Here is a 57,671-nt window from a genome sequence, read left to right on the forward strand (position 1 = left end):
AAAATATGATGCCTGGCCTTTAATCAGCAGTTATACCGCAATAGATAAAAATGGGGACCATCGTCAGCTCTACTATCAGGCGGAGGGCTCAGGCATAGAGTATCTGTTTCAACTTGCCTATGGACAGTATGAACTCAAGCCCTCCAAAGAAAATCCTTTTCTGGATGGGGGAATCCACTATACCATGGACCATCCTGAGTATGTACGTGAGGAAAAACAGTATGAGAATGCCAACGACTATACGGAATTAACCCATTATTACAACCAACAGGAACAGGTTATTTATACTTACAATCCTGAAGCCAGCCTCGACAAAACCTACGTGCGCTCCATCATCACCGCTGGAATGACTCGCACCACTGGTAATTCAAGTAGGCCGGTGAAGGATGATTATATTAATATCAGTAAGCTGTTTAAGGACAAGCTCGGAGTAAATGTGAAGGTAGATGTGGATGAGGACAACAAAATCGTTACCCTGTCCATGTCATAATAAAACGAAAAGAAAGGAAGACGCTATAAATGACAGAAACACAGCATACTAAATTAGGGCCTGCTTATTTGGAGGATTGGGTTGTACCCGAAAACCCGGAGGCATGGGTTGAACAAGAATGGACAGGTAAGCTCCGTTCACAGGCCGGAAATACGAAATTTCACATTTTTTACTATGGAGAATTCATGGATGAGCTGATCGCTGTAACAGAGTTTGCGCCCCAGCTCATTATTGCAGAAGATGCAGTCACAGGTGAGCAGATCGTCATTTTTGATGGAACTCGCCATGGTTACGATGCACTACTGTGTGAAGTATATACAGAAGAACAGCAGAACAATCGCACTCCCCTGCTACCTTATCTGGACGATGACGGTGAGGATACCTTTGAGGTGACCGTGACTGCTTTTTATAATGTTGATTGGGATGACGAGTTTGCAGATGATGTGGACGAGAACGGACAGCTGGAGCTGATCAGCGGCGAACGGTGCGATTTTGAAGAGGCCAAGCGAAACGGTTTTGATGCGATTAGCATTACAATTACCAGCGCTAAAGGTCTAAAAACAGAGATCCTTCAGGAAGAGCTGGCCTGACGATGGTATTTAAGAGAATCAAACATCAGGAAGGCGATATTTTTGTTATCCCTCTGCATGACGGCCGATTTGCGGTATGTCAGGTGATCTGCGCACTGTATGGTCGATTCAAAAAAGCGTTCTCCTTTGGTGTTCTATCCATAGGTCAGAATCAAGCGTACGAGGGTGAAGCTACATATCTCTCATTCACAGATTACCGGGGCAGGTTCGAGGTTATATTCACCGCCACCCAAAATCTGACGAAGGGAGTATGGCCCATTATCGATCATCGCCTTCTATCTGAGGAACAACAGCAGCTAAAATATTTTAATTGCGCGGGCCATCTGTATTACGGAGATGAATATGTACGCAACCTGGAACTAAAAGAATATAATCAATATCCTGTAATGGGCGTGGCTGGATATGAACTGGTACAGCAATATTTAGCCCAAGCATAAAGAACAAAAAGAATAGCAACTTAAAGAGCCACCTTAAAGTTCGAAAACCAGGGTGGCTCTTTAACGATTTAAAAGGGTTCAAATGTATAAGGGAATGGTGTACGATGTGTTCCCAAAATCGACTTTACGCGTTCTCTATCCAGCAGCGCTTCGACGAAGCTATACAAATCCGGGGCTGCATACCGAAAGTTGCCCCATGTGCGCAGATTCAAAGCATAAATCGGGAATTCCCCCCGTTTATCAGGCGATTGAATATCCCAGACCAGCAGGTCATCCTCTTCACTGGAAGCGAAGGGAACGGCATGTTCCAATAATTGCGGGAAACCATCTGGCTCCAACGCCGCTTCTTGTAAGACCTCCTCCGATTCCAGTACATCATCAAACCAAGCTCGCCAGTCATGGTAACGATGAAGCCATGAATCCGGATGATCCCCGAGAGGAATATGGATGTTCCATACGCCACATAACCGCCCGTAGCCAAGAGTCTTGACGTAATCTATATAGGAAGGCGGAAAGCCCCGTCCATTTGAAAAACGATGCTCTATAAGAAATTCTTCATCATAATAAGCCTGAATCTGCAAACGTTGCAGCCCTGTAAAAATACTCATGCTCGCCCTCTCCTTTTGCACATCCTATTCGCCTTTTCACCCTTCGGCACATTGAAAAGGCCATTTTCAAGTGTTAAAATGGGAATAATATGTATATTCTAAAAAAGAGTGAAGATGCGTCAACATCCTCACTCTTTGGCAACAGCCGCTTTTAAGGGCGGTGGCTGCAAGTTCACGGTATTCGAAATAGACCGGTTCCTACCACGGGCGGTCTATTTCTTTTTATGGAAGGAAAGAATCAGGGCCTCACCTCCTTTACAGGAGACTAGCCGACCGCCCATCTAAGCCATTCTGTTGTTAAGGAATATTATAACATATGATATATAAAAAGTACGTTTTTACGCTCTTTCCGAAAAGGAGGAACGAACATGGAGCAAAAACGCTTCAAAGATGAATATGGATATAAATATGACTTTGCCGCCGTGATCCGGAGAGGAGAACAGGTAGCTGTTCACTGTCCTCGCTGTCAGGGCCAAGCTTTTATTTCCAGATCTAAAGAAGACTGTTATTACGTTGTTCGCTGCTCTCATTGTTACTACACATTTCAGCAGCCAGAATCGTATAAATTCTATGCACGCGGTGTATGCAGCCATTGCGAGCGATATTTTAATATTGAAATCCATGATGACCGAACGGTTACTCATAAAAATACGAATATACACTGTCCGCACTGTGAGACACGTAATCAAGTTCCGGTGCATCGTATGCAGTCACGTGAATGGCATACAGACGTGATCCAAAATGGGAAAGATCCTATTTTCCAGCTCCAACTGTATTTCCTTGATTACTATCGTGGGAAACCGGTGTGGGCTCTTAACCGGATACACCTGAATTATTTGCTCTCCTATATCTCTGCCGAGTTGCGGGAAAAACCCACATCCGGTATGATGCGCACGGCTTCCCATTCCATTCCAAAGTACATTAAGGATGCGAAAAATCGCCAGGCCATCTTAAAAATATTACAAAAACTACAGCATAAACAAGCGTCTAAGGGTGAGCATTCCAAACATGAGTATACAAACTTTTGACAGCCTAGAAGCACTGGTCCAGGCCGTCTGTCAGACCACCACGTGCAATCTCGGCTGGAGATAGCGACTGTACAGATGTTATTGAAGTACTACGCCGCAGTGGAAGCGAGCCGGATGTTCAACGCATTGCGCAGGGACTGCAATATGATCATGAATACAATGCTTTTATGGAATAAGCGTCTCCAGTATCTCTTTTACCTCAGGGACAGCCTGCTTCAGGCTGTTTTTTAGTTTCTTTGCACCACCCCATATACGATAAACGATCATCTCTTGTTCGTAGTCTTCCAACTTCTCAAGTACATTTACTAGCGCCTTCGCCTGTTCTGCACTTTCAATGCCAGCCGATTTCAGAGGTTTGGCAGAATCATTACCTGCCAAAAGAATCCTCACCCATACGGGAATCGTATCCGGTGTCAGTCCATGTGCCTCAGCAAACACAGCGGCGTAACCGTCCTGCACCGACTGGTGCTCACTATCCACTAGCTTCATATAACGACTCACTAACGGAAAATATTCCGTTCCTTTAAGTCCTAATCCCATCACCGCATAGGTTCCAGGCATTGCTGACTTCTCCCCCGGCTCTACATCGTTGTACCACTTGAATTCTTCCATCACAGTCTCGGCATATTCCGCCAGCAACGGGTGCAGCGAAGGGTATTCAAGTGCATTGGCAAAGAAACGATGTAATGCAGATTTGGCTAACTTGGGTATGGGTAGATAGTTTTTCACTTTGCTTTTGAACTTCATCCCATATTCCTTAGTAAAGCCTTTTCGTAATATATCACATAGATATACGAGTGCTTCTCTATAGCTCTCTTCTTCCTCAGAACGAATCTGAACCTCCAGTGTTTGCAAAATATCATTCGCTTGGCAGGTGACTCGTTCACTTGTATATGACGCTGGAATGCTGCCTGATCCACTCTTAAGCCACTCGGCTGCCTGATTTGAACCCAGTTGTGCAGCAATCTCCAAATAACTCTGCCGTGCATCGGCATCGGTCGAACCCACACGCATCGCGGTGAGCAGGAACATCTCCATGGCGGGGGCAGGAATATCTGAAGGAAGAATATCGGGCCTCACCGTATACTCCAGCCCGTAGTTTTTTTCCCGATCTGCGTATTTGGCCAAAAATTCATCTTCAGCCCAATGCATTAAGCCTCTGCTCAGCTGATGCCTCCATGCTTCTTCTCGCTTACGGCTAACCTGCACTTTTGCATCCATTCGATTCAACAGCTCATTCACCCACTGGGCGTCTATAGGGTACAAATGAGGATCAAGCAAGTGCCTTACTAAGAAAAAATCGTCCTCTTCCTTCGGGATAGCTTTACTGGCAGGGTCAAGCTTTTGCTCCACAAACTGTTCGATAGTGGCTAACAGATGCTGCCGCTTATCTTCGTTCAACAGCGAGAATGTAAAATGACTGGCCTTATTCTCCAAGACCACCTCTAGATGAAATTCCAGCCGATAACGAAAAAACATAGGACTAAATTCTTCAGAATTATACAGGGCCGCTATCCGTTCTTTGAACACAGGCATCCATTCATCCTGCACCTGCTGGAGCGTCACTTCTTCCGTAAAACCGGAAATATCCATATCTGGTCTACGATGATCCCAATCAAACGGTTCGTAGGTATCCACCCATAACCCGTCGCTCTTACAGGTAACTTTTAAGTATTCATGAATCCCTTCGTGAAGGACGCTTTTGGTCTTGAATTCCGCGATGCGTTTTTGCTCAGAAGCGTATCTCTGGTCAATCTCCTCAAAAATTGGATCTATGTAGGCCTGTACCCCCGATGTCATACGATGTGCTCCCCTTTCATACCCTCACAAATTGTAGTTCTTACATAATTGAGATAGACTAATATTTAACTATTTTATTTCCTGATTATAGCATATCTCTCATTTACATTTGGACTCCATCCCTATAGATAGAGTGCCAGAAAGCAGGTGTATTCTACATGTATTGGGTTTCCACACAGCACACGCCAGTAGCTGCCGATGAACTGACAAATTTCGAACATACCTATGGCATAACTTTACCAATTCCCTATGCTTCATTTCTCACCCAATACGGGCCAGGTACCTATTGCGGCCTGCTGGTGATTGAACGACCTGATCCTCAACTTTTGCAATCCTATGCGGATTACGAACTGTGGACGCATAATGATAACTGTCCGATCACCGCGCAACAGCTGGGCGAGTGCGTGTTCATCGGCAGCTCCATAGATGGTGATTTTCTAGCGGTGCATCCTCAGGTCGAAGGCTTGCTTTGGCTACCGCGACATTCGGAGGTCATTACTATGAAGCCATTAGATGTTCAAGCCCCATTTATAGATACACTAGAGCATATACTACGGGATGAATTCGGAAGAATAGAGCCATTCCCCCGTTATTTCGAGCCTGTCAGTCTGGATAGAGTTGCAACATTTCTACAATTTAATCCACCGGAGACGGCGGAAGCTTACGGTTCAGCCAATCCGAACGATCAAGCCTTGCAAGTAGCTCCAGCATCTATACAGGTATTGGCTCAGCGTTTTAAACAGCATTTTGACTCAAATCTATGGATTGAAAACGAGCATATCTGCTTGGCTTTTCTTCAGTCTCTTGGCGGATACGTACGTTTCAATTATGCATATGGACGCGAAGTGGCGATCATTTATGAATCTAAAGCGATAGCACTTCATGATGAAGTTCTATCATTCCTGCAAAAAGAACATTGCCAGGTTGTAGAGTAAGAGGAGGACGAATACAAATGACAGTACATTTTGCACATATCTTAGAAAAGCTCGGAGGGATCGCTAAGCGCCTGAGACAAGGTGGGATGCCTGACGTAGTATACCAATGGACGAAGGGGATTTCCGAAGAGGAACTGACTGAGTTGGAGGAACGGCTGCAAATCCCTTTGCCTGCCTCCCTGTCTGAATTGATAAAGCGGTGTGGCAGCTTACATTTGCTATGGTGCCTCCCTCAACACTGTATTGTAGCCGATGAACCGGCTTGTTCATATGAAAGCAGTAATGGCCTTAAACAAAAACCGAATATGCTTGACGATATTACAGGAGAATTTGGCTGGAATCATGAGTATATAAGCTATTTTACATCCTATGGAGAAAACACCGACTCAGCAGCGGACGAACAACGATATCTAATTTTAAACTATAACGGTGCCGGTGATCCGATCCTGCTTGATAGAGCGACATCCGCAACAGAGCCAGCAGTGTTCTGTTATGAGCATGAGTTGGATCGGTTCATGCTGCTCGCAGAAAGTCTACCTACCTATATAGAAACCATGCTTGCCTTACACGGGTTATGGCTGTGGGATTGGTCTAACGTGTCAGACGAGCTTGGTATTCAACTAGACAGCCCACCGCTGCAGTTGTGGCAGCGCTGGTTGAACACGTTCTGTACGATGAAGCTGGAGGATGCCGCCCGGTCGCTGGAAACACTGATCCATTACACCACCATGCATGGCGCAGATCATCCTGCTGTACTGCAGGCTTTTCAGGCCTATGATCCAAAGGATATTTTTCTTGCCTGGGAGCAGCGCATTCAGCGTAACCCGGCCCAATTCGCTACATGGGCATTTTTTATTGGGGAGACCGCAGGTATTGGGGCTGCTGACTGGGTTCGCTCCTTATGGGAGCCGGACACGGATATCACGCAAGCATGGAATTCATCCGCTTCAAATAACATACATGCTGAGAGAGCATTTGTCTCGACACGTGCCTATCTATCCGCCCGCTGTCTGCCCGAACAGGAAGGATTAGAAAATGTTTATAATGATCTGATGCAGCATACGGCAAAGGATGGCAAATTAGAAGGGTACACCGTTAGCGGGCAGTTACAGCATTTTCATTCACCGCAGGTCATTGACTGGATGCGGGATAAGGTCAATCATCCGGTCGATGGCTGGGCAGTACTTTTCGCCTACTCTCGTCCTACAGCTGAGCAGGTGATTGAATGGCTATCCAGTAACGAGCTTCATCAGAAAATTGCAACCGAGGCGCTGGATATCATGATTCAGCGCGATCTTCTGCCCGGTCTAGAAGCAGACGTTTGGGCTAGCATCTCAAACCTGCTTCATGCTTCTTTACAACTCGTGATGCTCAAAAAAGATAAACGTCGCATTGAAGCCGTGCTGGAGCAGCTTTCAGATTTGAAACTTCGTTAACACAGGAGCCGGCGTATGCAGACTTGCCTGTACGGGGTGGGAGCACAAAAAAATGAGCCGCTGCATCAGCGGCTTAATCCTCGAAAAAAAGTATCTATAGTAAATGAAATCAATTCATTATTTGCTTTGGCCATAGGAAGCTCAAAATTCAGGAGAAGAGAAGTTAGTCCGTGTAACATACTCCATACGGATCTAGCCATCAGGTGCTCATCCCCTTGAATGATGCCCCCTTCCTCCATAGCGACTTTGAGTCCGCCCTCAAGCAACTCAAACCCTTTAAAACTCCCACTGTCTATAAGGCTAACCGAGCTTACAGATTCAAGGTTGCTGATAAACAGGATGTTGTAGTATTCGGGATTAGCCATGCCAAAACGGACATAAGCATCGGACACTGTTTTCAGTGTGTCCAGAGCGTTCAGTCCGGCTGCCTGTGCTTCATCCACGCGCTGCTGAAGAGCCTTCAGGAACAAAGCATTCCCTTCTAACAGCAGTTCACGAACAACCGCTTCCTTATTGGAGAAATAATGATAAATAGTCGTTGGTGAATATTCGATCTGATCCGCAATTTTACGCATAGAGACCTCGGCATACCCTTGGTTCAAGAAGAGTGATCGGGCGGCCTCAATGATTTTGCGGCGAATCTCACTGCTCTCACGTTCTCGGCGTTTGATATGTTTCATGAATAGATATACGTGCCCTTTCTGCCTATCTCAATTTGGCGGCGATACGATCAGCTTCCATTATACCCGAGTTCATAGCTCCTTGAAACCCGCCCCCAGGCTGTGTCCAGGCCCCTACCAATGACAGACGGTTCACTGCTGATTTGTGCTTCAGTCTGTGTATACCGGACTGCCGCACCGTTTGCGCAAAGCCGTAAACAGCCCCGCCGGGATTAGCGGTATACCGCTGCATTGTGCGTGGTGTGCCCAACTCTGCCACTACCACTTTACTGCTAAAACCAGGGTATAGCTGTTCAAGGCGTTCCAGTATCTGCTGTTTTACTGCTTCTTTTTTGGCTTTATATTCGGGACGTGCGCTAGGCCAGTTCTCCAATCTGTCCAAAAATGTAACGGTGATGACACCCTTTCCCGCTTCATTGAGTGTAGGGTCCATGGCGTTATAATTTGTGAACATCCAGTTGCCTTTCGTATACTGGCCGCTCATCATGACTTCATAATCCGTCTCCGAATCCGGCTCGTTACATAGGATTAAGTCTTCTTCGGTGATCCCAAGCTCGCGAGGCTCGCATGATAGCCCTAGGTATAGCTGAGTAAGAGATGTGCCAGTCTCCATTTTGGTGACAGCCTCCAGCTCACGACGGGCGGCATGATGATTTTCCAGCAGACGACCATAGGTATGATGAGGACTGATACCAGACACAACCCAGTTGGCTTTATATACATCCCCTTTGTTCAGACGAACACCAGCTGCCTTACCACGTTCAAGTATAATTTCAGACACCTGACTGCGCAGGTGAACTTCTCCTCCAGCTGATTGAATAGCTTCGACCAGCGCATTGGACAAGGCCTGTGCACCTCCCTGAATGTAATACGTCCCCTCCAGATGATAGCCCATCCAAGGAATGAAAAAATACAAGGCCGCAAGCCTCTTCGGGGGCAAACCATAATAAGCCCATAGGGCGGTGAAAAATTCCGTGAATCGGTCAGACAAGCCAAACTGGCTTACAGCCTCCCAGGTAGTCATTTGCGTCCAGCGGAAGAAGGTGCCTGCTTTGAGCAGGCCCGCCATCTTACGCCAGGAAGTACGGGAAGAAAAAGCAGAAAAGCCTGCCTCAAAACGGCGAATACCTGCGAAAAGCTTGTCAATGGCTGCTGTCTCAGCAGGAAACATGCCTTTGAGGAGCTGCGTGTACTCCCGCACATCAGATGGGATATCAATGGTCTGTCCTTCCCAGCGAATGGAGTAAGGATGCTTTTTGCGTAGAGGGACGATTTGCTGGTCCACATGGCAGTCCTTTAACATCCGGCCGAAGCTGCCTTCTTCGAGTCCGCCGACGCCGTGCAAGGAGACATCAAAGGTATATCCCTTTCTTGTGAATTCAGTAGCAAAGCCGCCAGCCAAAGTATGACTTTCAAACACAGCTGTCCGGTAACCCAACGCAGAAAGTCTGGCTGCACAAGACAAACCACCCAGCCCGGCACCAATGACAATAACATCATATTGGTTCATGATTTCATCTCCCTTGTTAACGTCGTTATATAAGTTAACAGTGTTAAGTTAAGGAGATTATATACTACCGTATCCCCGTTGAAAAGCTCTATTTTCTTGTTTCCTGCTATAGAACAATGAGCACAATCTTCATATTGCTCAGCACAAGTCACTCAAGAGATTTTAGTAGTCTCCCGTTGCGAGGGTAAATATATATTATAAAAACATCCAAAATTGTAGCGCTTTCACTTGTCAGATTCCAAGGAGGATGCTATTCTTCAAGTGGGATTGTTACTGAAAAGGCAAAACCCGAGTACACTTGTGTACCCGGAGTTTGCCTTTTTTTGATTTGTATGAGTTCCACAGCATACAGTCAAGCATCCTGAGCATATAGTAAGCGCTTTAAAAAAAACCAAAGGAGATTATCTTATGCAAAAAAGACGTTTCGCCCTTGTTCTACTATCTTTCGTGCTCTTGCTTACGATCTTTTATCCATCCTCCAGCTCTGCCGCGGCAGCAGCCGATGTTCCAGCACCACAGGCTACTCTGTTTACTCAAGTACAGCCTCTGGGTGAGGTTGTTTCTGCCGTTGTACTGAAATACAGCACCAATATTGACGGAGCATCCCTGTCCACATCCAGCTTTCAGGTTCAATCTGTACTCAATGATGTATACACGGACAGAACCGTGACCGGCGTATATACCAACGATACTGGCGCCATCACCAACCGAAGTACTCATGGCAAATATGTCGTGATCGAGCTGGATACACAGGATAAAAATGCAAGCACTCTCACTTACGATTCCACAAGCGCAGTCAACCGCATCAATCCATTGAACTATTACATTAGCCAAAAGAAAGATATTGCAACTTCAAAGAAAACAGTCATTCCAGCTTCTACACAGACTGTAAAAGCAACCGATAAAGTGACACCCATTGTAGACGATTTCCAAAAAAACACCTTTGAAAATAAAGATGGCTTCAAACTGAACTACTTTACATTTGAACCTAAAGTAGAGCCTGGCAAAACCTACCCATTGGTTGTATTCCTACACGGAAACGGCGAACGTGGTGATGGAAATGGAGTCAACCTGTTAGCAAATGCTGGTGCTGTCACTTGGGCTTCCCCTGAGCAGCAAGCCAAACACCCATCCTTCGTCATCGCTCCTCAAAGCCCAATTGACCTGGAGCACAAATTTATTTGGGCAGATGAACCACGCAACAGCGCTGTTGCCGATTTGGTACGTGAAACGGCCTTGAAATATCCGATCGACACCAACCGCATCTATATCGTAGGTATTTCTCAAGGTGCCATGGGGACATGGAGATTGTTAGAAAAAAATCTTGATCTGTTCGCTGCGGGCGTGCCGATTGCCGGTCTGACCAACTATGAAAAAGCTGTGAACATGTATGCCCCTGTTGACCCTGCACACGTTGAAGTGTTGAAAAACGTTCCGATTTGGGCATTTCATGCTGCAGACGATACGACAGTAAGTCCTAAGAACTCGGAAGAAATGGTTGCTGCCATTAAAGTACAGAGCGGAAACCTCATTCACTTCACTGAATACGAAGCAGGGATTATCAAACCTACAGGACACTTTTCCTGGGTTCCGGCTCTACAAAATCAGGACATGATTGAATGGCTATTTGCACAAAAGAAATAAAAAAAGGGCACCTGCCTTCCTGTGTACCACCATCAGGAAAGCAGGTGCAATATCAAAACGAGGAGACTAAAAATTTTGACACTGGTATTGCATTTGCAGTTAACTTGAAGCTTGTTACTTCGCGCGCTTCGCAGCTTTGATCGTTCTCAAAGCCCGTCTGCGCGTTACCTTGTTCGGACTGCTGAGCTGTCTTCTGGCAGTAGCCACATCCGTTTTAGCCATGTGTAAAGCACCATCCTATTCACTTAGGCTCATATTGGGAGTTTGTGCCTAAAGACTTAAATGATAATGAGAATCATAATCATTTAAAATTATATAATGAAATCTACTAGCATGCAAGAGCATTTGGGGAAGTATGTGCCTCGATTAAGTAGTTGCCAGTGCTCCCTTTTCCCCATATGAAAGAAGCGTTGGGACAGCAAGCCCAACGCTTCTTTATGCTTAATAGCAACTTATACGATGATTAATTAACCTTTCCGCCCTCTACAACCAATTGATCCGTAAAGCCTTCTCCGTAAACGGAGGTCAGTGTGTCCTTATAGGCTTGATGGACAAAATTCTCCTTGCCCAACGTAGCCAGTTCGTTGTTGATCCAGTCCAACAGTTCCTTATTTCCCTTCGCTACTGCGGGAGCAATCGTATCTTGACCACCGAAGGCTGGAATGCTTACAGTGAAGCCGGGATTGGCCTTGGCCCAAGCGATCAGCTCTGTATTATCGTTGGCAATGGCGGCACCGCGTTTGTCTTTGAGAGCCGAGAAAATTTCGGTGTATTGATCGAATTTGAGCAGCTTGATGTCAGGATAATTTTTTGTAAAATAGGTCTCTGCCGTCGTTCCCTTGGCAACAATCAGCTTTTGATCCGATCCCTTCAATTGGTCAATCGTGGTGATTGGAGCGCTGTCGGGTGACACAATGCCAAAGGATAATTTCATATAAGGGTTAGCAAAATCGACTTTTTCTTTACGCTCATCGGTCACAGTAAAGTTAGCCATGATGATATCTACCTTGTTGGATTCCAAATAGGCAACCCGGCTGGCAGCATCCACCAGGACGAATTCCACCTTGGACTCGTCGCCCAAGAGATCTTTGGCAAACCGTTTCGCAATATACACATCAAAGCCCTGATTTTTCCCTTCTGAATCTACGTAGCCAAAAGGCGGCTTATCCGCAAAAACACCAATTCGAATCTTGCCATTCTTTTTAATGTCCTCAATTGAAGCAAATTTAGCCGAACCCGAACTACTACCGTTGGTATTACCAGCCCCTGCACATCCTGCCAAGCCGATGAGCAGCAAGCTCAAAGCCAGTAATAACGTTGTGAACTTCATTCCTTTTCTCATCTGTATTCATCCCCCTGTTTATATCGTTTCGTACTGAAATATATCCAGAAAGTGCTGGGCACGCTCTGTTTCCGGTTGGGTAAAAAATTGCTGTGGTGTAGTCATTTCACATATCTGTCCTTGATCCATAAAAACGATACGATCTCCTACCGACTTGGCAAATCCCATTTCATGCGTCACGATAATCATCGTCATCCCCTGTTGGGCCAGCTCTCGCATGACATCCAGCACCTCTCGGACCATTTCCGGGTCCAAGGATGCGGTGACCTCATCAAAAAGCATAATTTCAGGGTTCATACACAGGGCGCGCACAATCGCAATCCGTTGCTTTTGCCCGCCTGATAATTGTCTCGGATACGCATCCTTGCGATCTAGCAGACCGACTCGCTCCAATAGCTGCTCCGCTTGCGCAAGCGCCTCTTGCCTGTTTCGCCGCTGAACTTTAAGCGGACCAAGCAATATATTTTCCAAGACGGTCATATGTGGAAACAACTCATAGTTTTGGAACACCATTCCGATATGCTGCCGCACCTCACGCCAATTCACTTTTGTATCCGTCAGATCCTGTCCTCTGTAACGGATATCTCCCCCCTGGACGGGCTCTAGACCATTAAGACATCGGAGGAGCGTACTTTTACCACATCCTGAAGGGCCGAGAATAACCACAACTTCCCCTTTCCTTACGTCCAGACTAATCTGCTGCAGTACTTTTCGGTCGCCAAAGCTTTTGTCCAGTCCTCGAATTTCCAATAAAACCTCAACAGCCTCTCCCATGACACCACCCCATCCTGCTAATTTTGCCATCTGCGTTCAAATCTTTTGGAAAGTCTGGATAACGGATAACATACAAGAAAATACAATATAAAAATAAAACCATACACCCAAAAGGATGCCGAAGGCGCCTTGATTACACCAAGTTCAATAATCTGCTGCCCGACCTTGACCACTTCCACAACACCGATCAGCACCACTAATGATGTGGTTTTGATCATCCGTGTCGCTAGATTAATAGAACCCGGGAGCATGCGGCGCACCGCCTGGGGAATAAGCACATGACGGTATAATTGCCAATAGGTCAGCCCCAATGCCTGCCCGGATTCCACCTGATGCTTGGGCAGTGATTCCAATGCACCTCGTACGATGTCGCCAATTTCCGCCGCTCCCCACAGACTGAATACGATTACTGCCGTCAACTCTCCGCTGATATCCACATTCAGTAAAGGAGTAAATCCAAAATACACGACATACAACCATACCAAAATCGGAATAATGCGGAATGTCTCCAAATAGAATCTCAGCACAAATCGAATCGGTTTTGATTGTAAGGTGCGCAGCAGACCCATCAGAATGCCTAGCAGCGTACCAATAATAATGGAAAGTAATGCAATCTCCAGTGTAACGAGCAATCCCCCTAACAGACGCTCGAAATTCGATCCCTCAAACAGCACATTAATCCCCGAACTCAGCATATCGCACCTTCCTTTCCACCCACGTCAGCAGCATCGACAAAGGTAAAAGCAGCACGAGATATGCCAATACCAGCAAAATCAACGATTCTGTCGTTTTGTAGTACATGCCGATCAGGTCTTTGGCCACATTCATCAGATCCAATAAAGCAATGGCACCCACAATGGAGGTCTCCTTGAGTAGAAAGATCGCGTTCGCTCCCAAGGACGGAATACTAATGCTAAATGCTTGCGGCAAAATAACATATCTCGCCAGTTGTATTTTGGACAGTCCGAGGCTCAACCCGGATTCCGTTTGGGTTTTACTCACGGCTTCAATTCCACCGCGGAACGCCTCAGCCATATAGCCCCCGCCCAAAAAGGTCATCCCCACAATGGCACACGTCATTTCGCTCATGTGCAGACCAATTTTCGTAAACCCGTAATACAGAAAATATAACTGTACAAGCAGCGGCGTATTCCGGGAAAGCTCGATATAAGCTACAATGATTCCGCTAATTCCTTTCACCCTGTAATACAGCACGATGCTGCACAGCAAACCAACGACTAGTGAAAACAGAATAGCAAAAAAGGCAATCTTCAACGTCAGCCACATGGCTTCTCCATACAGCGGCAAGCTTTCTACAATAAACTCCCAGTCTAAGTTCATATGCGTATACCTTTCAATTTTCAATTATTCCTATGTATTTGCTTTGCTTAATAACAATGATTGTATTCCTGCCCATTTATTACGTCAATACTTTGATGAAAATTTGTCATATTTATCTATGATTAAGAAAGAAAACCGTTATTTTTTTTCAGAAATAAATAAAAAAAGCCCAAAATGGATAAGTTCCATTTCAGACTTTGCTTTATGCTATATGATTCATCACATGATCGGCTCTGTAACGACAGGACCACCGAGCTTCTCCACAATTAAACGGCTTTCCTCATTTAGCCCTTGCAGGATAATGGATTTACCTGAGTTTCTGTATTTTTGCAGCACCTTGCCAATGGCAGTAACCGCCGAGTGATCCCACACATGTGAATGGCTAAAGTCGACTACAACGCGCTCCGGATCATCCGAAGGTTCAAAATGATCGACAAAATGAGTCGTTGAGGCGAAAAACATCGGCCCCCTGACATGGTACACCTTTGCTTCATGATCCTCAGTCGTACTGATACGGATTTTAGCCATTTTCCAGCCAAAATGCAGGGCACTCAACAGTACACCTACGATCACACCCTTGGACAAATCATGCGTAGCCATCACGATAATGACCGTGATTACCATAATAAACGTATCTGCTTTGGGTACCTTGGCGATGTTTCGGAGTGACTTCCAATCTACGGTTCCGATACACACCATGAACATGACTCCCACCAATGCGCCCATAGGCACTTCCTTTACAACACCACCAAGCACGAGCAGCAGAAAGGCCAAGAACACCCCAGCCGTGAAAGTGGATAGACGTCCTCTTCCGCCTGAGCTGACATTAATGACGGATTGTCCAATCATAGCACAGCCACCCATGCCCCCAAAAAAGCCATTTACAAAGTTGGCAATCCCTTGCCCACGGGCTTCCCGGTTTTTATTGCTTTTCGTTTCGGTCATTTCATCCAAAATACTGGCTGTCAGCAGTGATTCCAGCAGTCCAACTAGCGCCATCGTAAAGGAATACGGCAGCAAAATCCGCAACGTGTGCCACGACCACTCAATTTGCGGCAGATGGAATGAAGGCAGCGAGCTGGTTAGCGTACCGATATCTCCTACCGTTTTGACATTCAATTCAAATACATACGTAATGATCGTCATGATAATAATTGCTGTCAATGGAGCGGGAACGCTTTTCACAAACCTCGGTAAAATATACACAATGAGCAATGTTCCCGCTACCATCGCGTACATGATCCAATTCGCTCCATGAAAGTGGGTGAGCTGCGCCATAAAGACGAGGATCGCCAGCGCATTCACAAACCCGGTCATGACCGGCTGCGAAATAAAGCTTATAAAGCGACCTATTTTCAAAACACCCAGCAGCACCTGAATGATCCCAGCCAAAATAGTAGCTGCAAATAAATATTCCACGCCATAATCCTTGACCAGACCCACAACCAGTACAGCTACAGCCCCGGTTGCTGCCGAGATCATCGCCGGACGTCCGCCTGCAAAAGAAATGACAATGGCCATCGAGATGGAGGCATACAGTCCGACCATGGGGTTGACACCTGCAATGATTGAGAAGGCAATCGCCTCCGGAATCAATGCCAGCGCCACGGTCATGCCCGCAAGTATATCAGCCCGGATATTACCGAACCATTGTTGTTTAAGATTCATACTGTTTCGTTCCAGCCTCCTATATTCACAGAGAACAGCATCTTGACCTGCAACCCGATATTGCTTTGGGCATCCGTCCAGCGGTCAATCGCCAAGGCTCTCCTATCATTCAGCTCGTCTCTCTCAAACGAACCCGTTCCGTTACATCCAGTCCATCATTATAACGCAAGGGAATTGTAGAGACGAATGAGTTAAAAGGCTGTTTACAGAAAGAAAACATATATTTACTTGAAATATCGCCCGTTTTCTTTATCTGGTTCGTTTTCTTATATTTAAAATTTTTGCAATTGCTGCACAAGCTCCGATAGGGATTCAGCAATCTCAGAGTCTGCATAGCGCTGGAGCAAGCTCTCAAAATCAGGGAGCGCTTGCTTTAGTAGCCGACAGCTCCAGTCATAATAGCTCCAAAAAGCTACCGGATCATAGCCACGTGCTTCTTCCTCTTCCCACTCCAGTTCATCTTCTTCTGGGTCACTGTCTGCCGGCCATAAATATTTCTCATCTAGCAGCATGGTCAAGGATTCCACAGACTCCTGTGAGTCTGCTTGTAGATTTTCTATGTCCAATGCTTGAACAACCGTATGGTACAACTCCAACTCACTCAGCGTGATATCCTCCGGTCTTCTCGCATGCATATTCCGCAATAAGAATAGTAGCGCCCATGGGGTAACCTGCCACAATGTACCTTGATGTTCTATCAGATCAGCGATGGCTGCATACTCCCCATTGAATATTAAATGCGGCAAGTCCGTCCCCCTACCATAAGGAGTAGTCAGGCGGTGCCACGGTACATCTGTAATTTCAAGAGTATTCATTAAGGCTGTGTTCATCTTATGAGTATCCATGACGCCTCCTTTGTAGTCGGTATCTAGAATCTTCCTGATTTAAAAATAGAATATAGTAAAAAGGCAACCATTAAGAGCGCTACGACAAAACCAATTTCAATCGCAGGTACGTTCCACAGCATGGTCGCCTGATGGTTTAATGATGAACCGATAATCAGTCCGACCATAATGATGCTGAACGCCAACAGCACAATACTGAATGACAAGCGATTGCTGATCTGATCCAGCTTGCGCAAAAGCTGTTCCAGCTCTGGTACAGTAACTTCCAGTTTGAGCTTACCCTTGCTGATAATTGAGGCCAGATGCCTCGTCTGTCTCGGCAGTTCCATCAGTGTCTCCACCAGCTCGGTCGCACCACCCAACAGCTTGCCCCGAATCCGACGACCGCTGAAGCGTTCCTTCAGCAGCTTGTTGCCAAAAGGCTCGGCCAAAGCAATAATACTGAGATCGGGGTCCAAATGCTCTACGACCCCTTCCAGTGTCAGCAGCGCTTTGCCAAGCAGCAGGACATCCGATGGCAAACCAATCCGATGGCGCTGTGCTGCGCCAAACAGGTCGTTCAAGGCATCGCCAATACTGACCTGTGAGAAAGGAACATCCGAGTAATCTTCGCGTATTTTGTCCAGATCAGCTCGCAGCGCATTCAGGTCAGCATCCGGGTCGACCAGCCCCAGTCGTTCGATGGCCCGAACCATAGCATCGGTATTTTTGCGCATCAGGGCGATCATGAGGGAAGCGAGATGATTCTTCATCTCTTCGCTCAGCCTACCCGCCATGCCAAAATCCAAGTAGGCGAGACTTCCATTTCTCAGGACGAGCAAATTGCCCGGATGGGGATCGGCATGAAAAAAGCCCTCTATAAAAATTTGATGCAGCATGCTGTTGACCAGCCGCTGCGCCAGTTCTTTCAAGTTGTAACCACGGTGTAATAACTCTTCACGACTCCCCAAGTGAGTCCCGTCCAGAAACTCCATGGTCAGTATACGTGAGGAGGTATGATCCCAGTATATTTTCGGAATATAGATATGTGGGTCCTGCTCAAATTGGAGCGCAATCTTCTCTGTGTTACGGGCTTCATGGTTGTAATCCAGCTCCTGAATGAGCGATCTCCCCAGCTCTTCCACCATCTGGCGAAGCTGATAACGCTCCACCCATTCCCAGCGCTTGGCTGCCATTGCGGTCAGTTCCCGTAAAATGTCCAAATCCCGCCGGATGATGCGATTAACGCCTGGACGCTGGATTTTAATGGCGACCATTTCGCCGCTGTGCAGCTTGCCCAGGTGCACTTGCCCGATCGAAGCAGCCGCCAGCGGATCATCGTCAAAACGAACCAGTATGTTCTCTAATGACGTATCCAGCTCCTGTTCCAGAATGCCACGCGCTGTTTCAGGCGAAAAAGGCGGTACCTGATCCTGGAGCTTAACCAGTTCGCGAATAATAGGCTCTGGCAGCAGGTCAGCACGTGTACTTGCCAACTGTCCAAGCTTGATGAATGCAGGCCCCAGGTCCTCCAGCACAAGCCGAATCCGTTCACCTAGCGTTTTCGACTCGGGGGTTTCTCTCGTCAGCCACTTGCGGGGCAGGGATAGCAGCTGGAACAGTCCCATTTCTTCCACCATATAACCAAAGCCATGACGCGCCAGCGCCATGGCAATTTCCCGGTAACGACCGGCGTGCTTCATGCGAACGGCCATTTTAATCCAACCGGTTCGCTTCTTCAGCGTCACTCGAACCCGTAAGCGCCGCCTTTTCTTTTTCCAGCTCCGCTACCTGTTTTTCCAACAATGCCACACGCTGCTCCAAACTTGTGACATCATTTTCGGTAGGCACTTCCAGTTCCTGCAAAATGCGGCTAACCTGCTCGCGGATCATGGTTTTGAATTGTCCCTGCTCCTCTGCTCCTCGTTCGATCAGACGATCGACCAGCGCTTTGGATTCCGAGGGCGCAAGTTCTCCCCGATTTACAAGATCCTCGACGGCTTTCTCCACCTTTTCTTTGCTGACAACGGTGAGGCCCCACCCCAATGAGATGGCTTTTTTGAACAAATCGCTCATAATATATCCTCCCCTACCTGTGATTACCTATAGTATAACCTGAAAAGGGGAGCCGCATAAAGCTCGCAGCTCCCCTCTCATAATGGTTGGAATGAATGATTATACTTAACCCGGAAAGCGTCCGGCCCACTTAGCAGCCTGAAGCAGCAGCTTACGGTATCCCTCGTGCTGGAAACTTGGCTGATTATGTCCAGGCATCAGGTAGACGACCCGGCCCAAGCCATAGGACAATGACCATGCAGCCGGCCACCACTGACCTTCATACTCGTATTCCATCAACAGTGTTTTTTCGGTGAATGGGTCAAAATCAAAACGATACGGCTCCTCCTGAATCTCGAACGGCTCGATCCCTTCCATAATTGGATGATCCGGCTCTGTTACCTTGAAGGAAAGCTGCTCCGCTGCCGGATGCCGCAGGAAGCGCGCTCCCATGAGCTGTGCTATTTCATAACGTCCTTGCAATGTGATTCCGTTATGCAGCACAAGCAGTCCACCTCCGCCGCTGACGTAGGACAGCAGTCCTGCTGTTTGTTGAGGAGACAGAACCTCCTTACGGCTATCACAATACGAGATGCATAGATCGAATGAGGCTAGATTTTCCTTGAGCAGCATTTTACGATTTTCACTGCATTGTACCGTCATCCAATCTTGTAAAATATGGCTAATCTCTTCGTCCACCCCTTGTAGCGGATGAAACTCTGGATATGAATAATCTCCTAGCAGCAATGCTTTTCTTTTTTCCATCATAAATCCTCCTTGCCTGACTTGTATATAAGGACTTTAAAGGCGGGTCCCGTGCCAACGGTCTCTTGTTTGTGGGGTCAAAAAGCTCTAAAAAATTCCTTTGGCCCTCATCTTTTTCCCATAACACCGCCATCGTTGTCCAAGCTACGGCATATATAAATAATTCTACAGACGGCCTATTAAATCCTTTAGCAGAAGATTATAGCATATATGTTCGCTCGGAATAAACTAATTATAAATTTATAAACATGAACGCTGGCGATTCCGCCCGTTTATGGTATACTCGTAAGAAAAAAAGTGCGTCCATGCTCTATTAGCAATGAGGGGCCGCTTTTCGTAAGAAATCTATGCTTGCGGTTATAGAATTGATAAGAATTGCCTCAAAGCTTATACATTCTATAAATCTTAAAACACTGGGGAGGTTGCATGAATGAAAAGGACTGGAATGACCCGGCCCTTGGACAGCTTGGGACGAATTGTGCTTCCTAAAGAGTTGCGCATGACGATGGAGATTGACATCGGCGATCCATTAGAGTTTTTTATTGAAGGCCAAACACTCATGCTCCGTAAGTACAAATCAACCAATTGTATATTTTGCGGTTCGGTTGATACCAACACCTATTTTAAAGATCAGTTTATCTGCGATGCATGTGCCACCTCGATGAAAACGGAAGATTTACTTCCAGTCACAGCGACTGAAACCCAGTCACCTCCACTGAAGCAAAACATGCATATGAAAAAGATTTACCAGCGCACGGATGTTATTTTGGAGAAAATGAGAGAGCTTATGGAAGAACATCCGGCATCTTCACAAAAACAACTTGCTTCCATGCTTGGCGTGAGTCAGGGAAGGATTTCCCAACTGAAAAAACTTATGTAGGCGAATCGTCCAAAAAACAATGTATACGCTTCCATGATATGTAAGATTTAATTCACTTTATTTAGAACAGCCGGACCCTTATAGGGACCCGGCTTTTTTGTGTTTTAGTGGTAAGCCCGACATTTTTCAACCCAGCGTACTGCTGCCTTGGGTAGAGAAGCGAGATGAATGTGTGTGTAGGCTGCCAAAAGGTTCCCTTTGGCATAACCTTCACTCTGAAGTCCGCGCATCCCCTTGGTTTGATAGGCAAAGGGATAGGGGGCGGCAGATTCATCATAGCTCATGACCGAATAATGAAATTCATGTCCACGAATCGTCTCTCCAGCCTCCAGCAGCAAGCAATCTTGCAATGCGGTTGCTTCCCGGTATCCTAATGCAGCCCGCTTCTCCTGCATGCGAACGTCCGAAGGGATAACCCCGGCCATGTGATGGGCGTGGCCCGCACGATCCGTAAGCGTCCGGGCCAGTACCATATAACCACCGCACTCCGCGAATACAGGCATATCCTGGCTCACTGCGTTGCGGATATCTTGCAGAAAGCCTGTATTGGCAGCGATATCTGCCGCAAACTCCTCAGGAAAGCCGCCACCCAGATATAGGCCGTTGGCGTGCTCAGGGACGCGTTCTCCCGCCAGCGGACTAAAATAGACGATCTCTGCTCCCGCATAGCGCAGCAAGTCCATATTTTCCGGGTAGTAAAAATTGAACGCCGCATCTCTGGCGACAGCAATGACGGGACGTTCCCCAGTCTCGGCTTCATGCCCTGCTGTTGGAAGCCGATCCGGAGGAAATAATGGATGCTCGGGCAGCCTGAGCGGCGGAGCCGAATCCGCTAATGCCCGAAGTGCATCCAGATCCGTACCCGCGCGAATCAGCTCTGCCGCCCGTTGGAAAAGCGGCTCCAGCTCGCCGCGTTCTACAGCAGGCACCAGGCCCAGATGACGCTCGGGAATATCCAGCCCTTCATCGCGCTTTAACCAGCCGAGCACAGGAATACCGCACTCTTGCTCGATCGCCTTTTTGACAATGCCGTAATGCCCCTGGCTACCGCAGCGATTCACGATTACGCCCACAATGCGCAGCTTGGGCTCCAAGCGCTGAAAGCCGAGCACAATAGCGGCCGCGCTGCGGGCCATGCTGCGCACGTCGACGACCAGCAATACCGGGCTATCCGTCAGTATGGCAATTTCGGCGGTCGACCCGATATTGCTGAGCGGGTCCTTGCCGTCATATAGCCCCATGACGCCTTCAATCACGCAGAGATCTGCACCTTCGGATGCGCGGATAAAGGTTTCACGCACCGTATCCGGTGAGGTCATCCAGGAGTCGAGATTACGGGAAGGCGTTCCGGTCGCGGCCGTATGATAGGTCGGATCAATATAATCGGGACCACACTTAAATCCCTGCACTCGCAAGCCGCTGTCGGCGAACGCCTTCATCAGCCCGAGCGTCACCGTGGTTTTGCCCGCACCACTGCCCGTACCGGCAACAACGATACGACTTCTGCGTACTGCGGCAGAATCTGGCTGTACAGCCTGCTTCATATCGTCAGTCATAGGAAACCCGCGCTACAGACAACGTCATATTGCCGCTTTTTTTCTTCTCCAGCAGCCAATGGTCTGCACCGGAGGACAACAGGGCTGCTGGTTCGCTGACTCCATATGCGCCGGTATATTTGAAGACGGTATCCGACGGATTGAGAAGCTGCACTGTGTTCAGCTCTGACGGAGTGTACGTCACCAGCTCCCAGCCGTATTTGGCGCAGAGGGCAAGCAAACCTCCTTCATCCTTTTTCAGATCAATCGTAGCAATATTCCGTACGCTTTTTACAGACAAACGCAGCTCTTGCAAGGTGTCCAGCACACCAGCCTCCAGCTCCTCCAAAGCAGTTCCCCGGTTGCAGCCAATGCCAATCACCAAGCTTTTTGGGCGGTACAGCACGCCATTTGAAAGGAACCTCTCCTCTTCCTCAGGCTCCAACAAGCGGTCGCTCACGACCAACACGGCGTTGAACGGTTCTTGTAACGCTTCTGCCATCGAGGCATATACCTTGATATGCGCAGGTACAGGCTTGTCATAACGCCACCAGTTCCGTTCGCCTGTCTCTTGTATGAAGGCAACAGGCTCTTCGTTCACAACAGCGGCGCTTACAGGAGTAGCCTTATCGAAGCTATCGACTACCCAGCCCAATTCCCGACCCAACATGTCCACCGGAATCGTCCCCTGCACATCCGATGCAGTCGTGATTACCGCACGTGCGTCCAGTACAGCAGCTATATGACGGGTCAATTCATTCGCACCACCCAAATGCCCAGATAGTACGCTAATAACATGTTCTCCGCGATCATCAATGACGACCACGGCGGGGTCTACCTTTTTATCCACCAAAATCGGTGCAATCATACGAACCACCGCACCGAGGGAAATAATTAAAATGATACCGTTATATTGTTTGAATAAATCCGGCAAGATCAGCTTGACCGAACCCTCGAACAATTGAATACCACGCTCCTGCTCGTCACCACGTTCAAACTTGGACATGTAATACACATCCGTACCCGGAAAGCTGGCTCCCAAATTGCGGGCCATCTCGACTCCATGCTTCGTGATCGCCACAGCGGCAAATGGATTACTCACCAGGCTTCACTCCCTTCCGGTAGCCGTGGGTGAATGACTTATCATACAGCTTGGAACGATGTGCGTCCTTGTCCACCAGCCCCGGGTCGAGCGCCCAACCTGCCAAAATCATGGCATGCATCGTAATGCCCGCTGCGCGCAGATCGGCTGGCAATTGGGCAAGCGTCGTGCGCACGATCTTTTGGTCCGGCCAGGTTGCACGCTGCACAACTGCTACAGGCGTGTCCTCGCTCCAGCCAGCCGCCAGAAACTCAACGACTACCTTCTTCGCCAGCGTTGCACTCAGGAATAGCGCCACTGTACAGTGATGAGATGCCAGATCACGCAGTTTTTCTCGATCCGGTACAGGTGTACGGCCTTCGGCACGCGTCAGAATGACCGTCTGCGTCAAGTCAGGCACCGTTAGCTCTGCACCCAGCACTGCCGCAGAAGCAAAGACCGAGCTGACGCCCGGTACGATTTCGTAGGCTACTCCGCGCTGCTTCAGCAGCACCATTTGCTCCAAAATCGCACCGTATACTGCTGGATCACCTGTATGTACGCGGGCTACACTGCGCCCCGCCTGCACAGCCTCGCTCATAATCTCCACCTGCCGTTCCAGATCCATGCCTGAACTCTGCAGTACCTGCGCCTCCGGCTTGGCCGTAGCAATCAGCTCATCGTTCACAAGTGAATCCGTGTATAACACCACATCTGCCGTGCGCAGAATCCGTGAGCCTTTGACCGTAATCAACTCCGGGTCGCCAGGACCTGCTCCTACGATATATACTTTTGGCTCCAACGTCATTTGCTCACCACCATTAAACTCAAATATTCAAGTTCCTGTCCGCGCAGCTCACGGGCGTTACGCCATACCATTTCATAAGGTGAAGTGACTTTGGTAATGACAGATGCACGATCCCCGAGGTTGAGCTCGTCCAGTACATCCAAAATCAAATCCAGTACCTTGGCAACCTTGATAAATACAACCGTATCGTGATTCTCAATTGCCAGCTTCATCGCTTCCCGATCATCCGTAGCCGGAATAATACCGACCTGCTGATCTCCGTCTGCCAAAGGCAATTCCAGGGCTGCCGCTGCTCCCAATACAGAAGAGATGCCCGGAATAGATACAATCGGCACCTCGGGATGAAGATCCTTCATCAGACGCGCCAAGTGAATAAAGGTGCTGTACAGATTAGGGTCTCCCTCTGTGACAAAGGCTACATCCTTTCCTTGGCTCAGAGCCTCCCAGCAAGCAACCACCGTTTTGTTCCACTCCCGCTCCAGTACAACTGGGTCCTTGGTCATTGGAAAAATGAGTCCCAACATCTCCTTTTCCTCCGGGTTAACGTATAATTCCACAATCTCGTGAGCATACGATTTGCCTCCCCGGCGTTTCTTCGGATAAGCCACAACTGCACATTCCTGAATCATGCGGTACGCCTTGACCGTAATCAGCTCGGGATCACCCGGCCCCACACCTACGCCGTAAAGTGTTCCTGTTGCCGCCGTATTCATGCTGTCTCTCCCCCTCTTGATTTACCAGCTTACTCCCCTGCTGCTCCGTCAGCCACGTCCACCGACGGCTGCCCTGTAATGACATATATCGGATTGAGTCCATCAAAACGAGTCATATTCAAAATCGGCTTGCTACGCGCTGTTTGCAGCAACGTCACCGAGGTTTCGAGTCCTGCTGCTTGCATCGCCTTCATACCGTCATGCAGCGTCTCAATGGTTGCAGCATTCACTACAATTCGTCCATCCTTACGCAGACGCGAAGCACACAGACGAATCAGTTCTGCCAGTTCTCCTCCGCTCCCGCCAATAAACACGGCATCCGGGTCTGGCAGCTCGTCCAACCCGGCTGGCGCTTTGGCATGGATCACTGGAAAATCAGTACGGAACTTGATCTTGTTCGCTTCCACATTGGCCAAATCGCCTTCGTTCTTTTCAATGGCAAACACTTGCCCGTACTTGGCCAGCCGGGCACATTCCACAGCTACAGAACCTGAGCCTGCGCCGATGTCCCATACGATGCTCCGCTCGGTCAGTCGCAGCTCAGACAAGCTGAATACGCGCACTTCACGCTTCGTGATCAATCCTTTTTCCGGCTTGCGCTGGTGAAATTCCGCATCCTCGAAGCCAAATCCCCGGCGAATCGCTGGCACGTCTTCCCCCTTACGGCGGCGCAAAACAACCACGTTCAGGGGTTGGAAGGTTCCCTGCGCCATCTCTTCCAGCGTATAATGCCGATACGTCTCATCTGGTCCTCCCAAATGCTCGCCGACAAAGGCATCATATTCCGTCATGCCAAAATGCAACAGATAAGCGGCAACCGCGGCGGGATGATTGCGGTCATCCGTCAGCAGCGCGATCTTGTTCTGTCCATCGATCCGCTGCGCCAGTCCGGTCATCGGACGACCATGTACACTTTCCAAAACCGCATCCTGCCAGCTTTCACCGAGACGTGCAAACGCCAGTTGAACCGAGCTGAGATGAGGTAAAATATCCAGATGCTCAGCCCCCAGCTTGGCGGACAAATAGCCTGCAATGCCAAAAAAAAGCGGATCTCCTGACGCAAGCACGACAATATCCTTGTGCTCACGCAACCGTCCCAATTCTTCCACCACGGTGGATAAGCCGCTCTTTAATGTTCGTTTTTCTCCTGCGGCTGCCTCAAAAAAGGCTAGCTGGCGCTCGCCACCGACCAGCAGGTCGGCACGCTCAATTTGTTCCAGCGTCTCCTGCGACAGACCTGCCGTTCCATTTTCACCGATACCAATGACACGAATCACTCTACTCACCGACTCTCGCCCTCCCCAGCACGTTCCCTTTCATCGTTACCAGTACCATTTCTACGGTGATTCCACCACCTGCATGCTCCAGGCAATGCTGACACCCATAGGTACATAACTTTTCAAAAAAGCTCAGCGCATTCGCTTCGGTCATCATATCCGCTACCTGCGTAGCTGTATTCGCCTCAGCTACTGCCGTTGCAAGCGACTCGTCCACACCTGCCTCACGCGCAACCTCGGCTAAAAATCCAAAATCCACCGGAGCGCTCTTGGAATGAACCATCATGACGCCCTGAGCAACCTTCGACAGCTTGCCGGGCATACCGACGAGAATAATCTTTTTCATTCCCAATCGTTTTCCATGCTTGACTGCAAAGCCGACAAAGTCACCCATCTGAATAAAGGCTTCTTCCGTCAGCTGATCGTACATTTGCATTGCATATTTTTCACTGCTGCCGCCTGTGGTTAGGACAATTTCCTCGCAGTTCATCGCTTGTGCAACCGATATAGCCTGCACCACGCTGGCTTTATAAGCAGACGTGGAAAACGGAACAACCACACCGCGTGTACCTAGTATGGAAATACCACCAAGAATGCCAAGCCGTCCGTTCAGCGTCTTCTTGGCGATTTCTTCACCGTCCGGCACACTGATAACGACACGGACACCTTTGGCCGATCCGTGCTCCTCAAGCACGCCAGATACGGCTTCCGTAATCATCCGGCGCGGCACTGGATTGATCGCTGCTTCCCCGACAGGCACAGGCAGACCTGGCTTCGTTACCCGCCCTACTCCGACGCCGCCGTCCAGCTCAATACCCGGCTCCTCCCGCCAGCTAACAGAGGCGCTAATTCTCGCCTGATGCGTGGCATCCGGGTCATCGCCACCGTCCTTGATCGTCGTGCAGGAAGCTTCGTCCGCGTCCAACACAGGCTCGATCAGCTCAAACGCATGATCGAAGCCCGCGGGCAGCGATATCACCGCTTCCTTCGGCGGAATGCCCGTAATGAGCAGTTGTACCGCTCCTTTGGCTACTGCAGCCGCACAAGCCCCCGTCGTAAAGCCTGACCGCATCGGCTTGTCCGGCGCGGGAGCTTCACCACTTTTCATCCGTTTGGGCCTGTCGGCGGACGCCGCTTCCTTTTCCATGCCAATTCCTCCTTAACCTCTTCTGCTGATCATGCTCTAATTCATTTCATGATACAGCAAACGGACAACCGCATCTAGCGGACAGCCATTAAGGAGATCGCATTCAATGCCGCTACGACAATCGTACTTCCGCCCTTGCGTCCAATATTCGTAATGAACGGAATATCCAGCTTGCGCAGCTCATCCTTGGATTCTGCCGCCGATACAAAACCTACGGGCATACCAATTACCAGTCCGGGCTTAGCCGCTCCTTCTTTCACCAAACGAATCAGCTCTAGCAACGCTGTAGGCGCATTGCCAATCGCATAGATTCCACCTTCGCCCGCCTGAATCGCTTTGCGCATGGAAATAATGGCGCGTGTCGTGTTCAGCCTTTTGGCTTCTTCCATCACGTCCGGGTCAGATATGTACACATGAACATCCCCGCCAAATTGACGGATGCGATCCTTGCTCAGCCCCGCCTGAATCATCTGCACATCTGCCACCACCGGCTGCCCTGCGCGAATAGCTGCAATTCCGGCTTCAATGGCTTTCGGATGAAATACCATGCTGCGGCCCAACTCAAAATCAGCAGATGCATGAATGACACGCTGTACAACAGGATATTGCTCTGCTGTAAATGGATGCTCTCCCAATTCCTCTGTGATCATCGCAAAGCTTTTACCCTCAATCTCCTGCGGCTGTACCGTTAGCGGTTTAAAATCTGTTTTAAAGTCCATGGTATCGACCACTCCCTTATGGAAAATTAGTTTAGGAAAAATAACTGCTCGTGTATTGAAACAACAGATATTTCTATTAAAACACGTATTTTAAGATGACTATATTTTAGATACATGCCAGCAGTCGTTCTGGATTAACTGCACCTGTAGGAACTTGACTCAACTCAAATTGAAATCTTCCCAGTTGCTGTGCGCAGTACATCAATTACTCCGTCGAAATGATCAAATACCGTTCCAAATTCCACTTCCGGTCTGGAAATTAAAATGACGTGGATACCCAGGTCCAGAGCAGATTGAACCTTCTCATCCACTGCTCCTGTGCGTCCGCTTTCCTTGGTGACCATTACGGTCGTACCAAAGTGCTTGTACAATGCTTCGTTCAGCTCACGGGAAAAGGGTCCCTGCATAGCAATAATATTTTTTTGCTCCATCCCCAGTTCGCCACATTTCTCCATATTGTCCAGACGCGGCAGCATACGTGCAACCAGACGAATCTCCGGATCTCCGAGTAAATGCTTGGTGAACGTGCCAAGCGTCTTACTGCCCGTCGTAAGCATGACAGAGCCTTTGAGTTGCTTCGCTTCTAATGCCGCTTCTTCATAGGAAGGAACGATATGGAGCAACGGATGATTGTCATACACTAGTCCCGTCCGCTCGTAGCGGATATAAGGAACCCCCGACTCGCGAGCGGCTGCCATCGCATTCGCATGTGCTTCCTCTGCAAAAGGATGACTGGCATCAACAACAGCCTGTATCCCCTTCTCCCGAATCATTGCACCCATTTCGTCGGCTGTCATTCGGCCTGTACGCACGTCCAGTCCTGCTTCGGACAAGCTGGCCGCCGCGCTTTCGGTTACGACCGAAGTCAATACATTAAAGCCAATGTCACGAATTTGCAGCGCCAATTCCCGTGCATCGCTCGTTCCACACAGCATGAAAATCATGAGCCATTCACCTGCCCGGTTACGTTCACTACAGACGGCGTATGTGAATGATCGTGATCATGGTCATTATGGCTGTGAGCATGGACATGATCGTGAGCGTGGTGATGTGTATGGTGCTCGTGATGATGATCATGCTCATGTGCATGGTGATCATGATCGTGATGATGGTCGTGGTCGTTATCGTGATCATGCTGGTGATGGTGGTCGTGGTCATGGTCGTGGTGATGATGGTGATGCTCCTGAGCTTCCAGACGGAACTGGCAGTTATCACAATTAGCCGTAACCTTACCGAACAAGCCTTCATTAGCTCGCTCCAGCACCAGCTCAACCAATTGAGGATGGAAGCCAAAATATCCGCCCATTTCCACTTGTAATGCAGGGTGAGCCTCAGCAAATTCCTGGGTCATTTCTTCGATGCGCTTAATCAGCACCCCAGTGAACAGAAAATACGGAAGCACGATAATCTTTTTGGCCCCCAATCGTACACAACGCTCCAATCCATCGGGAAAAGAAGGCTGCGTCACACCGATAAAGCTGCTTTCTATCCATGTATAAGAAAGCTTCTCCCACAGCATACGGGTGATTTTGAAAAAGTCACTGTTCGCATCTGGATCGCTACTTCCGCGTCCTAATACAAGTACCGCTGTCTCTTCGTTGGATACCTCGGCAGATGCCTCCACCGTGCTATGCATCCCCGCTGGAACGGCAACCGGACGGGTCTCTTTCAAGCGGTCCAGCAGTATGCTAACGATTTTCTCGTGAACGCCAATCGGGCGTCCGTATACAAATTCCACCTGCGGATATTTTGCCTTTGCCCGATCAATAGCCATCGGGATATCAATTTTGGCGTGCACTGCTGCGAACAAAATAATCGGAATAAGAACGACACGTGTCGCCCCTTTCTCCACACACGCCTGTACTCCTTCGGCAATACTAGGGCGTGCCAACTCTAGGAAACAGGTCTCTACACACGTACCTGGCGCCCGATCTGCCACCGCCTGTGCAAATTCCAGCAGTTCCTGATTACCCTCTGGGTCCCGACTTCCATGTCCAACCAACAATATTGCATCCACTGCTGTTTGTTCCTCCTCATTTATAGGGATAGTCTACATACGCCCTATTTTATATATATGCTTGTATCCGGTTCATCAAGCCTACCAACCGACTAATCACCACAAACCGCGTTCACTTCTACTGTTGCCGGTGCATCTTCATGCCGGAAACCCGCAACGATGCCTACACGTTTGAAAAACTTATGAAAACGCTCGTTCGGATGCCCTTTTTCCTTGTATTCAGCGATAATACTCTCCACGATGTCCGTAATCTGATCACCCGGAATTCCTTCCGCTACGGACTGAGCGGCATGAGCATTACGGCCGAATTTTTTGCCGCCGAGGAAAAGATCATATCCTCCCTTGCGGTAGACAATTCCGATATCCTCCAGTACCGCTCCATAGCAGGCCATGCCGCATCCGTTCAAAGCAATGCTCGTTTCCTTGGGTGCCTGTAATCCGCCGAGTACAACCTGTAGGTGCTCAGCCACAGGCACTGCGTCATCCTTCTCCATATTGCAGAAGTCGCATGCCTTGACCTTAAACACATCGCCGATCGGCATGACAATGAATTGTTCATCCCGCAACTGTCCGACCAGTTCCTCGGGGTCTAGGCACGGCACGCGCAGCACAATCTGATGATCTGGCGTGTATTCCAGCTCGCCGTCATCACCCGCTACCTCGGCGAGCAGTGCCATCTGCCGAGCAGTGAACTTCTTGTTTCCCACGCCCGGGGAAACCCCCACTTCAAACAGCGCTGGCTTGCCAAAGCCGCCTGGTGCCTTCCCAGCCGCAGCTCCTGCTCCGGCCCCTGCTGCCGTTCCAACGGCGCTCTGGGCGGTAGGCGCTTGCCCGCTCCAGCGAGCGTTGGCTTCGCCTGGCAGCTTGCCGCCAACAGCAAGGCGACCGAGCGCCTCTGCTGCCAGCGATGCTGGGGCCGCTCCGGTTTGCTTCGCAGGCGTCACCTGTACAGCAGCCATCGCTTGCGGACGTGCTTGCGTCGCAACCGCAGCACCGCTCGCGGAAGGCTCAGTAGGCGCAGTCAGAGTTCCGCCTCCCTGCGGTGCACTCAGCGCGCGATCCTCTTGCGCGCCCAGCGACCACGGCTCCGCTTCCGTGCGAAGCCGCTGATGCGGTTTGAGCACCTGTTCGGTCGCGTCCAGCGTGTATTTACGCTGATAGCCGCGTGGAGTCACGATTAAGCCGTCATACACTGTCGTCGAGGAATTGCCGATGATTACGGTCGTCAGCATCCCGATATCATGGTTCAGCATATCTTCCAGCGTCGTCACAATAACCTGCTGACGTTCACGATAAGCACTCTTCACCAGCCCAACCGGAGTCTGCGGATCACGGTAACGAAGCAAAATGGACTGCGTCTCCACAATCTGGCGGGTACGCCGACCACTACGCGGGTTGTATAATGCAATCACAAAATCAGCCGAAGCCGCAGCTTCTACACGCTTCACGATTGTTTCCCACGGGGTCAGATGATCACTCAAACTGATCGTGCAAGCATCATGCATAACTGGCGCTCCCAATAACGAAGCACAGGATTGAATAGCCGAGATCCCCGGCACAACTTCCACCTCAACCCCGTCCTCGCGACGCCAGCCTTTTTGCATCAGCACTTCGTACACTAGCCCTGCCATGCCATAGACCCCAGCATCTCCACTGGAAATGACGGCTACCTTCTTGCCCATCTCTGCTTGGCGAACCGCCTCCTGCGCACGGCTTACTTCCTCTGTCATCCCTGTGCGTACAATCTCCTGTCCGTTCAACAAGGGACAGATCAAATCAACGTAGGTATTGTAGCCGATAATGACCTCACTTTCGGCCAGCGCATCCAATGCACGTTTTGTGATATGTTCCATATCTCCTGGTCCAAATCCAATCACTAGCAATTTTCCTAATGGGCTCATCGTGCTCCTCCTATCATCCTTTTCAGGGCAGCTATACTATCTATTTCAATAATTTGTGGCATCCTGTAACTCGAAAAAACCCCATCCTGCCCGGATGGGGTTCCTATGTACGTATCTCTCTCATCAGACGAAACAGCGTAAGAGGACAGTCTTGTCTTCCTCCAGCCTGCCGTTGTTTTCCATCTGTTTTGTTTGCGCTTCAAACGCTGCTGCACGTTCATATCCACGCAAACCTGTAACCAACATGGAAAAAGCAACGTGTGCCTGATTTCCTGATTTCGTACACCCATCCTCTCCGCGAAGGTTAACGGTGCATACAGATCAAGGTAGGTCTCCTGGCTTGGCATCAACGGATTCTTTCGTCTTCCCCGTTTTGTACGAGTGACCATTTAAAAGAATCCTCTTCCTTACAGTGGCGGGACCGCTCGGGACTTGCACCCGATTCCCTGTTACCCTTTGCTCAACCGCAAAGGCACCTTGTCTGTCCGCTATTTGATTATGGGTCTTATCATAACCTTGCCTCAATCAGTTGTGCAAGCACGAAAAAAGCTTTATTTCAAGTTCTCTGCCTTATTTTTCAGCATATGCAGCAATTCATCCGGGTCCGCAGAGATACTCAGTAGTGCTGGATGATCAGCTCCGGTAAACCCTTCCTGCACGCTATGACGTACCATTTCTATCAACGGGTCAAAATATCCATTCACATTCAGCAGCCCAATGGGCTTGCGATGTATGCCGATTTGCGCCCAGCACAATACCTCGAACAACTCCTCAAAGGTTCCCAAGCCACCCGGAAGGGCTATAAACGCATCGGCCATCTCACTCATCGCCGCTTTACGTTCATGCATGCTTGCTACCTCAATAAACTCGGTAACTCCCTGATGAATGATCTCTGCATCGAATAACAGGGTGGGCATAATGCCGGTGACCTGACCGTCACCCGCCAGCAGTTCATCCGCTACTTTACCCATCAGCCCCCTGCTGGAGCCACCATAAATTAGACGGATATGCTGGCGAGCCATAGCTTCACCCAGCTTGCCTGCGGCCTCAACATATACCGATGAATGTCCAGGTCTGGACCCTGCAAATACACAAATAGAATTCATAAACGTCTCAGCTCCTGTCCTCAATATCATGCATCGAAACTTATTCATTATATTAGATAAATATTTTCGCTATAACAAAAAACTTTGTCGATGCATGTCCAACAAAAAAAGATAAAGACCTCGAAGGCCCTTATCTCTATTTTACTCTGTATTCGTAAATATAAGTTCATTTTAGCTTACTGCATTATCATTTCTAGCTCATTTCAAATGACCGTTCACGCTCTTCAGACCACAGCCATTCACCGAATCACTATGTTCAAAATATTTGCCCAGCTCCACCATCATCGCACCCATGCGCTCTTCAGTTGGAAACACGACTCGTTCAATCCCTTCTTCCAAAATGGATTGTGCGGTCACCTTGCCTACCGAAACAGCAATTACATCTTCACGAAAAGCTTCCAGTAAATCCTCAAATCGATTTTGCCCTCTCGCATATTGGGCCAAGAACCGGATTTGTGGGCCACTCGTGAACGTAACGGCATCAATCGTACGGTTTATAACATCATCTAGTAACGCCTGCAATTTTGCTTCTTCAGGTGGGATATGCTTATAAGGAAGTACTTGGCGGGTCACTGCGCCCTGCTTATCCAGCCACTCTACCAACCGGGGGGCCGGGTCTCCATGCAGTTGCAACAGCACTTCCTTCCCCTTCAGATCATATGGGCCAAAGGCCCGTGTCAATCCGATCAAACTTCCGTCCTCGTCCCGTACTGCTGGCGTAAAGCCACGCTTTTTGAGTCCATTGACCGTCTTGTAGCCCCGTGCTGCAATGTTGGAGGATTGCAGCAGCTCTATAATCTGCTCGGCCACGCCCATATCCTCCGCCATATCGAACAGAGCATCCAGTCCCATACCGGTCGTGAAGATGTACCAGTCCGGAGGGTTCTTCACCCACGATACAACAGCGTTGCGCAGCTCGATATCATCTAGAAAAACAGTCCCCTGGGCCGGACGCTCTACTGGCTCGCCCCCCATCTTCATAACTAGCAGTGCCATTTCTTCTGCTTTACGGGGACCGGCAAGAGCGACTCTCTTACCTGCCATGCGTTGTGCCATGCTGTTGCCTCCCTTGTAGAAGTCATATTTCTTTCTACCAAGTATACAATCAGAGAGGCAAAACACAAATAAGAATTACTTTTTCGATAAATATAGTAATCTTATAAGTGGGTGTGTCCTGTTTCGCTTTCCTGCTGGCCTTCTTTCTGATCACTTCTATCCCTCTCCCTACCAGATGAGGACTTATCATCGTTGCCACTCCCTTTAAATTTGGGCCGTAGCAACATCCACAGCAAGAAGGGCATGAATACAAAAAAAATGACCATCACCGCAGTCCATTCCCGGCTAAAATCATAAATTTGTACGATATTGGAGAACAGCATAAACGAACAGACATAACCTAACAAACCTACGGGCCAAACCATCAGACTCCCCCAGACATGGGCAAACATACGCTTTACCGCCAAACTGGTAACGTACAGATCAACTCCAATCTTCGTAAGAAAGGTGGGTACGGTCAGTGCTGCCACGAACAAGTCGAACCGATCCAGGAAGTCCGTTAGCTGCAACTGACGCACCAGTTCATACGATGGATAAAACAGTCGTGACAAGATAGGAACTCCAATCACTAACTCCGACAGCAACACCAGCATGATCAGAATAGCGGTTCCGAGTAAATGCCCAAACCATGCACTACGTCCATTATAGCTCTTCCCAGAAATCACAAAGGGAACGATCATGATATCGGCCATATATCCGAGCATGCGCCAGCTACCCTTGATCACTCCATCTACCTCCGGATGTAAATAGGGTCTCAGCATTGAAAAATCCATATTACCTCCAAAAAAAAGCGGCATAGTCAACAGCGTCACAATCAACAACGGGACAAAAATCTCGGTCATATTGATGAGTGTACTCATTCCACCTTTAACCATAAATACCATAGTCAATAGCACAATAAGAGATACGACCACAATCGGAGTCAGCGGCAAAAGCACCACCTCCACCAGATCGGTAATAATCCTCAAATCCCGCGCAAAAATGATCAGGAATAAAATAAGGTAAATTGCAAGCAGTAAACGCCCCAGCACAGGGTGAGAGCTTACCATCGCCTGCATCAGATCCTGATCAGGAAAGCGCCGCTTGAGTCTCAACATCGCCCAAATCGGCAAGCATAGCACAATAGCTGCAATTACACAGGTCCAGTAGGCATGCTGATTCGCGTGATCTGCTGCCTGCGCTGGAGCATGTATAAGAGTAATACCGACCTCCATTAATATACCAAGCAGCACAATTTGTCTGGTTGTGAACTGTTTCATGCAGGTACATCCTCCTTTTTCCCGCAGGCATCCATTACACGATTTACAACACGGTGGGGAGCCACATGTCAATAAATCGGGTCAGCCAAGTAGCCACATAAACAGTGCTCTTCGTCGATGTGCCGTAAATCCAGATACCAATGCTAATGACATACAGTACGCGGGAGACCCAGCGATTGACGGCAGGTGCATTGCTAATACGTTTACGGTCAATCAGATACATGAAGAGCATAGCCAGCAATAAAGGTAATAGAAATACTTTATTCATTCTGGATTTGCTCCTTTTTGACCCCGAATGGTTTGGTGACCGCACCGATATTCTCAATATGGACGACCGGATCTATGGTGACCTCCACCTTGGGATACAATTGCTCCCACTGAGGTTTAATCCGTTTCCACTCATCCGGGTGATTCGTAATTATAGCCCGGCCCAAGCCAAGCACGTCTGAATGATACTTTTGCTGGATTTCCTTGACGGCCTCTCCCAGCTCCCTCTTGATTTCCTCGACCGTCTGCTGCTCCAGCCACTTCAAATTTTCCTCTCTGGAAATATCGAAGCTCGTCTCATTTTCCTTCACATTCCCATTGCAGTTCATATGAATAGTCATTCGAATTTCGTTCCCCCGAATAAAGGGCTTGATATGGACTTTATTTTCGATGAGGTGCACAGATATGTAACCTCTACCTTTGGGAGGGGGGATAAAAATTTCTGTTTCCTTGGCTTGCTCCATACCCAACAGTAGAAACCGGCTGAGGTGATTATCAATAACCCCTGTTAACCTGTCTTGTCGAAAGACAGCCAGTCCATCGACCTGAATATTTGTCTTCTTGTCTTTAAGACTATCAGGCCCATTCTTCACCAGAGACATTACCGGCACTACCGGATCAATGCCTTCCAGCAGGACGGAATTCATCAGCAATTTAACGGAACGAGGGTTCTTCATATAGGAAAAGTTGAGCTCACGCACCATTTCCGCTGGATATTGCTCAATCGGAGCATCTGCCTGAAGCATTTCCATCGCTGACCCCTTTGTGATAACAACAAGGGAAGACAGGCGGTTCTGCGGAATACGTGCAATGACATCCATCATTTTGTTAATCCCTTCTCGTGCCAGCGTCTCCCCGAGCAGCAGCACCCGTCGATGAGAATAATTCAGCGTCCGCGAAACCTCTCGCTGTTCCTCAGTACTTGCTCCCCGAAAGCTTGGACCTGTTTTGGACTCCAGGTAGTAGGACTTCGTACCACTTGTACCTCCCCCTCCTCCTGTGCTGCCCGAAGATCCGAGCTGTCCGGGCAGAGCAATTTGCATCGTTACCCGGTATTGATCGCCTTCCTTATCAAGCCCGGTCCCCATCACAAAGGCCACATCATTCACTTCACGACGATCCCAACATCCTCCCAAAAGAACAGAACAAAGCAGTAGACAACAGAGTACAGCTGCTTTACGCATTTGCTGTGTATTCGATGTGGGCTTCATCACCATCCCTCCTCGGTTTTAGGCGATCCATTCATCTCTTTCTTCGCTCGTTTGTTGTTGTCTTTACCAATCCATGAAGGACGTTTGGTCATTTTCCACCAAGGTGCACGGACGATAATATCCTTTTGATCCATATGGTTGTACGGGCTATATCCACTCATATAAGGGACACCAAACGATGTTAGCTTGGTTAGATGCGTAGCAATCAGCGTTGTCGCAATAATGATGCCAAACAATCCAAATAAACCAGCCATCAGCATGATTGGAAATCGCAGCAGACGAACCGTAATGGCAAAATTAAAACGCGGTATGGTAAACGAGGCAATACCTGTGAGCGACACAACAATGACTATTGGCGCCGATACGATCCCTGCCTGTACTGCGGCCTGCCCAATAACGAGCGCGCCCAGGATACTGACGGCCTGACCGACCGTTTTGGGGAGACGAATCCCAGCTTCTCGCAACGCCTCAAAGGAAATCTCCATCATCAACGCTTCCACCAGTGCTGGAAAAGGGATGGATTCCCGAGCCGCCGCAATACTCAAGATGAGCGTCGTCGGCAGCATATCATGATGATAGGTTGTCACCGCTACATATAATGCTGGCAGAAAGAGAGCCATGATGAGAAAAAGAAACCGAATCCAGCGCACCATATTACTGATGAAGAAGCGCTCGTAATAATCCTCGCTCGCTTGCATCATCTGCCACATCGTGACTGGTCCAATCAGGGCAAAAGGCGTTCCGTCCACAAAAATGGCAAATCGTCCTTCCAGTAATTGCGCGGTGACGGTATCCGGACGTTCAGTGTATTCCATTTGCGGAAACGGCGAATATGGGTGATCCTCGATCAGTTCCTCAATATATCCAGTCTCCAGAACACCATCAATTTTAATATCGCTGAGGCGCTTTTTAACATCCTCCACCAGCTTCGGATCTATGATCCCTTCAATATAGGTAAGGACGACACTCGTTTGGGTTTCTGTTCCGAGGGTCATGCTGTGCATCTTGAGCTTGGAGGTCTTCAGCTTGAATCGTAGCAGTGCCGTATTCACGCGAAGTGTCTCAGTGAAGCCCTCACGCGGCCCGCGAATAACAGCTTCAGTCTGCGGTTCCTCCACGCCACGGCGGACGCCCCCCTTGGCGCTGAAAATATAAGCACGAGGCGTGCCATCTACGAACAGAGCGGCATTGCCGTCCAGTATCGCTGCCGATACCATCTTCCATTCGTCCATCGTTTTGGTCTGGGACATGGAAATACGAGTCTCATCCAGCGGCTCCAATTTGCCATTCACTTCAGGGTCCTTGAGCATCATGCCCAAGATGACAGGCCGCAGGATATGATCCTGCAAATCTTCTGATTTTACCGTACCTTCGAAATATGCCAACAATCCTTTTCGTTCAGGGGAAATCATGAGCTCTCGGTAGACGATATCAGAGCATTCCTTGAAAATACCACGCAATGCGACCCTATTGTCTTCCAGACTGCTGCGCAGTGGCTCTTCTAGCCATGAAGACTCCGGCAGCCCTTTAGGCATACGAGAAGAATTTCGTGTTTTGCGCTCACCGGCTGGAATCGCTCTCTGGCTCCACGGTAGCTTTGGCAACTTGGGAAAGCGCCCTTTCTTCATCGTTAGTCCCCCCTTTACGAATAAGCCGATCAGGTAATATGACCTATAGGATGTACCAGCCTGCAAAGGATTATGTATCCAATGAACTCACCATCTTGAACACATAACAAAAAGACCCTGCAATGATGCAGAGCCTTCGAAAATCGATTATACATCCGAACATTTATGATTAAGAAGATTTAGTCTCCCCAATACTCCTCGGGATGGTATTCAATCTCAGAACCAGCTTCAAACGTAAGCTCACCGATCTGATCATGATACTGCACACTTTCCGGGGTGACGTAATACCAATGCTTTACCACGGGTCCACCGTCTGCGGGCGTTACAAAACGAAATACGTTCAGCTCCTCGCTGAAACGCACAATCGCCTCCGCTGCCTCACGCGGCAACTCTTGAAGCGTGAAGCGAAACACGCCGTTCGCCAATTCCAAACGACAATCAAAACGCTGCTTGCGGCTGTCAGCAAAGCTTCGCCCCGTGACAGCATGCTTGATCAGCCATGTTTCCTGCTGCGCCATTGTAAGCACCTCCTTTTAGGGTAAATCAATCAGCATATAAAAAACAGAATCTTCTGCCTTCAGTGATAGATTCGGCTCCTCCTCTATACGAGCAGAATCACGCCCTTGCAGAAGATGTTCACCATTCACACGCAGTGAGCCCTCGATGACGAACAAGAACACGCGCCGACCCTCGGCCTGTGTAAATTCTACTTGTTCCCCGGGCTGAAGCTTGCTTAAATAAATCGTTAAATCCTGATTGATTGAAGCTATTTCACCCTCCGTGCCTGGTACACGCTTTCCAGCAACGACAGGCAGAAGCTGACCGTGCAGACGCTCCGTATTGAACGCTGTAGTCTCATAGGAAGGTTGCAATCCTCTCGTGTGCGGACTAAACCACAATTGCAGCAGACTGACATCCTCGGTTTGCGAAGCGTTGTGCTCCGTATGAATGATGCCGCGGCCCGCTGACATTCGCTGAATGCCTCCAAAACGGGTCACCGCCACATGTCCACGGTTGTCTTCATGACGCAGCTCCCCATACAGCACAATGGAGACAATCTCCATATCGCTGTGCGGATGCGCCCCAAAGCCCCGGCCCGGTGTGATGACATCGTCATTACAGACACGCATAGGACCAAACGCTGTATTGTTCTCATCCTGATACTCCGCAAATGAAAAGCTGTGGCTCCCCCGCAGCCATCCCTTATCGAAGCTGAATCGGGAAGCAGCCGGATATATTGTAAACATAATAGCCCTCCTTCAGGATGAACAATGAGATCAAATCCCTCTCATTGTACCCGAGCCCAAGCGATAAAGCTACGCTTCTGTCTGAGTGGTAATCTCATCTATAAAAGACTGCAAGGTACTGGTAACGAAGGCCTCCTTACGGCGGATAAACACCGTTGTCACTTCATTGTAAGGCTCTGGGATGGCATGACCGCACACAAGACCTTGAGCCACCAGCCCGCTGATCGAGGATTCGGGAAAAACGGTCATTCCAATGCCTGCCGCTACACTGCCGATAATCGTCTCAAATGTCCCAAACTCCATAATCCGCTTGGGGATAATCCCCTCCATTTTGAGCCAGGTTTCCAGTCTTCCCCGATATCCGCAGCCTTTTTTATATACCAAGAGCGGACGAGTTGCAAAATCGTCAACCGAAAAGTCACTTCCTTGAGATACGAGGACCAGCTTTTCCTGAAAGACATCAAACTGTTCAATGAGCGGATGCTTGACCGGTCCGGTTACAAAGGCTCCATCCAGTCGCATTTCTGCAACCTCCTGCACTAGTGATTCCGTAACCCCGGCCTTAAGGGACAATTCGACATCCGGGTACTTACTGTAGTAAGCATGTAAAATGGCCGGAAGGGCAATGACAGTCTCCACGATACCAATCTCCAATACCCCTGAAGGTGCGGAGGTGTTCTGAAACGCATGCTTCATTTCCTCAAATTGCGATAAAATGCTTTTCGTATATTGCAGCAGACGCTTACCCTCAGCATTGAGTATCATCCCCCGCTTATGTCTATAAAATAAAGGCGTCTGCAGCTCCTTTTCCAGTAGCTTGATTCTGGCCGTTACATTGGACTGGACGTAGCTAAGCTCGGCTGCAGCCTTGCTGACACTGCCATGTGCAGCCACTGTCTGGAAAATGTTTAAATCGTTCAGATCCACTACTGTTCCCCCTTATTGTGAAGGGCAAGGGCCACCAAAATTGACGTACCTTGTCACTTATCATCATTTTAAATGATCATAATGTTTATTTTCAATCATTTTACCAACAGCTTCCTATCCTTTATGATGTGTCCATAAGATATGTCCGCTGAGACTGGCAAGGAGGAGCTTTTGTACACCATGAACAAACAGATCATGACCGGATCTTTATTATGCCTGATCGCCAGTATGTCCTGGGGGGCGATGTTTCCGGTTTCGCACATTGCATTACAGCATATTAATCCACTGTACTTTTCATTTTTACGCTATTTATCAGTTACACTCATATTAATTGTGCTATTGTGGCTCAAAGAGGGACGGACTGCATTTCGCTTTGAGGGCAAGGGCAAGGTGTTATTGTTCTTCGGAACTATGGGATTTACCATTTATAATATGGCCGTTTTCCAGGGACAGCACGCGATGGGGGCAGCAGGTACCCTTGTTGCTTCCATTATGGAAGTGCTAATGCCGATGATCTCCATTGCGATGGTGTGGGTCATGACCCGTAAAATGCCTCCAAAATATACATTAATCAGCATGTTGATTGCGCTGGCTGGAGCATTACTGGTTATCACGAACGGCAAATGGACCTTTTTCACGCTTGCCGGACAACATCTATTGGCGCTGCTGCTTATTTTCGTAGGTGTCGTCGGATGGGTCGTATATTCCATGGGAGGCAGTCATTTTGCAGGGTGGTCTACTCTTCGATATTCAACCTTGACCTGCCTGCTTGGAACTCTGGTCTCTTTTGTAGTCGTGACCTTTGCCTCTGCTTTCAACTGGATTACGGTGCCGGATTGGCAACACGTATGGTCAGTCAAATATGAAATGAGCTTTATGATCCTGCTTCCAGGGCTAGCGGCCTTGCTGAGCTGGAATGCCGGAATCCGCAAGCTGTCTCCGCTGAACGGAATTCTATTTATTAATTTTGTACCGATTACCACGCTGGTACTTATGTATTTCCAAGGCTATACCATTAGCCGTTATGAACTGTATGGGACTGTACTGGTCATTTTCGCACTGATTCTGAACAATATGTTTCAGAGAAGTTCTCTGCGTCCATCCAACAGTTCACGGGGTGCCCGTTTCCGTCTAGATCGCCGCAGTCGTTCAACGGTGACTTCTAACCCTGCAAACCAAAAGTTTTAATAAAACATCAAAAAGCGCCTGGATACGGAATATAACCTCCGGTATCCAGGCGCTTTTTCATTTTAGGATTTTTCTTCAACCTGGAAACGTCCAACCAGTTCGCGCAGCTCCTCTGCCATTTGGCTCAGGTCTGCTGTGGATGAAGCAATTTCCTCGATGGAAGCAAGCTGTTGCTCAGCCGCTGCTGAGATCGACTCGGTGTTGCTCGCCGCCTCGTCCGAAATATGGGAAATATCGCTCATAATATCCACGACACCTACAGTCCCCCGTGCCATTTCCTGAGTCACTCCGGTAATGTCATGGATATGCCCCATCGCGCGTTCAACAGCCTGACTGATTTCCGCAAAGGAATGCTCCGATGTGGTTACCGAATCAATACCTTCCGTCACCCGTACCCGTGCTTGTTGCATCGCGCCTAAAGCATGGTTCATATCCACCTGCATCGCTTCAATGCGCTCCGAGATCAAGGTAGCCGATTTGGCAGATTCCTCAGCCAGCTTGCGTACCTCTGTAGCAACCACGGCAAATCCTTTGCCATGGTCCCCAGCCCGTGCCGCCTCAATGGATGCATTCAGTGCCAACAGATTGGTCTGTTTGGCGATACCGGATATAACACTGATAATATTCACGATTTCACCTGAACGCTCACTCAGGGAGTCCATAGCCTGTCCAAGATCATGAACAGTCTCGTCGATATCATGCATTTTCTGTACAGCCTGCGTAGCCGCCTTGCTGCCTTCCTGTGCCGACTCGGCATTCATCTTCACATGTTCAGATACACCCACCATGCGTTCAGATACGTCCGCTGCTTGCTGAGCCAGTCCCTCTATACTCACAGAGCCATGCTTGATGCTTTGCAGCTGACGTTCGCTGCCTACAGCTACTTCCTGAATAGCAATAGTAACATGCTCAATGGCTTGGGTCGTCTGATCTGCACCCGCAGCCAGCTCCTCCGCTGAAGAGCTTACCCGATCAGTTGTTTCGCGTACGCTTCGAATCATCGTGCGCAAACTGTCCACCATGGTTTGAAAGTGAGCAGACAGTTCGCCTACCTCATCTGTTTTTCCCGTTTCCAAATCGCCCGTCAAATCTCCTTCACTGATTCGTTCTGCTGATTTTTGCAACTTACGGATCGGAACCAGAACAGAACGGGTAATCAGGAAAATTGCGATAAGCGCAATCACCAACGAGGCAGCCAGCACAATAATGGTTACATAACGCATGGCAGCGGTAGCATCGCTAATCTCGGATTGATAGAAGGTACCTGCAATTTTCCAGCCGGTATCCTCATTCGTTACATAGGTCAAATATTTCTCGCGACCTTCATGCATATATTTAAAGTTCCCACTCGGCGCAGTATACAATGTATCAAGCACATTCTCCTGAGGAGATGAGCCCGGTTTAGCCGTAGGGTGGACTACAAATTTCTTCGCATGATCCAAAATGATGATATACCCCTCTTGGCCCACTTTAATAGAGGCCAATTTACGTACACTTTCCAGATTTAAAGAAATACCGATAACCCCGGACTTGTCGGAAAGCGTCTGAGATACTACGACAACAGGAATACCCGATGAATTGATGATAACAGGCGTAATTGCAACCTTACCGGGCTGCTTCATCGCTTCGATGTACCATGGTCGTGTGCGAGGGTCAAATGTCCCTTCATCCTCTTTGGGTACCCCCCGGATCATCAAGCCCTCTGGTGTACCGACAAAAATATCCGTAGCATCTTCGTGCAAGCCCTTGTATTGGATCAGCTTGGGCTCAATCAAGGGGCTATTTCGACCATCAATCATCGAACTGTCAAGTCGCCCCGCCAAATATCTCACATCTTTGATTTTACTGGCGATTGCATATTCAATAATTGAGTTAGCCGTCGCTACCCCCTGATTCGCACTGCTGTGGAGCTGTTTTTCCATAGCATTATATGATGATTTATAGGTCGCACTGGAAATACTTAAACTCGGAATCAGCAAAACAAGTAAAAAACCTAAAATTAACTTGTTCCTGAGTGTCCAAATTGTCTTTCTCTTTCGCCTTGTTCCCATGTATCTTTCTTCCCCTTTGCTCAAAAAGCGATATATTTGTATTACATTCAATGTTAGTTATATCGGTTGAAAGCAGCAAATGATTTACAAGAAAATTTCACAAAGGAGCAAAACAAAAACCGCGTCCTATGCTACTAAGGACGCGGTTATATGAATATTTAGACCTGTACGTTACTATTTTCAGCCTTTTTAGGGCCAAACAACTGATCCACTGCCAGAAAGCGTCCACCGACCAGGGTTTGCTGAAGACTGGTAAATAAAATCAGGAGATCAAATTCAATCGAGCCAAAAGGCTGTCCTTTTTTAGCAGTGAGCAATACACCGATCATTACGATAGTCAATGCTGCTCCAGCCAGTCGTGTTCCAATACCCAGAACCAGTGCAATGCCTCCAACCAGCTCAACCGTAGCGACCACAGGGGCCATCCAGCCAGGAAGTCCGAGGCTCTGGAAGAAGCCGGAGGTTCCGTCTAGTCCCTGAAACTTCTGTGCACCGTGGACGATAAAAATAACTCCTGTAAAAATTCGTACCAATAACAATCCAATATTCGCAAGCGTTTGATTCATGTAAACTCATCTCCTTTTAAATTGTGTACAGATTAGGTAATTACACTACAATGCGTAGTGTAATATACGTCAAGAATCGGCAGCGCACAAGGCGCCACCCTTTAAGATAACTTTTGACCAAACTAGATTAACGCCAGTGTAAACATAAGCGTCAGCATGATTAGTACATAGCCTGAAAACATAATCGAACGCCAAGGCATTTGAATGATCGGCTTTTGTTGAGGGTCTAGAATGCGTGAGATCCGATAATTAATGGACGTTTCTGCAAAAGAGGAACAAGCGGCGGAGTTTACCAGACGGGCATTAGCAGGTGTCATACTCAGAAGCTTGAGCAATGCGCTCCCAATCCCAACCGGTGAACCGGCTCGATGAATCGCTTCGTTATCCGCCAAGATTTCACGGGCCGTCTTGTAATGGTTGGTAATATGACGTAGCACCGGCAAATAAAACAGCTGTGTAGCGCACATTTGCAGGAACCAGGTCTTCAATGGATCATAATGTTTCATATGATATGCTTCATGGTATATAACCGCTTCTTCCTCATGCTTGTCCAGTAAGGACAACAGTGCAGAGGACAATACAATACGCGGCTTCCATAACCCCATGGTGAAGGCAGCAGGCTTGGCATAATCAATGACCCAAATCCGATCGGTCCCGAGTTCACGATATCGCTCACCCAGTGCTTCGGTCAACGGCAGGTCGCGCATTCGGTGCAGTCTGCGGAAAGCCGCCCTGGTAGCCATACACTGTCTGACTGCTTCTCCTCCGGCGATACCGAAGGTTACAAAAACCAGTCCGCTGAGCGCATCCACCATGTAGCCGATTCCGTAGTGCTGCAACAAACTTCTGCAAATTTGAAACACGTTAAAATTCAATTTCCAGCCGAAAACATGCTGCCCGGCGTACATCCCCATCTGCATAAGGGCAAAACCCGAAATCAAGGCGCCTGCTGTAAACAGTAATTTAGAACGTGTTTTCCACATCGTCTACATATCCTTTTTCCATTGTTTAATTTTTTGTTCCAAACGTTCGATCAAAATCGGATCAGCTACTTCCAGAGCATCAATCATATGATTGACAGCAAGCGGACCAAATTCATCCACCAGTTCGTGACTCAGCTCTTTGGATTGCTCATCCATAAACTCTTCTCTGCTTAAGACAGGACGGTATAAGGACGTTCTCCCGCGTATACTTTTGCTCAAAATCCCCTTTTCCACTAAACGATTCATCACGGTCATTACCGTATTGAAGTTAAAGTCCCGATCCCCCTCCAATGCGGTCTGCACTTCTTTGATACTCCGATCCGAAGTGGACCATAAAATATCCATGATTTTGGCTTCCAGAGGCCCAAAAAATCGGTTAAGTCCGGTTTCGCCAGCTTTAAAATTCAGTCGTTTCATAAGAAGCACCTCACACTACCGATTGTAGTGTATGTATCCTGATAAAGTCAACTGTCACACCTAGTGTCAACTTTAGGGTTCGTATATACAAACCGCCGAATGGTCTCCATCCGGCGGAAATTCATCGATATTCATAACCTTCCGTTTAATCTGCCAATCTGTATCCTACACCTCTTACGGTAGCGATATATTCAGGCTCCGCAGGTCGATCGTCCAGCTTCTTGCGCAAACTTTTGACATGCACATCCACAACATTGCTGCCGCCAACAAAATCAGTTTCCCAGATATCATGCATCATTTGCTCGCGCGAGATCACTTTTCCTTGAGAATCTATCAGCTTCAGCAGCAAATCGTATTCCGTTTTGGTCAGATTCAATGGATTCTCTTCCTTATATACCAACATTTTATCACGATCAATCCAGATGTCCTTGAACACCGTACGACGGCTGGTCTGCGCTGCCTGGCGGGAAATCACCGGATGACGCACAATCATCCGCTCGATGTCATGCACCATTTGGTTGGATGCCAGTGGCCATACCAGCACCTCTTCCGAAGGAAGCAGCTCATGCGCACGTACAGACATCCGATCCTGAACTACATACATGACTGGTGTATCTTTCATGTATTCATGTTCAAGGTCATTGCGGATATTCAGCAATTCACGCCGTGGATCGGTGGCGGTCAAATCGTAAATCAAGAGGTCGCTCCCCAAATGACGCTGTACTTCAGGCTCCCAGCGATGGAAGACCATCACGTCAAAACACGCATCTGACAACGTACGCACCACACCATGGACTACACCCGGTACGGAACTGATCAGAATGATGCGACGTGTGGTCGGACAATACAAAGGTTCATTAGAAGGAACGGTCTGCACCGCAGGTGTAGACGGGGCAGACAACATCGATGTCCAACTGCCCTTTACGCGTCTAGGCATGTCAGCCACTTTAATACGATTCGTTACTTGATTCGCTTGCTTTGACATTCCTTACACACTCCTCCGAATACGACATGGGCATGGGCAATGGTATATCCCGTTTCATGCGCAACCGTATCAATCCAATCGTGTGGGACTTCACTCATCACTTCATCTACTCGGCCGCATACCTGACAAATAATATGCTGATGATCGTCCATTCGACCGTCATAACGACTAGCAGCTTCTCCTAGTTTCAGCTCACGGATTAATTCCTTATCCGTTAAATAACGTAATGAATTATAGACCGTTCCATAGGCCAGATTATAACCGCGCTCCATTAGCCGATTCATAACATCGGCAGCAGTAGGATGATCGTGGGCCTCACGAACCACATCATATACCGCTTGGCGCTGCGAAGTTAAATTTAGAGTTCTCATACCGCATCTCCCTTAATCAACGCAGATTATATTTATTATAAACTTATAATCACAATAAAAATTAATTTAGAATAAGTATAAATCTTAATTTATTTCAAGTCAATGAGATCGGATAAATTGTGCCGCTTTGCAACACAATGTATACATGGAGTACATGCTTAGCCTATTTACAATCGGAGGGATAGTTTATGAAGATACTGTGGATATTCACGCTTTTCATGCTGCTCATGCTCGGAACAAGTATATCGATAAAATGGCTTTTCGGTGCCCGTCATCCTTGGGAACCTATTTCATTGGCTTTTCGCACGATGCGACCATCGGAATATGTCGTTCTGGCAGGAATGCTGATAGTGTTCTTTATAAATGTGGGCAAAAAGCCAATAGGAAACACATTTCGCTTCCTGTTCTCGCAATGGTCACGTTTCCTCAAAGTTTCTACTCCTTCCTCTGCTTCTTCGCAAGAGAGCCAGCAGAAAGAACAAACAAGGGATAACGCAAACAAATAATGAATGAAAGAACAAGGCACCCTTACGACCGCATTTCCCAGAATAAAATGGAACATCAAAATGAGCATTTGACCGATACCGATGTTTTCTTGTCGGCAAGATGATGACTCTTGAGATATTTTACCCTCTTTTTTTATTCCAGGTCTTTCTCAGCCACGACACGATTAGCAGCAAGATAGGAAAAAACACGGCAAATATCGGAAACAGCCATTTCAGCACTAACTCGCCTGTTTGAAGGTGATCTTGATAGTTCAGTGCCATCAATACACAAGAGACTAACATGATCAGACCAAATGGCAGGATCAGTTTATGGTAAGGTATTCTCAATACATCCTCTGCGGCTTTAACCGCGGCATAATAGAAAATCAAAATTTTAAAAAAATCAAAAATAATAACGCTCATCACGCCGATGACATCGACTCTGTCGATAAAATCAGATATTTCGACCTTACTGATCATCGTGAGTAGCGGGTAAGTCGCCCGTTTGAACACATCCTCTCCCAGTGCAAGCACATTGGACAGTGTAATAATAGACAGGAGCAGCCCTCCCAGCAATATAGCGGAAATCCCTATCCCATTGGCACGGTATTCCTTTTTTAATGTAGGGAGAATCATCGCAAACGTAACCATCTCGCCGTACGGTAGCATCACGGCTTGCGAATAAACAACTTGCCATATCGGCTGCCAGCCATGCTCGGCTATGGGCAATATATTGCCCATATCTACAATGCCTGCCAACAAAATTAATATATTCGTAGCAAGGCCCAGCAGCAGTAGCAAAATCAACATGATGATGGCCGTCCGGCCTGCAACCTCGATTCCCAAATACACCACATACATGACAAGTACAACCATTAAACCACAGATGACTGTCAACGGCGTATGCTGAAGTGTCCGGTCGGCAATCAGGATCCCCGTGTCCCGAAGATCCCGTGCTCCGCCGTAAAGAAAAAACACGATATATAAAAAAGCAAGCGTACTCCCTGCTTTCTTCCCCAAAAGGGTTCTGCAGTACTGTGTCATTAGCAAGTTGGGAAAGCGTTGGTGAAGGCTGCCATAGCATACAAAAAGCATTGCCCCCAAAACCGTGGAAATGAGGATGGCGATCCATGCATCCTTGCCCGCATTCCTTCCGGGAATAGACATCATGGATGTGCCCATCTCAAACAACACCATAAGAGAGATCATCTCTTTTGCACCTATCTGTACCCTTTTTTTCATGGCCTTCCCTCCTTGTTCTATTTTCACTAGTCTGATTCTCCCTTGGAATATGGGTTAGTCCGCGACTGAGTGTGTTTCAGTACAGAAGTCACTTGAACACGAACGGTGCTTTCCGCAAAATAATGGCTCCAATCAGAAGAGAGTTTTTTCCATTGTTTGGGATAGCTCCTCTCCAGCGCAAGGCCAAAGCCTATTACATCGCTGCGGGTACGCTGAACCTCCCTGACTGTTGAAGTGATCAATTTTTTCGTCTCCTCTGTCCATTGCTCCTGCAATCTTTTCATCGCCTCCGGACTTTGTAAATTAATCGAGCACTCGGCCTCCTGTATTGCCCCGGTCTGTTTTAAGTTAATCACAAAAATAGGCTCTCCTTGCTCCATCCGAGTGTGTATATTGGTTGCAGAAAACAAGGTTTCGATGCCAATGGTTTCCCTATTCTTCCCGCAGCTCAGTGTTGTTTGGGCACTTTTCACCTTGTTGTTGATCATAGACAGTCCAATGGCCCGGTCATCGTCCAACCAGCGGACAAGCCGATCCTTTTTGAACACCCCCATTCCGTTAATGTGAACAATAGCTTTCGGTAAAATATTGTCCACATTGCTCTTGCTTGGGGCCTGCTCCAAATTCCCATTGACCCCTATGCCCGTCAGCACAGGACCGCCACCCTTATGAGACAGGCTGCGAATGACATCGTCGATAGTCACCGCGTAATCCCCGGCATACAAACGCTCCGATGTTTCCAGCTTTCCTGAAATATCATTGGCAGGAATACGGCCGATCGCGGTCATGATTGCCAGTACATCCTTCCCAGTATTACCACGTACCACCAGCATTTTCACTGGCAGTCGGATTTCTGTAGACCTTTCCAAAAAATCCATCGTATCGCCGATTCCAGCCCGTGCCAGCTTTTCACCAATAACGACCAGTTTGGTATGCGCCATAGAAATGACCCGCGGAACCCTTTGTGAGGCTCTGCGGAGCGCTTGAAACAGATTTTTCCCCTTTTCCCGATACAAAACGACAGGGGTATCTCCTCTCGCTTTGGCTCCAGCGATTTCATCTGCCACGATCACTTGCAGGGAGACCTCATATTCTGACTCCCCCACTATATCAATTCCTATCCCCGCTACTACTGCTCTCTGGTTTAACTCCACAGAATCCCAGCAACCGGATAACAATGGAGCGAACAGTAACAGGACTAAACACAGTCTCCCTATTCTTCCCTTAAAAGTTACTGCACTTTGTTCATTCCTCTTCCCCTGATACACCCTGATTGCCCCCCTCCTGCATCGGCGTGGTTTTATCAGAAGAGGAAGTTCCGCTTCCATCCTTCATTCGTTTCTGATTCTTAGACGTAATGCTTTTAGGACGTTTCTTCATCATCCAGAATGGAAGTCGCAATACGGCATCCTTTTGGCTCTCTAGCACAAAAGGACTGAAAGGCGCCATGTAGGGCACCCCGAACGAACTCAGACTGTTCATATGAGCAATTAGTGCAATCAGCCCCAATGTAATGCCGTATAGGCCCATGGACGCAGACAGTATCATGAAAATAAATCGGCACAATCTCCCGGCCACTGCCATGTTATAGGCTGGGATCGCGAAACTAGCTATCCCTGTCAGGGCTACTACAATCGTGAGCAGCGGGGTGACAATTCCGGCTTCCACGGCCGCTTGTCCCAACACAAGCGCTCCTATAACGGATACCGTTTGACCACCCGCACGCGGCATTCGAATACCCGCCTCACGCAAAATCTCAAAGGTGACCTCCAGAATTAACGCCTCTAGAAATGCCGGAAAAGGAACGGATTCCCGCTGAGCCAATATGCTGATCAGCAGTGGAGTCGGTATCATTTCATAATGATACGTTGTTAAGGCAATGTAGAGAGAAGGCCCCAGAATAAGAATAATGAAGCTGATATATCTAATGAGGCGGACCACCGTCGCCATATCGTAACGCTCTTCATAATCCGAAGAATTCTGAAAAAATTGGGCAAATATTGTGGGCATCACCAATACAAACGGATTTCCGTCTATAATGAGCGCCACTCGGCCCTCCATAATATTGCTGCTGATGGTGTCGGGTCTTTCCGTGTTAAAGATCGTTGGGAATGGTGTGAAATGATTTTCTTGTATCATCTCCTCAACCATGCCGGACTCAAATACAGCGTCAATATTAATGCTTTCTACCCGTTTACGAACCTCATCTACGATGCGTGGATTTGCAATATTCTTCATGTACAGCATGGCCACATTTGTGAGGGACGTGCTTCCCACTTGGAACATCTCCAGTGTAAGATCGGAGCTTTTAATCCGTCGCCGGACCAGAGAAATATTCGTGAACAGGGATTCCACAAAACCATCTTTTGGTCCTCTGACGACTGTCTGGGTGGTTGGCTCACTGACCGCGCGTGTCTCTCCTCCACGCGTACCGCACGCAATCGCTTTTTCACAGCCTTCTAATAGGATGATCGTGTCCCCCATTAGTAGTTGTTTCATCATGGAACTCCAATCATCGCAATCCTTCACTTCTCCCAGCGTAAGCGCGTGACTCTGTATTTTTGTGTACAGCGCTTCTGCGCTCTCGACCTCAGCAGCCACTTCAGCAGATGGGCTGCTAAGCATGGATTTCATGATGAGTTCATTCACCGTATCCGTCTTGGCCATACTATCCAGAAACACAATAGCGGCGGGAACATCCTCTCTAATCCCCACTTTAAAGCGGCGAATCAGAAAGTCCGGGCTATCTGATGTCAATTTCTTAATTTGCTGCAGGTTGGTTTCCAAGCAATTCTCGATTCTTAAATAGCGCGGAGAATTTCCATTATTCTTATCCACACCCGATTTTCTATTATGTTTGCGATAGGGATAGCGAATCATGAGCAAACCTCATCTCCAAAATGGCAGCAGTAAACACTACCTATTTCCTAATTAATGTATCTTTGGAGTATGCTCAATCTATTCCCAGTTATGCACCAAGCACATGATCGAAACATTATAAGTCAACCTAACGTAATAAATTTTAATAAATTTTTCTTTTTTAAGCCTAATGTCAGTTCTTTTTGATAAAATGAAGGAATATGCCTCTCGGGAGGGTTATCATCTTGTTCAGTACGTTTTTTGTAAATACCTGTATCCTTGTCACCTTTTTGTACATAACCGGCCTTATTTCACAAAGGTATAAAATCCGTCTACACACCTTAACGCATAAGGTGCATTGGATCGGAGGCGCCCTTTTCGGTTGCTATGGCATTGTTATCATGTACTACTCTATTCCAGTAGGATTTAATACCATTGCTGATCTTCGTCATCTGGCTATCGTAGCTACCGCAACTTATATCGGCGGCCCGGCTGCGCTCATGGCAACGCTTTTTATATGTCTAGGCAGACTTTTGCTGTTTGGTATCAACAATCAAGCTATCGTAGGCGCCGTTTTTATGCTGCTTGCCGGTCTGGGGTGTACTGTACTGTCACATTTGTCCTGGTCACGTTTACCCAAGCTGATGATTATGAATGTTTTTGCTTTGGGCATTATATTCTGTCCTCTTATGATTAATTTGAAAAATCTCGATGATGTTCTGCACGTGTATCCGCTCCAATTCTTCATTTCGATGGTCGGCGGATGTCTTCTGTACCTCATTGCTGAATCTATCAACACATCCAATGAGCTGTTACTTCGACTGGAGCATACCTCCTACACAGACCATCTCACTAATTTAAGCAATAGAAGACAGCTTGAGTTCTCATTGGAAGAGCAGCTCCCTCAAGCTCGTCAACGTCATGAGCACTTATCTGTACTGGTGTTGGATATTGATCACTTCAAGGAAGTCAATGACACCTATGGGCCTGCGGCAGGAGATGCAGTGCTGCGCCAGCTTGGGCAGATTTTAATGGAAAAGTGCCGTACTAATGATGTAGTCACCCGCAGCGGGGGAGAAGAATTCACCGTACTTTTGCCGAATTGTGCTTTTCGGCAAGCACTACGCATAGCTAATCAGATTCTTAGTGGAGTAAATCAGCACGAGTTTATTTTAGCGGACGGGCTTATTCTTAAAGTCACCGTGTCCATCGGCGTGACAACCTTTCCTGGTACAGGAGAGGATATATCCGGAGCAGCCCTGCTGGAACGGGCGGACAAAGCACTATATGAAGCTAAAAAAGCAGGACGTAACCGGGTTTGCTCATATGAAATATAATTGAGGCAAGATCTTTACACAGAAATAGCCGATACAACCCTCTCTTGAGGATCGTATCGGCTATTATCCTTTTAAATGAAAAGATGTTACTCCCTTTGGGAAGATGACTTGGTATCCTTATCTTCAGTATGATTGCAATTCCCTACCACAAGCGATGTACGCTTGGCGAGCGAAGCAAGCGTATGAGATTCCCATACTTCCAGCATACGACGTTCACTCTCAGCTAAAATCTCAGATACGGCTATCGCCAACTCCCCGCAAAAAGGGTTCGTCTCCGGTTCATGCATCATACCCGGGAATATGGGATCACATATTTCAATGGCATGGTATATATCAGCAAGTGTAATATGATCCGCCGAACGGGTAAGCACATAACCTCCCTCGCGCCCTTCACGTGCTGCAATCAAATCTGCCTGCACAAGCCGCGTCAGCACCCTGCGCACCAAAGTAACCTCGCAATCAATGGAGCGGGCAATAGAACCGCTGGCACAAAGTTCCCCGTGTTTTTCCAAATAGACAAGCGCCTTTAACGCAATTCCAAGCCATTTGGGCGTTGCGGTGCGTAGTCTTTTTTCACTATTCAAATGAGATGACACCCCTAAGCTGTAGAAACTTCGATGAATGCATTGTACGTGATGTCAGATGTAAGTTCAAGCCTGAAAGCCGGAACCCTCTGGATCCCTAGCGCCCAAAGTAAAATGACCCAGTCGCACTTCCCCACTGAGCGACAGATATACATCACGGATGCCGGAGGCTGATCGTACCTTTTCCGAGAGTGTCACCCATGCTTGTGCCCCTCCTGTATTGCCCACGTTGATGCGCGCCACAGTAGGGCTGTCCGGCGCATCCAAATGCAACTCGATTGCTGCATCACTGCTGTTGCCTGACACGCGGCACTGGAGCTTGACCACACTCACCGTATTCATGTCTACGCCATGAAAGGCGATCCAACCAGAACGTTGCGGTGAACGGGGACGTACACAGGCCTCCTTTTGCTCCTTGCTTTCATCCAGCAGGATGTCGAAGCAATCATCAAAGTTTTCAGCTCGTATCCTTGGTCCAGCTTGTCGTGGTGGAATAACTTCACCCCGAACGTACACAGGATGCTCCAATCGAATATCTGCTGAGGAGGCGCCTGCCAGCAGGGTATATTCACCGGATTCCACGCAATAGCCATCCCGTGTTACATCCCAAATCGCCCAATCTTTCACTCGAACCGTAAAAGTAATTGTTCGCGTCTCACCTGGCTCCAAGCGAATGCGTTGAAATCCGCACAACGTCTTCAATGGGCGTTTTACGCGCGAAGCTTCAGAGCGTACATATAGCTGTACAACCTCTTCGCCAGCAGATTCGCCCCGGTTCGTCACATCTACCCACACCTGGAGAGTATCCGCGGCGTCAAGTGTAGCCATAGATTTAACATTATCCTTATGGGCGTCTGTACGCAGATCACTATATTCAAATGGCGAATACGTTAGCCCGTGTCCAAATGGATATAACGGTTCACCTTCAAAATATTGATAGGTACGACCGCTGCGAATGATATCATAATCCTTGATATCACCCAATTGATCCTCGCTCTGAACCCAGGTCATGTTCAGACGCCCTGCCGGTGCATAATCTCCAAACAATACATCCGCTATGGCTGTACCATACTCTTGTCCCGCATGAGACGTGTATACGATCGCTGGAATATGTTCTTGAAGCCAAGGAATCGCAAATGGATAACTGCCCGTCAGAACCACAATCGTATTCGGATTGACACGATATACCTCCTCGATAATTCGTTGCTGGGAAGCAGCCAGTTCCAAGCCTGGGCGATCATTCTCTTCCTTTCCGTTAATAAGCGGGTGATTTCCAACGAATACAATCGCTGTATCTGCCGCTTGCGCAGCGGCTATCGCTTCCGCTAAGCCATCCGATACCGTCTCTATACGGAAAGTCTTATCGTTGAAGTCTGAGACGTTAGGTGCAGGACTTGCGGATTTCATCACCTTTAATAAGCCCTCAGTTCCTGCGATCACTGGCTTACCGTTCCATGTGGTCCACAGATGCTCTCCTTGTTCCACAGGAGTCAGTCCAAAGACCTCTTTAACATACCAGCCATACGCTTCATCAGCTGTCACGCGAAGCGTCTCCTCGTCGCTCGTCACATAGGTACCCAGATGTTCATCATGCAGCGTCACGCTACCATAGCCCCAATCTGTTATGGTCAATACCGTTGGCTCTCCATTCTGGGACAGGCGCATATCGCCTGAAGAATTAACTGTGAGCTTCGCGCCATCAGTCGCCGCCGTCAAGGTCACACGATCTTTGGCATCGGAGTACACGACACGTTCTTCCGCGCTCCCGCTTTCCAGCTTGGCACGAATCGCCTCCAGCGGTGTAACCCGGTAAGGCAGCGTACCGGAATACCAATCGTGGAACACCTCATTGCCATGCGAACCAATGACCGCTACTTTGCCGCACTGGGCAGGGTTTAATGGCAGAAGTTCTTGCTCATTTTTGAGCAGTACGATCTGCTCCCTCGCCGCACGCAACGACAATTCACGGGCTTGCTCTGTCATTAAAGCCTCCTCACCGATGGACGCATAGGGATTGTCTGCCGCCGGATCAAATTCCCCCAAACGAAAACGAACACGGAACGTATGGAACAATGCCCGATCCAAGTCTTCTTCTTGTAGCAATCCTTGCTCCAAAGCTTCTCGAATTGCCTGCTTGGAGAGCTCCGCATCATCCGTAATGCTGTCAATTCCTGCGCGAATAGATTCAGCCACGCCCGGCGTATGGGAATCGTAATATTGATGGTCGTTTACAATCCCCATAACATCTCCCGCATCACTTACGACAAAGCCGTCCATTCCCCATTCGCCTCTGACAATATCGTTAACACCATGGTACAACGTAGCAGGCGTTCCGTTAATCAAGTTGTAGGAAGTCATCATCGACTGGGCTCCGCCTTCCGTAAAAGGCTTCTCGAAAGCTCTTAGATAATATTCCCGCAGGTTTCGGGGGTCTATGCTGGAGGAGCCGACTCCCCGGTCCACTTCATTATTGTTACCGAGAAAATGTTTCAGTGTTGCAACCGCTTTCAAGTATACCGGATGATCACCCTGTATCCCCTTGACTAACTCCTTCGACAATTCTCCCGTCAAATACGGGTCTTCGCCGTAGGCTTCCTCGTTACGTCCCCATCTTGGGTCACGCTCCATATCCACTGTAGGTGCCCACAGGGTCAGACCGTTCAATTTTGGGTCACGACGATAGTAGACACGCGCCTCATCTGCAATAACAGAGCCGATCTGCCGCATTAACTCCGTGTCCCAAGTACAGGCCAATCCCACAGGCTGAGGAAATGAAGTTGCCTCCCCCAACCAGGCGATCCCGTGTGCCGCTTCCGTACCGTGCTTGTAAGCTGCAACTCCCAAACGGTCAATGGCCGGCTGGTATTGCAGCATAGATTCGATCTTTTCCTCTAAGGTTAGTCGCGACACGAGATCCCGTACACGCTCGTCCAGGTGAATCTTCGGATCTTGAAATAAATATTCGATACCCGTTGTTTCATGACTCAAATCCGTCATCTCCTTAGCTTCATTAAGATGATAAAAAGTCCTTTCACGAAAGCGCTTTATATATCATAGCGAAAAAGGAGCACACCGGCAACAATACCGAAATCATCCTAAATTGGATGAAAGTCAGACTACGGCATACGAGAAAAAAAGTTACATTTTCCCTTTCATATATAAAGCTAAAAATGATATTTTTTGGTATAATCAGGATATATCATTGAAGGAGGAAGCGCTGATGAAAAATACCGGAATGACACGGCCTCTGGACCAGTTGGGGCGAATCGTACTCCCAAAGGAAATGCGTACCACAATGGATATCAATATCGGTGATTCGCTTGAATTCTTCGTAGATGAAGAAGGATTTGTATTAAGGAAATACACGGGTGTCTCCTGCAAATTTTGCGGCGCAGTGGATCATTTAACTTATTTTCGGGACAGCTTTATTTGCGCTGATTGCATTCAGTTATTAAAGAACGATGAACATGTACATGCCACAAGCAATGATGCCATCCAGGCTCAAGAACGCACCAAACCGATCCAAGCCAACACAACCTGGCAGCCCAAGCAATCCAGAGTACAGCAAGGTGAAATGGTAAAAAAGCTCCGCAAGCTGATTCAGGAACATCCGAACCTGCCACAAAAAGTGTATGCAGAAATGCTCGATATTTCCCAAGGCCGTGTGTCCCAACTGAAAAAGCTGCTCTAAACCTTCTAAAAGTTTATTTCCCAATATCATATACGATGTACTTGCAAACCTACTTATTTCGTTGCAACTGCGGTGGCCAGGTATAGAGTAAGGCGCATATCTGTGGATGTGTCTCTTATTCTATACCTGGCCTTTTTGTGCTTCCTGCTCCCATCAATGTGACAATAGTCACATACTCTCCATGTCTACGTATATACAATATATAG

At 48.2% G+C, this 57,671-nt stretch carries 56 protein-coding genes and 1 riboswitch (1 of these 57 running past the window's edge); of the genes, 12 read left to right on the forward strand and 44 right to left on the reverse strand.

The genetic code is table 11. From position 1 onward, the window contains the following. The 3 genes in view from PPM_RS24410 to PPM_RS24420 are tightly spaced (at most 29 nt apart) and all read left to right on the forward strand, a layout consistent with a single transcriptional unit that may run on beyond the window. On the forward strand, positions 1–490 hold the 3' portion of the coding sequence (locus PPM_RS24410) for a hypothetical protein (RefSeq protein WP_013373494.1). Its footprint begins 140 nt before the window's first position; only the last 490 of its 630 coding nucleotides appear in the window; its start codon lies off the left edge, out of view; the stop codon is at positions 488–490. Positions 491–519: 29 nt separating this feature from the next. Continuing rightward, a complete protein-coding gene (locus PPM_RS24415; protein ID WP_013373495.1) occupies positions 520–1,080 on the forward strand; it encodes a hypothetical protein in 561 nt (186 codons plus the stop codon). Between the two features lie 2 nt (positions 1,081–1,082). Continuing rightward, entirely contained in the window at positions 1,083–1,517 is a 435-nt protein-coding gene (locus PPM_RS24420) for an immunity 26/phosphotriesterase HocA family protein (RefSeq protein WP_013373496.1), read from the forward strand. Between the two features lie 68 nt (positions 1,518–1,585). Here the strand turns inward: PPM_RS24420 and PPM_RS24425 are convergent, their stop codons facing one another. Beyond that, on the reverse strand, positions 1,586–2,125 hold the full coding sequence (locus PPM_RS24425; RefSeq protein ID WP_013373497.1) for a hypothetical protein: 540 nt from the start codon (positions 2,123–2,125) through the stop codon (positions 1,586–1,588). A 368-nt stretch (positions 2,126–2,493) separates the two neighbouring features. Here PPM_RS24425 and PPM_RS24430 point away from each other — a divergent pair, with 368 nt between their 5' ends. After that, entirely contained in the window at positions 2,494–3,153 is a 660-nt protein-coding gene (locus tag PPM_RS24430) for a hypothetical protein (RefSeq protein WP_013373498.1), read from the forward strand. A 165-nt stretch (positions 3,154–3,318) separates the two neighbouring features. Here PPM_RS24430 and PPM_RS24435 read toward each other — a convergent pair whose 3' ends face one another. After that, on the reverse strand, positions 3,319–4,953 hold the full coding sequence (locus PPM_RS24435) for a DUF6138 family protein (protein WP_013373499.1): 1,635 nt from the start codon (positions 4,951–4,953) through the stop codon (positions 3,319–3,321). Between the two features lie 158 nt (positions 4,954–5,111). Between PPM_RS24435 and PPM_RS24440 the strand changes: the two genes are divergently transcribed. Both PPM_RS24440 and PPM_RS24445 read left to right on the forward strand, forming a co-directional pair. Further along, positions 5,112–5,888 carry a hypothetical protein gene (locus PPM_RS24440; protein WP_013373500.1) on the forward strand — a complete coding sequence of 259 codons (777 nt, stop codon included), beginning with the start codon at positions 5,112–5,114 and terminating at the stop codon, positions 5,886–5,888. A 17-nt stretch (positions 5,889–5,905) separates the two neighbouring features. Beyond that, on the forward strand, positions 5,906–7,324 hold the full coding sequence (locus tag PPM_RS24445; protein ID WP_013373501.1) for an SMI1/KNR4 family protein: 1,419 nt from the start codon (positions 5,906–5,908) through the stop codon (positions 7,322–7,324). Between the two features lie 65 nt (positions 7,325–7,389). Here the strand turns inward: PPM_RS24445 and PPM_RS24450 are convergent, their stop codons facing one another. Continuing rightward, complete coding sequence (locus tag PPM_RS24450) at positions 7,390–8,004, reverse strand: TetR/AcrR family transcriptional regulator (protein ID WP_013373502.1); 615 nt, start codon at positions 8,002–8,004, stop codon at positions 7,390–7,392. Positions 8,005–8,029: 25 nt separating this feature from the next. After that, positions 8,030–9,514: a phytoene desaturase family protein gene (locus PPM_RS24455; protein ID WP_013373503.1), complete on the reverse strand. Its 1,485-nt coding sequence runs from the start codon at positions 9,512–9,514 to the stop codon at positions 8,030–8,032. A 408-nt stretch (positions 9,515–9,922) separates the two neighbouring features. Between PPM_RS24455 and PPM_RS24460 the strand changes: the two genes are divergently transcribed. Continuing rightward, a complete protein-coding gene (locus PPM_RS24460) occupies positions 9,923–11,158 on the forward strand; it encodes a PHB depolymerase family esterase (protein ID WP_013373504.1) in 1,236 nt (411 codons plus the stop codon). A gap of 114 nt (positions 11,159–11,272) precedes the next feature. Here the strand turns inward: PPM_RS24460 and PPM_RS29455 are convergent, their stop codons facing one another. The 10 genes from PPM_RS29455 to PPM_RS24505 all read right to left on the reverse strand — a co-directional run bounded on the left by PPM_RS29455 (position 11,273) and on the right by PPM_RS24505 (position 19,927). Then, positions 11,273–11,380, reverse strand: coding sequence for a putative metal homeostasis protein (locus PPM_RS29455; RefSeq protein ID WP_016822819.1), 108 nt, complete (start codon positions 11,378–11,380; stop codon positions 11,273–11,275). 241 nt (positions 11,381–11,621) lie between these two features. Further along, complete coding sequence (locus PPM_RS24465; RefSeq protein ID WP_013373506.1) at positions 11,622–12,500, reverse strand: cysteine ABC transporter substrate-binding protein; 879 nt, start codon at positions 12,498–12,500, stop codon at positions 11,622–11,624. Positions 12,501–12,518: 18 nt separating this feature from the next. Continuing rightward, a complete protein-coding gene (locus tag PPM_RS24470) occupies positions 12,519–13,274 on the reverse strand; it encodes an amino acid ABC transporter ATP-binding protein (RefSeq protein ID WP_013373507.1) in 756 nt (251 codons plus the stop codon). A 17-nt stretch (positions 13,275–13,291) separates the two neighbouring features. Then, entirely contained in the window at positions 13,292–13,969 is a 678-nt protein-coding gene (locus PPM_RS24475) for an amino acid ABC transporter permease (RefSeq protein ID WP_013373508.1), read from the reverse strand. Next, positions 13,950–14,615: an amino acid ABC transporter permease gene (locus PPM_RS24480; RefSeq protein ID WP_013373509.1), complete on the reverse strand. Its 666-nt coding sequence runs from the start codon at positions 14,613–14,615 to the stop codon at positions 13,950–13,952. Before PPM_RS24480 ends, PPM_RS24475 begins: the two co-directional genes overlap by 20 nt. A 219-nt stretch (positions 14,616–14,834) precedes the next feature. Then, complete coding sequence (locus PPM_RS24485) at positions 14,835–16,283, reverse strand: SulP family inorganic anion transporter (RefSeq protein ID WP_013373510.1); 1,449 nt, start codon at positions 16,281–16,283, stop codon at positions 14,835–14,837. Between the two features lie 272 nt (positions 16,284–16,555). Continuing rightward, on the reverse strand, positions 16,556–17,128 hold the full coding sequence (locus PPM_RS24490) for a hypothetical protein (protein ID WP_013373511.1): 573 nt from the start codon (positions 17,126–17,128) through the stop codon (positions 16,556–16,558). Between the two features lie 23 nt (positions 17,129–17,151). After that, the gene (locus PPM_RS24495) at positions 17,152–18,822 is read right to left on the reverse strand and encodes an ABC1 kinase family protein (protein ID WP_013373512.1); all 1,671 of its coding nucleotides are present in this window, start codon (positions 18,820–18,822) and stop codon (positions 17,152–17,154) included. A gap of 1 nt (position 18,823) precedes the next feature. Beyond that, positions 18,824–19,183, reverse strand: a complete 360-nt coding sequence (locus tag PPM_RS24500) for a phasin family protein (RefSeq protein WP_013373513.1) — start codon at positions 19,181–19,183, stop codon at positions 18,824–18,826. 105 nt (positions 19,184–19,288) lie between these two features. Further along, the gene (locus PPM_RS24505; RefSeq protein ID WP_017428602.1) at positions 19,289–19,927 is read right to left on the reverse strand and encodes a ThuA domain-containing protein; all 639 of its coding nucleotides are present in this window, start codon (positions 19,925–19,927) and stop codon (positions 19,289–19,291) included. A gap of 430 nt (positions 19,928–20,357) precedes the next feature. On the opposite strand from PPM_RS24505, the gene PPM_RS24510 reads away from it, so the two are divergent. Continuing rightward, complete coding sequence (locus tag PPM_RS24510; protein WP_013373515.1) at positions 20,358–20,807, forward strand: AbrB/MazE/SpoVT family DNA-binding domain-containing protein; 450 nt, start codon at positions 20,358–20,360, stop codon at positions 20,805–20,807. 104 nt (positions 20,808–20,911) lie between these two features. On the opposite strand, the gene PPM_RS24515 is transcribed toward PPM_RS24510, so the two are convergent. From PPM_RS24515 to PPM_RS24610, 19 genes are all read right to left on the reverse strand, one after another. Further along, positions 20,912–22,363, reverse strand: a complete 1,452-nt coding sequence (locus PPM_RS24515) for a cobyrinate a,c-diamide synthase (protein WP_016324839.1) — start codon at positions 22,361–22,363, stop codon at positions 20,912–20,914. Beyond that, a complete protein-coding gene (locus PPM_RS24520; RefSeq protein WP_016324840.1) occupies positions 22,356–23,444 on the reverse strand; it encodes a cobalt-precorrin 5A hydrolase in 1,089 nt (362 codons plus the stop codon). The genes PPM_RS24515 and PPM_RS24520 overlap by 8 nt, the downstream gene beginning before the upstream one ends. Then, on the reverse strand, positions 23,437–24,231 hold the full coding sequence (gene cobM / locus PPM_RS24525; protein ID WP_013373518.1) for a precorrin-4 C(11)-methyltransferase: 795 nt from the start codon (positions 24,229–24,231) through the stop codon (positions 23,437–23,439). Before cobM ends, PPM_RS24520 begins: the two co-directional genes overlap by 8 nt. After that, on the reverse strand, positions 24,228–24,944 hold the full coding sequence (cobI, locus tag PPM_RS24530; RefSeq protein ID WP_016324841.1) for a precorrin-2 C(20)-methyltransferase: 717 nt from the start codon (positions 24,942–24,944) through the stop codon (positions 24,228–24,230). The genes cobM and cobI overlap by 4 nt, the downstream gene beginning before the upstream one ends. A gap of 29 nt (positions 24,945–24,973) precedes the next feature. Next, positions 24,974–26,230, reverse strand: a complete 1,257-nt coding sequence (locus PPM_RS24535) for a bifunctional cobalt-precorrin-7 (C(5))-methyltransferase/cobalt-precorrin-6B (C(15))-methyltransferase (RefSeq protein WP_016324842.1) — start codon at positions 26,228–26,230, stop codon at positions 24,974–24,976. Then, complete coding sequence (locus PPM_RS24540) at positions 26,223–27,368, reverse strand: cobalt-precorrin-5B (C(1))-methyltransferase (protein ID WP_016324843.1); 1,146 nt, start codon at positions 27,366–27,368, stop codon at positions 26,223–26,225. Before PPM_RS24540 ends, PPM_RS24535 begins: the two co-directional genes overlap by 8 nt. Positions 27,369–27,442: 74 nt before the next feature. Beyond that, the gene (locus PPM_RS24545) at positions 27,443–28,087 is read right to left on the reverse strand and encodes a precorrin-8X methylmutase (protein WP_013373522.1); all 645 of its coding nucleotides are present in this window, start codon (positions 28,085–28,087) and stop codon (positions 27,443–27,445) included. A 164-nt stretch (positions 28,088–28,251) separates the two neighbouring features. Further along, on the reverse strand, positions 28,252–29,031 hold the full coding sequence (gene cobK, locus PPM_RS24550; protein ID WP_016324844.1) for a precorrin-6A reductase: 780 nt from the start codon (positions 29,029–29,031) through the stop codon (positions 28,252–28,254). Next, positions 29,028–30,104 carry a sirohydrochlorin chelatase gene (locus PPM_RS24555; protein WP_016324845.1) on the reverse strand — a complete coding sequence of 359 codons (1,077 nt, stop codon included), beginning with the start codon at positions 30,102–30,104 and terminating at the stop codon, positions 29,028–29,030. Before PPM_RS24555 ends, cobK begins: the two co-directional genes overlap by 4 nt. Before the next feature lie 92 nt (positions 30,105–30,196). Beyond that, positions 30,197–32,005, reverse strand: coding sequence for a precorrin-3B C(17)-methyltransferase (cobJ, locus tag PPM_RS24560; protein WP_016324846.1), 1,809 nt, complete (start codon positions 32,003–32,005; stop codon positions 30,197–30,199). A 307-nt stretch (positions 32,006–32,312) separates the two neighbouring features. Continuing rightward, a riboswitch (cobalamin riboswitch) is annotated at positions 32,313–32,500 on the reverse strand. A gap of 56 nt (positions 32,501–32,556) precedes the next feature. Continuing rightward, the gene (locus tag PPM_RS24570; protein WP_016324847.1) at positions 32,557–33,111 is read right to left on the reverse strand and encodes a TIGR00730 family Rossman fold protein; all 555 of its coding nucleotides are present in this window, start codon (positions 33,109–33,111) and stop codon (positions 32,557–32,559) included. Between the two features lie 198 nt (positions 33,112–33,309). Continuing rightward, on the reverse strand, positions 33,310–34,167 hold the full coding sequence (locus tag PPM_RS24575) for a uroporphyrinogen-III synthase (protein WP_016324848.1): 858 nt from the start codon (positions 34,165–34,167) through the stop codon (positions 33,310–33,312). 101 nt (positions 34,168–34,268) lie between these two features. Continuing rightward, positions 34,269–35,426, reverse strand: a complete 1,158-nt coding sequence (locus tag PPM_RS24580; RefSeq protein ID WP_016324849.1) for a GerAB/ArcD/ProY family transporter — start codon at positions 35,424–35,426, stop codon at positions 34,269–34,271. Positions 35,427–35,469: 43 nt separating this feature from the next. After that, positions 35,470–35,694: a hypothetical protein gene (locus tag PPM_RS24585; protein WP_043921432.1), complete on the reverse strand. Its 225-nt coding sequence runs from the start codon at positions 35,692–35,694 to the stop codon at positions 35,470–35,472. Continuing rightward, positions 35,687–36,904, reverse strand: a complete 1,218-nt coding sequence (locus tag PPM_RS24590) for a Ger(x)C family spore germination protein (RefSeq protein WP_016324850.1) — start codon at positions 36,902–36,904, stop codon at positions 35,687–35,689. Before PPM_RS24590 ends, PPM_RS24585 begins: the two co-directional genes overlap by 8 nt. Further along, a complete protein-coding gene (locus PPM_RS24595) occupies positions 36,904–38,532 on the reverse strand; it encodes a spore germination protein (RefSeq protein ID WP_016324851.1) in 1,629 nt (542 codons plus the stop codon). Before PPM_RS24595 ends, PPM_RS24590 begins: the two co-directional genes overlap by 1 nt. 179 nt (positions 38,533–38,711) lie before the next feature. Next, on the reverse strand, positions 38,712–39,050 hold the full coding sequence (locus tag PPM_RS24600) for a hypothetical protein (protein WP_016324852.1): 339 nt from the start codon (positions 39,048–39,050) through the stop codon (positions 38,712–38,714). 15 nt (positions 39,051–39,065) lie between these two features. Then, positions 39,066–39,779, reverse strand: a complete 714-nt coding sequence (locus PPM_RS24605) for a pirin family protein (protein ID WP_016324853.1) — start codon at positions 39,777–39,779, stop codon at positions 39,066–39,068. Between the two features lie 69 nt (positions 39,780–39,848). Continuing rightward, positions 39,849–40,706, reverse strand: coding sequence for a LysR family transcriptional regulator (locus PPM_RS24610; RefSeq protein WP_013373535.1), 858 nt, complete (start codon positions 40,704–40,706; stop codon positions 39,849–39,851). 180 nt (positions 40,707–40,886) lie between these two features. Between PPM_RS24610 and PPM_RS24615 the strand changes: the two genes are divergently transcribed. Then, positions 40,887–41,894 (forward strand): DMT family transporter, encoded by a 1,008-nt coding sequence (locus PPM_RS24615; RefSeq protein WP_016324854.1) that lies wholly within the window; start codon positions 40,887–40,889, stop codon positions 41,892–41,894. A 62-nt stretch (positions 41,895–41,956) separates the two neighbouring features. On the opposite strand, the gene PPM_RS24620 is transcribed toward PPM_RS24615, so the two are convergent. The 6 genes from PPM_RS24620 to PPM_RS24645 all read right to left on the reverse strand — a co-directional run bounded on the left by PPM_RS24620 (position 41,957) and on the right by PPM_RS24645 (position 47,267). Beyond that, positions 41,957–43,945 carry a methyl-accepting chemotaxis protein gene (locus PPM_RS24620; protein WP_016324855.1) on the reverse strand — a complete coding sequence of 663 codons (1,989 nt, stop codon included), beginning with the start codon at positions 43,943–43,945 and terminating at the stop codon, positions 41,957–41,959. Positions 43,946–44,103: 158 nt separating this feature from the next. Further along, entirely contained in the window at positions 44,104–44,511 is a 408-nt protein-coding gene (locus PPM_RS24625; RefSeq protein WP_016324856.1) for a DoxX family protein, read from the reverse strand. Positions 44,512–44,633: 122 nt separating this feature from the next. Next, a complete protein-coding gene (locus PPM_RS24630) occupies positions 44,634–45,494 on the reverse strand; it encodes a M56 family metallopeptidase (protein ID WP_016324857.1) in 861 nt (286 codons plus the stop codon). Positions 45,495–45,497: 3 nt separating this feature from the next. Beyond that, positions 45,498–45,911, reverse strand: a complete 414-nt coding sequence (locus tag PPM_RS24635; RefSeq protein WP_016324858.1) for a BlaI/MecI/CopY family transcriptional regulator — start codon at positions 45,909–45,911, stop codon at positions 45,498–45,500. 145 nt (positions 45,912–46,056) lie between these two features. Then, complete coding sequence (locus PPM_RS24640; protein WP_013373542.1) at positions 46,057–46,896, reverse strand: response regulator transcription factor; 840 nt, start codon at positions 46,894–46,896, stop codon at positions 46,057–46,059. Further along, positions 46,872–47,267, reverse strand: a complete 396-nt coding sequence (locus PPM_RS24645; protein ID WP_013373543.1) for a Fur family transcriptional regulator — start codon at positions 47,265–47,267, stop codon at positions 46,872–46,874. Before PPM_RS24645 ends, PPM_RS24640 begins: the two co-directional genes overlap by 25 nt. Positions 47,268–47,455: 188 nt before the next feature. On the opposite strand from PPM_RS24645, the gene PPM_RS24650 reads away from it, so the two are divergent. Further along, positions 47,456–47,773 (forward strand): hypothetical protein, encoded by a 318-nt coding sequence (locus PPM_RS24650; protein ID WP_043921433.1) that lies wholly within the window; start codon positions 47,456–47,458, stop codon positions 47,771–47,773. 120 nt (positions 47,774–47,893) lie between these two features. Here the strand turns inward: PPM_RS24650 and PPM_RS24655 are convergent, their stop codons facing one another. Genes PPM_RS24655 through PPM_RS24665 form a run of 3 tightly spaced genes read right to left on the reverse strand, consistent with a single transcriptional unit; the run spans position 47,894 to position 51,874 of the window. Then, entirely contained in the window at positions 47,894–48,994 is a 1,101-nt protein-coding gene (locus tag PPM_RS24655) for a GerAB/ArcD/ProY family transporter (protein ID WP_016324859.1), read from the reverse strand. A gap of 26 nt (positions 48,995–49,020) precedes the next feature. Then, on the reverse strand, positions 49,021–50,262 hold the full coding sequence (locus PPM_RS24660) for a Ger(x)C family spore germination protein (RefSeq protein WP_016324860.1): 1,242 nt from the start codon (positions 50,260–50,262) through the stop codon (positions 49,021–49,023). Continuing rightward, entirely contained in the window at positions 50,240–51,874 is a 1,635-nt protein-coding gene (locus tag PPM_RS24665) for a spore germination protein (protein WP_016324861.1), read from the reverse strand. The genes PPM_RS24660 and PPM_RS24665 overlap by 23 nt, the downstream gene beginning before the upstream one ends. Positions 51,875–52,098: 224 nt before the next feature. Here PPM_RS24665 and PPM_RS24670 point away from each other — a divergent pair, with 224 nt between their 5' ends. After that, positions 52,099–53,190, forward strand: coding sequence for a diguanylate cyclase (locus tag PPM_RS24670; protein ID WP_016324862.1), 1,092 nt, complete (start codon positions 52,099–52,101; stop codon positions 53,188–53,190). An 86-nt stretch (positions 53,191–53,276) separates the two neighbouring features. On the opposite strand, the gene PPM_RS24675 is transcribed toward PPM_RS24670, so the two are convergent. Both PPM_RS24675 and PPM_RS24680 read right to left on the reverse strand, forming a co-directional pair. Continuing rightward, positions 53,277–53,774 carry an Rrf2 family transcriptional regulator gene (locus PPM_RS24675; RefSeq protein WP_016324863.1) on the reverse strand — a complete coding sequence of 166 codons (498 nt, stop codon included), beginning with the start codon at positions 53,772–53,774 and terminating at the stop codon, positions 53,277–53,279. 66 nt (positions 53,775–53,840) lie between these two features. Next, on the reverse strand, positions 53,841–56,762 hold the full coding sequence (locus PPM_RS24680) for a glycoside hydrolase family 3 protein (RefSeq protein ID WP_016324864.1): 2,922 nt from the start codon (positions 56,760–56,762) through the stop codon (positions 53,841–53,843). A 232-nt stretch (positions 56,763–56,994) separates the two neighbouring features. Here PPM_RS24680 and PPM_RS24685 point away from each other — a divergent pair, with 232 nt between their 5' ends. Continuing rightward, complete coding sequence (locus PPM_RS24685) at positions 56,995–57,465, forward strand: AbrB/MazE/SpoVT family DNA-binding domain-containing protein (protein ID WP_013373551.1); 471 nt, start codon at positions 56,995–56,997, stop codon at positions 57,463–57,465. Positions 57,466–57,671 lie beyond the last annotated feature (206 nt).

This window comes from Paenibacillus polymyxa M1, assembly GCF_000237325.1.
Lineage (GTDB): Bacteria > Bacillota > Bacilli > Paenibacillales > Paenibacillaceae > Paenibacillus > Paenibacillus polymyxa_C.

Excerpts from the sequence above, each read along its gene's own strand:
- PPM_RS24415 (WP_013373495.1), top strand. The coding sequence starts at position 520 with ATGACAGAAACACAGCATACTAAATTAGGGCCTGCTTATTTGGAGGAT.
- PPM_RS24420 (WP_013373496.1), top strand. The coding sequence starts at position 1,083 with ATGGTATTTAAGAGAATCAAACATCAGGAAGGCGATATTTTTGTTATC.
- PPM_RS24425 (WP_013373497.1), bottom strand. The coding sequence starts at position 2,125 with ATGAGTATTTTTACAGGGCTGCAACGTTTGCAGATTCAGGCTTATTAT.
- PPM_RS24430 (WP_013373498.1), top strand. The coding sequence starts at position 2,494 with ATGGAGCAAAAACGCTTCAAAGATGAATATGGATATAAATATGACTTT.
- PPM_RS24435 (WP_013373499.1), bottom strand. The coding sequence starts at position 4,953 with ATGACATCGGGGGTACAGGCCTACATAGATCCAATTTTTGAGGAGATT.
- PPM_RS24440 (WP_013373500.1), top strand. The coding sequence starts at position 5,112 with ATGTATTGGGTTTCCACACAGCACACGCCAGTAGCTGCCGATGAACTG.
- PPM_RS24445 (WP_013373501.1), top strand. The coding sequence starts at position 5,906 with ATGACAGTACATTTTGCACATATCTTAGAAAAGCTCGGAGGGATCGCT.
- PPM_RS24450 (WP_013373502.1), bottom strand. The coding sequence starts at position 8,004 with ATGAAACATATCAAACGCCGAGAACGTGAGAGCAGTGAGATTCGCCGC.
- PPM_RS24455 (WP_013373503.1), bottom strand. The coding sequence starts at position 9,514 with ATGAACCAATATGATGTTATTGTCATTGGTGCCGGGCTGGGTGGTTTG.
- PPM_RS24460 (WP_013373504.1), top strand. The coding sequence starts at position 9,923 with ATGCAAAAAAGACGTTTCGCCCTTGTTCTACTATCTTTCGTGCTCTTG.
- PPM_RS29455 (WP_016822819.1), bottom strand. The coding sequence starts at position 11,380 with ATGGCTAAAACGGATGTGGCTACTGCCAGAAGACAGCTCAGCAGTCCG.
- PPM_RS24465 (WP_013373506.1), bottom strand. The coding sequence starts at position 12,500 with ATGAGAAAAGGAATGAAGTTCACAACGTTATTACTGGCTTTGAGCTTG.
- PPM_RS24470 (WP_013373507.1), bottom strand. The coding sequence starts at position 13,274 with ATGGGAGAGGCTGTTGAGGTTTTATTGGAAATTCGAGGACTGGACAAA.
- PPM_RS24475 (WP_013373508.1), bottom strand. The coding sequence starts at position 13,969 with ATGCTGAGTTCGGGGATTAATGTGCTGTTTGAGGGATCGAATTTCGAG.
- PPM_RS24480 (WP_013373509.1), bottom strand. The coding sequence starts at position 14,615 with ATGAACTTAGACTGGGAGTTTATTGTAGAAAGCTTGCCGCTGTATGGA.
- PPM_RS24485 (WP_013373510.1), bottom strand. The coding sequence starts at position 16,283 with ATGAATCTTAAACAACAATGGTTCGGTAATATCCGGGCTGATATACTT.
- PPM_RS24490 (WP_013373511.1), bottom strand. The coding sequence starts at position 17,128 with ATGGATACTCATAAGATGAACACAGCCTTAATGAATACTCTTGAAATT.
- PPM_RS24495 (WP_013373512.1), bottom strand. The coding sequence starts at position 18,822 with ATGGCCGTTCGCATGAAGCACGCCGGTCGTTACCGGGAAATTGCCATG.
- PPM_RS24500 (WP_013373513.1), bottom strand. The coding sequence starts at position 19,183 with ATGAGCGATTTGTTCAAAAAAGCCATCTCATTGGGGTGGGGCCTCACC.
- PPM_RS24505 (WP_017428602.1), bottom strand. The coding sequence starts at position 19,927 with ATGGAAAAAAGAAAAGCATTGCTGCTAGGAGATTATTCATATCCAGAG.
- PPM_RS24510 (WP_013373515.1), top strand. The coding sequence starts at position 20,358 with ATGAAAAGGACTGGAATGACCCGGCCCTTGGACAGCTTGGGACGAATT.
- PPM_RS24515 (WP_016324839.1), bottom strand. The coding sequence starts at position 22,363 with ATGACTGACGATATGAAGCAGGCTGTACAGCCAGATTCTGCCGCAGTA.
- cobM (WP_013373518.1), bottom strand. The coding sequence starts at position 24,231 with ATGACGTTGGAGCCAAAAGTATATATCGTAGGAGCAGGTCCTGGCGAC.
- cobI (WP_016324841.1), bottom strand. The coding sequence starts at position 24,944 with ATGAATACGGCGGCAACAGGAACACTTTACGGCGTAGGTGTGGGGCCG.
- PPM_RS24540 (WP_016324843.1), bottom strand. The coding sequence starts at position 27,368 with ATGGAAAAGGAAGCGGCGTCCGCCGACAGGCCCAAACGGATGAAAAGT.
- PPM_RS24545 (WP_013373522.1), bottom strand. The coding sequence starts at position 28,087 with ATGGACTTTAAAACAGATTTTAAACCGCTAACGGTACAGCCGCAGGAG.
- cobK (WP_016324844.1), bottom strand. The coding sequence starts at position 29,031 with ATGATTTTCATGCTGTGTGGAACGAGCGATGCACGGGAATTGGCGCTG.
- cobJ (WP_016324846.1), bottom strand. The coding sequence starts at position 32,005 with ATGAGCCCATTAGGAAAATTGCTAGTGATTGGATTTGGACCAGGAGAT.
- PPM_RS24570 (WP_016324847.1), bottom strand. The coding sequence starts at position 33,111 with ATGAATTCTATTTGTGTATTTGCAGGGTCCAGACCTGGACATTCATCG.
- PPM_RS24575 (WP_016324848.1), bottom strand. The coding sequence starts at position 34,167 with ATGGCACAACGCATGGCAGGTAAGAGAGTCGCTCTTGCCGGTCCCCGT.
- PPM_RS24580 (WP_016324849.1), bottom strand. The coding sequence starts at position 35,426 with ATGAAACAGTTCACAACCAGACAAATTGTGCTGCTTGGTATATTAATG.
- PPM_RS24585 (WP_043921432.1), bottom strand. The coding sequence starts at position 35,694 with ATGAATAAAGTATTTCTATTACCTTTATTGCTGGCTATGCTCTTCATG.
- PPM_RS24590 (WP_016324850.1), bottom strand. The coding sequence starts at position 36,904 with ATGAAGCCCACATCGAATACACAGCAAATGCGTAAAGCAGCTGTACTC.
- PPM_RS24595 (WP_016324851.1), bottom strand. The coding sequence starts at position 38,532 with ATGAAGAAAGGGCGCTTTCCCAAGTTGCCAAAGCTACCGTGGAGCCAG.
- PPM_RS24600 (WP_016324852.1), bottom strand. The coding sequence starts at position 39,050 with ATGGCGCAGCAGGAAACATGGCTGATCAAGCATGCTGTCACGGGGCGA.
- PPM_RS24605 (WP_016324853.1), bottom strand. The coding sequence starts at position 39,779 with ATGTTTACAATATATCCGGCTGCTTCCCGATTCAGCTTCGATAAGGGA.
- PPM_RS24615 (WP_016324854.1), top strand. The coding sequence starts at position 40,887 with ATGAACAAACAGATCATGACCGGATCTTTATTATGCCTGATCGCCAGT.
- PPM_RS24620 (WP_016324855.1), bottom strand. The coding sequence starts at position 43,945 with ATGGGAACAAGGCGAAAGAGAAAGACAATTTGGACACTCAGGAACAAG.
- PPM_RS24625 (WP_016324856.1), bottom strand. The coding sequence starts at position 44,511 with ATGAATCAAACGCTTGCGAATATTGGATTGTTATTGGTACGAATTTTT.
- PPM_RS24630 (WP_016324857.1), bottom strand. The coding sequence starts at position 45,494 with ATGTGGAAAACACGTTCTAAATTACTGTTTACAGCAGGCGCCTTGATT.
- PPM_RS24635 (WP_016324858.1), bottom strand. The coding sequence starts at position 45,911 with ATGAAACGACTGAATTTTAAAGCTGGCGAAACCGGACTTAACCGATTT.
- PPM_RS24640 (WP_013373542.1), bottom strand. The coding sequence starts at position 46,896 with ATGTCAAAGCAAGCGAATCAAGTAACGAATCGTATTAAAGTGGCTGAC.
- PPM_RS24645 (WP_013373543.1), bottom strand. The coding sequence starts at position 47,267 with ATGAGAACTCTAAATTTAACTTCGCAGCGCCAAGCGGTATATGATGTG.
- PPM_RS24650 (WP_043921433.1), top strand. The coding sequence starts at position 47,456 with ATGAAGATACTGTGGATATTCACGCTTTTCATGCTGCTCATGCTCGGA.
- PPM_RS24655 (WP_016324859.1), bottom strand. The coding sequence starts at position 48,994 with ATGAAAAAAAGGGTACAGATAGGTGCAAAAGAGATGATCTCTCTTATG.
- PPM_RS24665 (WP_016324861.1), bottom strand. The coding sequence starts at position 51,874 with ATGATTCGCTATCCCTATCGCAAACATAATAGAAAATCGGGTGTGGAT.
- PPM_RS24685 (WP_013373551.1), top strand. The coding sequence starts at position 56,995 with ATGAAAAATACCGGAATGACACGGCCTCTGGACCAGTTGGGGCGAATC.